The sequence below is a fragment of the Heliomarina sp. genome (assembly GCF_052826185.1).
Genome location: NZ_JBRBUI010000016.1, coordinates 1 through 57,671, shown reverse-complemented (window position 1 = coordinate 57,671; position 57,671 = coordinate 1). Strand labels below are relative to the sequence as shown.

46 protein-coding genes and 1 pseudogene (1 of these 47 running past the window's edge) are annotated in these 57,671 nt (G+C 62.9%); 22 read left to right on the top strand and 25 right to left on the bottom strand.

Annotation, left to right across the window (positions count from 1 at the left end; translation table 11 throughout):
- Both ACU0FH_RS03570 and ACU0FH_RS03565 read right to left on the bottom strand, forming a co-directional pair.
- On the bottom strand, window positions 1–142 hold the 5' portion of the coding sequence (locus tag ACU0FH_RS03570) for an ABC transporter ATP-binding protein (protein ID WP_446193380.1). 677 nt of this gene lie to the left of the window's left edge; 142 of the gene's 819 nt are visible here — the first part of the coding sequence; the start codon lies at window positions 140–142; its stop codon lies off the left edge, out of view.
- A 91-nt stretch (window positions 143–233) separates the two neighbouring features.
- Window positions 234–2,207 carry an AMP-binding protein gene (locus tag ACU0FH_RS03565; RefSeq protein WP_446193379.1) on the bottom strand — a complete coding sequence of 658 codons (1,974 nt, stop codon included), beginning with the start codon at window positions 2,205–2,207 and terminating at the stop codon, window positions 234–236.
- Between the two features lie 237 nt (window positions 2,208–2,444).
- Between ACU0FH_RS03565 and ACU0FH_RS03560 the strand changes: the two genes are divergently transcribed.
- Window positions 2,445–4,373: a PAS-domain containing protein gene (locus ACU0FH_RS03560; protein WP_446193378.1), complete on the top strand. Its 1,929-nt coding sequence runs from the start codon at window positions 2,445–2,447 to the stop codon at window positions 4,371–4,373.
- Complete coding sequence (locus ACU0FH_RS03555; RefSeq protein ID WP_088632861.1) at window positions 4,370–5,086, top strand: response regulator transcription factor; 717 nt, start codon at window positions 4,370–4,372, stop codon at window positions 5,084–5,086. The genes ACU0FH_RS03560 and ACU0FH_RS03555 overlap by 4 nt, the downstream gene beginning before the upstream one ends.
- 152 nt (window positions 5,087–5,238) lie before the next feature.
- On the opposite strand, the gene ACU0FH_RS03550 is transcribed toward ACU0FH_RS03555, so the two are convergent.
- The gene (locus ACU0FH_RS03550) at window positions 5,239–6,435 is read right to left on the bottom strand and encodes a Zn-dependent hydrolase (protein ID WP_446193377.1); all 1,197 of its coding nucleotides are present in this window, start codon (window positions 6,433–6,435) and stop codon (window positions 5,239–5,241) included.
- Between the two features lie 137 nt (window positions 6,436–6,572).
- Window positions 6,573–9,335, bottom strand: a complete 2,763-nt coding sequence (fdhF, locus tag ACU0FH_RS03545; RefSeq protein ID WP_446193676.1) for a formate dehydrogenase subunit alpha — start codon at window positions 9,333–9,335, stop codon at window positions 6,573–6,575.
- Between the two features lie 228 nt (window positions 9,336–9,563).
- Between fdhF and ACU0FH_RS03540 the strand changes: the two genes are divergently transcribed.
- Together ACU0FH_RS03540 and ACU0FH_RS03535 are read left to right on the top strand one after the other, a co-directional pair.
- Window positions 9,564–10,217, top strand: coding sequence for a histidine phosphatase family protein (locus ACU0FH_RS03540; RefSeq protein WP_446193376.1), 654 nt, complete (start codon window positions 9,564–9,566; stop codon window positions 10,215–10,217).
- Window positions 10,218–10,248: 31 nt separating this feature from the next.
- Window positions 10,249–10,863 carry a glutathione S-transferase family protein gene (locus ACU0FH_RS03535; RefSeq protein ID WP_446193375.1) on the top strand — a complete coding sequence of 205 codons (615 nt, stop codon included), beginning with the start codon at window positions 10,249–10,251 and terminating at the stop codon, window positions 10,861–10,863.
- Between the two features lie 143 nt (window positions 10,864–11,006).
- Here ACU0FH_RS03535 and ACU0FH_RS03530 read toward each other — a convergent pair whose 3' ends face one another.
- The 4 genes from ACU0FH_RS03530 to ACU0FH_RS03515 all read right to left on the bottom strand — a co-directional run bounded on the left by ACU0FH_RS03530 (window position 11,007) and on the right by ACU0FH_RS03515 (window position 15,113).
- Entirely contained in the window at window positions 11,007–11,738 is a 732-nt protein-coding gene (locus tag ACU0FH_RS03530) for an SDR family NAD(P)-dependent oxidoreductase (RefSeq protein WP_446193374.1), read from the bottom strand.
- 70 nt (window positions 11,739–11,808) lie between these two features.
- Window positions 11,809–13,038 (bottom strand): MFS transporter, encoded by a 1,230-nt coding sequence (locus ACU0FH_RS03525; RefSeq protein WP_446193373.1) that lies wholly within the window; start codon window positions 13,036–13,038, stop codon window positions 11,809–11,811.
- Window positions 13,035–13,802, bottom strand: a complete 768-nt coding sequence (locus ACU0FH_RS03520) for a DUF1365 domain-containing protein (RefSeq protein ID WP_446193372.1) — start codon at window positions 13,800–13,802, stop codon at window positions 13,035–13,037. The genes ACU0FH_RS03525 and ACU0FH_RS03520 overlap by 4 nt, the downstream gene beginning before the upstream one ends.
- Before the next feature lie 12 nt (window positions 13,803–13,814).
- A complete protein-coding gene (locus ACU0FH_RS03515; RefSeq protein WP_446193371.1) occupies window positions 13,815–15,113 on the bottom strand; it encodes an NAD(P)/FAD-dependent oxidoreductase in 1,299 nt (432 codons plus the stop codon).
- Between the two features lie 343 nt (window positions 15,114–15,456).
- On the opposite strand from ACU0FH_RS03515, the gene ACU0FH_RS03510 reads away from it, so the two are divergent.
- Together ACU0FH_RS03510 and ACU0FH_RS03505 are read left to right on the top strand one after the other, a co-directional pair.
- Window positions 15,457–15,969 carry a sigma-70 family RNA polymerase sigma factor gene (locus tag ACU0FH_RS03510; RefSeq protein WP_446193675.1) on the top strand — a complete coding sequence of 171 codons (513 nt, stop codon included), beginning with the start codon at window positions 15,457–15,459 and terminating at the stop codon, window positions 15,967–15,969.
- A gap of 8 nt (window positions 15,970–15,977) precedes the next feature.
- Entirely contained in the window at window positions 15,978–16,643 is a 666-nt protein-coding gene (locus ACU0FH_RS03505) for a ChrR family anti-sigma-E factor (protein ID WP_446193370.1), read from the top strand.
- Window positions 16,644–16,646: 3 nt separating this feature from the next.
- On the opposite strand, the gene ACU0FH_RS03500 is transcribed toward ACU0FH_RS03505, so the two are convergent.
- Window positions 16,647–17,879 (bottom strand): DNA recombination protein RmuC, encoded by a 1,233-nt coding sequence (locus ACU0FH_RS03500; RefSeq protein ID WP_446193369.1) that lies wholly within the window; start codon window positions 17,877–17,879, stop codon window positions 16,647–16,649.
- Entirely contained in the window at window positions 17,879–19,753 is a 1,875-nt protein-coding gene (gene mutL, locus ACU0FH_RS03495; RefSeq protein ID WP_446193368.1) for a DNA mismatch repair endonuclease MutL, read from the bottom strand. The genes ACU0FH_RS03500 and mutL overlap by 1 nt, the downstream gene beginning before the upstream one ends.
- Before the next feature lie 130 nt (window positions 19,754–19,883).
- Between mutL and deoC the strand changes: the two genes are divergently transcribed.
- Both deoC and ACU0FH_RS03485 read left to right on the top strand, forming a co-directional pair.
- Entirely contained in the window at window positions 19,884–20,873 is a 990-nt protein-coding gene (gene deoC, locus ACU0FH_RS03490) for a deoxyribose-phosphate aldolase (RefSeq protein WP_446193367.1), read from the top strand.
- A 48-nt stretch (window positions 20,874–20,921) separates the two neighbouring features.
- Window positions 20,922–23,255: an aldehyde dehydrogenase family protein gene (locus ACU0FH_RS03485; protein WP_446193366.1), complete on the top strand. Its 2,334-nt coding sequence runs from the start codon at window positions 20,922–20,924 to the stop codon at window positions 23,253–23,255.
- A 30-nt stretch (window positions 23,256–23,285) separates the two neighbouring features.
- Here the strand turns inward: ACU0FH_RS03485 and ACU0FH_RS03480 are convergent, their stop codons facing one another.
- From ACU0FH_RS03480 to ACU0FH_RS03450, 7 genes are all read right to left on the bottom strand, one after another.
- Window positions 23,286–24,602: a M16 family metallopeptidase gene (locus ACU0FH_RS03480; RefSeq protein WP_446193365.1), complete on the bottom strand. Its 1,317-nt coding sequence runs from the start codon at window positions 24,600–24,602 to the stop codon at window positions 23,286–23,288.
- Window positions 24,599–25,942, bottom strand: coding sequence for a M16 family metallopeptidase (locus tag ACU0FH_RS03475; RefSeq protein WP_446193364.1), 1,344 nt, complete (start codon window positions 25,940–25,942; stop codon window positions 24,599–24,601). Before ACU0FH_RS03475 ends, ACU0FH_RS03480 begins: the two co-directional genes overlap by 4 nt.
- Before the next feature lie 114 nt (window positions 25,943–26,056).
- Window positions 26,057–26,563, bottom strand: coding sequence for a DUF3035 domain-containing protein (locus tag ACU0FH_RS03470; protein WP_238371895.1), 507 nt, complete (start codon window positions 26,561–26,563; stop codon window positions 26,057–26,059).
- Window positions 26,564–26,649: 86 nt separating this feature from the next.
- A complete protein-coding gene (gene lspA, locus ACU0FH_RS03465) occupies window positions 26,650–27,162 on the bottom strand; it encodes a signal peptidase II (protein WP_446193363.1) in 513 nt (170 codons plus the stop codon).
- Window positions 27,162–28,751: a bifunctional phosphoribosylaminoimidazolecarboxamide formyltransferase/IMP cyclohydrolase gene (purH, locus tag ACU0FH_RS03460; RefSeq protein ID WP_446193362.1), complete on the bottom strand. Its 1,590-nt coding sequence runs from the start codon at window positions 28,749–28,751 to the stop codon at window positions 27,162–27,164. Before purH ends, lspA begins: the two co-directional genes overlap by 1 nt.
- 132 nt (window positions 28,752–28,883) lie before the next feature.
- Entirely contained in the window at window positions 28,884–30,626 is a 1,743-nt protein-coding gene (locus ACU0FH_RS03455; protein WP_446193361.1) for a heparinase II/III family protein, read from the bottom strand.
- Window positions 30,627–30,735: 109 nt separating this feature from the next.
- Window positions 30,736–32,019, bottom strand: a complete 1,284-nt coding sequence (locus ACU0FH_RS03450; protein WP_446193360.1) for an RsmB/NOP family class I SAM-dependent RNA methyltransferase — start codon at window positions 32,017–32,019, stop codon at window positions 30,736–30,738.
- A 57-nt stretch (window positions 32,020–32,076) separates the two neighbouring features.
- On the opposite strand from ACU0FH_RS03450, the gene ACU0FH_RS03445 reads away from it, so the two are divergent.
- Window positions 32,077–32,268 (top strand): DUF1674 domain-containing protein, encoded by a 192-nt coding sequence (locus ACU0FH_RS03445; protein ID WP_446193359.1) that lies wholly within the window; start codon window positions 32,077–32,079, stop codon window positions 32,266–32,268.
- Between the two features lie 133 nt (window positions 32,269–32,401).
- On the opposite strand, the gene ACU0FH_RS03440 is transcribed toward ACU0FH_RS03445, so the two are convergent.
- Both ACU0FH_RS03440 and dapB read right to left on the bottom strand, forming a co-directional pair.
- Window positions 32,402–32,767: a dihydrodipicolinate reductase gene (locus tag ACU0FH_RS03440; protein WP_446193358.1), complete on the bottom strand. Its 366-nt coding sequence runs from the start codon at window positions 32,765–32,767 to the stop codon at window positions 32,402–32,404.
- 127 nt (window positions 32,768–32,894) lie between these two features.
- A complete protein-coding gene (dapB, locus tag ACU0FH_RS03435) occupies window positions 32,895–33,704 on the bottom strand; it encodes a 4-hydroxy-tetrahydrodipicolinate reductase (protein ID WP_446193357.1) in 810 nt (269 codons plus the stop codon).
- An 89-nt stretch (window positions 33,705–33,793) separates the two neighbouring features.
- Between dapB and rbfA the strand changes: the two genes are divergently transcribed.
- From rbfA to rpsO, 5 genes are all read left to right on the top strand, one after another.
- Window positions 33,794–34,189: a 30S ribosome-binding factor RbfA gene (rbfA, locus tag ACU0FH_RS03430; RefSeq protein ID WP_446193356.1), complete on the top strand. Its 396-nt coding sequence runs from the start codon at window positions 33,794–33,796 to the stop codon at window positions 34,187–34,189.
- On the top strand, window positions 34,189–34,941 hold the full coding sequence (locus ACU0FH_RS03425; protein ID WP_446193355.1) for a phosphodiester glycosidase family protein: 753 nt from the start codon (window positions 34,189–34,191) through the stop codon (window positions 34,939–34,941). Before rbfA ends, ACU0FH_RS03425 begins: the two co-directional genes overlap by 1 nt.
- Before the next feature lie 160 nt (window positions 34,942–35,101).
- Window positions 35,102–36,001, top strand: a complete 900-nt coding sequence (gene truB, locus ACU0FH_RS03420; RefSeq protein WP_446193354.1) for a tRNA pseudouridine(55) synthase TruB — start codon at window positions 35,102–35,104, stop codon at window positions 35,999–36,001.
- Window positions 36,002–36,063: 62 nt separating this feature from the next.
- Window positions 36,064–36,570: a DUF1643 domain-containing protein gene (locus ACU0FH_RS03415; RefSeq protein ID WP_446193353.1), complete on the top strand. Its 507-nt coding sequence runs from the start codon at window positions 36,064–36,066 to the stop codon at window positions 36,568–36,570.
- A 149-nt stretch (window positions 36,571–36,719) separates the two neighbouring features.
- The gene (rpsO, locus tag ACU0FH_RS03410) at window positions 36,720–36,989 is read left to right on the top strand and encodes a 30S ribosomal protein S15 (RefSeq protein WP_446193352.1); all 270 of its coding nucleotides are present in this window, start codon (window positions 36,720–36,722) and stop codon (window positions 36,987–36,989) included.
- A gap of 68 nt (window positions 36,990–37,057) precedes the next feature.
- Here rpsO and ACU0FH_RS03405 read toward each other — a convergent pair whose 3' ends face one another.
- Window positions 37,058–38,074 carry a P1 family peptidase gene (locus tag ACU0FH_RS03405; RefSeq protein ID WP_446193351.1) on the bottom strand — a complete coding sequence of 339 codons (1,017 nt, stop codon included), beginning with the start codon at window positions 38,072–38,074 and terminating at the stop codon, window positions 37,058–37,060.
- 349 nt (window positions 38,075–38,423) lie between these two features.
- Entirely contained in the window at window positions 38,424–38,843 is a 420-nt protein-coding gene (gene arfB, locus ACU0FH_RS03400; RefSeq protein ID WP_446193350.1) for an alternative ribosome rescue aminoacyl-tRNA hydrolase ArfB, read from the bottom strand.
- A 424-nt stretch (window positions 38,844–39,267) separates the two neighbouring features.
- Here arfB and ACU0FH_RS03395 point away from each other — a divergent pair, with 424 nt between their 5' ends.
- Window positions 39,268–40,545, top strand: a complete 1,278-nt coding sequence (locus tag ACU0FH_RS03395) for a calcium-binding protein (protein WP_446193349.1) — start codon at window positions 39,268–39,270, stop codon at window positions 40,543–40,545.
- Window positions 40,546–40,594: 49 nt separating this feature from the next.
- Here ACU0FH_RS03395 and ACU0FH_RS03390 read toward each other — a convergent pair whose 3' ends face one another.
- The 3 genes from ACU0FH_RS03390 to ACU0FH_RS03380 all read right to left on the bottom strand — a co-directional run bounded on the left by ACU0FH_RS03390 (window position 40,595) and on the right by ACU0FH_RS03380 (window position 43,565).
- Window positions 40,595–41,218, bottom strand: a complete 624-nt coding sequence (locus ACU0FH_RS03390) for a queuosine precursor transporter (protein WP_446193348.1) — start codon at window positions 41,216–41,218, stop codon at window positions 40,595–40,597.
- A 107-nt stretch (window positions 41,219–41,325) separates the two neighbouring features.
- Window positions 41,326–42,201, bottom strand: a complete 876-nt coding sequence (gene mepA, locus ACU0FH_RS03385; protein WP_446193347.1) for a penicillin-insensitive murein endopeptidase — start codon at window positions 42,199–42,201, stop codon at window positions 41,326–41,328.
- Window positions 42,201–43,565 carry an MFS transporter gene (locus tag ACU0FH_RS03380; protein ID WP_446193346.1) on the bottom strand — a complete coding sequence of 455 codons (1,365 nt, stop codon included), beginning with the start codon at window positions 43,563–43,565 and terminating at the stop codon, window positions 42,201–42,203. The genes mepA and ACU0FH_RS03380 overlap by 1 nt, the downstream gene beginning before the upstream one ends.
- Before the next feature lie 123 nt (window positions 43,566–43,688).
- Here ACU0FH_RS03380 and ACU0FH_RS03375 point away from each other — a divergent pair, with 123 nt between their 5' ends.
- From ACU0FH_RS03375 to yaaA, 3 genes are all read left to right on the top strand, one after another.
- Window positions 43,689–43,976 (top strand): YggT family protein, encoded by a 288-nt coding sequence (locus tag ACU0FH_RS03375; RefSeq protein ID WP_446193345.1) that lies wholly within the window; start codon window positions 43,689–43,691, stop codon window positions 43,974–43,976.
- A 156-nt stretch (window positions 43,977–44,132) separates the two neighbouring features.
- A complete protein-coding gene (recQ, locus tag ACU0FH_RS03370) occupies window positions 44,133–46,175 on the top strand; it encodes a DNA helicase RecQ (RefSeq protein WP_446193344.1) in 2,043 nt (680 codons plus the stop codon).
- A gap of 76 nt (window positions 46,176–46,251) precedes the next feature.
- Complete coding sequence (gene yaaA / locus ACU0FH_RS03365) at window positions 46,252–47,022, top strand: peroxide stress protein YaaA (RefSeq protein ID WP_446193343.1); 771 nt, start codon at window positions 46,252–46,254, stop codon at window positions 47,020–47,022.
- Here the strand turns inward: yaaA and ACU0FH_RS03360 are convergent.
- The gene (locus ACU0FH_RS03360; RefSeq protein ID WP_446193342.1) at window positions 46,956–49,241 is read right to left on the bottom strand and encodes a response regulator; all 2,286 of its coding nucleotides are present in this window, start codon (window positions 49,239–49,241) and stop codon (window positions 46,956–46,958) included. The genes yaaA and ACU0FH_RS03360 overlap by 67 nt on opposite strands.
- 157 nt (window positions 49,242–49,398) lie before the next feature.
- Between ACU0FH_RS03360 and ACU0FH_RS03355 the strand changes: the two genes are divergently transcribed.
- The 4 genes and pseudogenes from ACU0FH_RS03355 to ACU0FH_RS03340 form a co-directional block, all read left to right on the top strand.
- Complete coding sequence (locus ACU0FH_RS03355) at window positions 49,399–54,837, top strand: alpha-2-macroglobulin family protein (protein ID WP_446193341.1); 5,439 nt, start codon at window positions 49,399–49,401, stop codon at window positions 54,835–54,837.
- Entirely contained in the window at window positions 54,834–55,388 is a 555-nt protein-coding gene (locus ACU0FH_RS03350) for a putative glycolipid-binding domain-containing protein (protein WP_446193340.1), read from the top strand. Before ACU0FH_RS03355 ends, ACU0FH_RS03350 begins: the two co-directional genes overlap by 4 nt.
- The gene (pbpC, locus tag ACU0FH_RS03345; RefSeq protein WP_446193339.1) at window positions 55,381–57,411 is read left to right on the top strand and encodes a penicillin-binding protein 1C; all 2,031 of its coding nucleotides are present in this window, start codon (window positions 55,381–55,383) and stop codon (window positions 57,409–57,411) included. Before ACU0FH_RS03350 ends, pbpC begins: the two co-directional genes overlap by 8 nt.
- A gap of 98 nt (window positions 57,412–57,509) precedes the next feature.
- Window positions 57,510–57,671, top strand: a pseudogene (locus ACU0FH_RS03340) (S-(hydroxymethyl)glutathione dehydrogenase); the annotation flags it as partial.

The following is a 57,671-nucleotide window of genomic DNA, read 5'->3' as shown; positions in this document are numbered from 1 at the left end:
TCTCACCCTCGCGGATGTCAAAGGAAATATCCTGGATCGCCACCACCCCACCGAACCGCAGGGTGATATTCTTCATCTCCATCACCACGCCGCCGATGGTGCGCCCATCCGCCGTCACGTAACTGTCAGCCGTATCCTTCACGCGCGACCTGCCCTTCTTTTCGTTCCAAATACGGCCGCCGGAGGCTCCCCCGCCCACCGCGCAACGCAGCATTCAACTGGCATGAAACCTCTCATTCCGCGGCCATCGACCGGGTCTTGACCGGCACCACCGCCGCTTCGCGGATCTCGAGCGTGGCCCGGATCGCCCCCTTGCGCCCGTCCTCATAGGTCACCTCGGTCTCGGTGCTGACCTTCTCGGACCCGTCGTAAAGTGCGGCGATGATATCGGCGAATTTCTCCTCGATGACGCGGCGGCGCACCTTGCGGGTGCGGGTCAGCTCGCCGTCATCCGCATCCAACTCCTTGTGCAGCACGACAAAGCGATGCACCTGGCAGCCCGCCAGCATCGGGTCTTCCGCGACCGAGCGGTTGACCTCCTCCACATGGCCCTGGATCGTATCCATGACCTGCGGATGGCGCGCCAATTCCTGATAGGACCCGTACCCGATATTATTGCGCTCGGCCCAGTTCCCCACCGCGCTCAGGTCGATATTGATAAACGCGGTACACTCCTCGCGCCCGTTACCAAACACGACGGCCTCAAGGATGTTTGGATAGAACTTCAGCTTGTTCTCGACGTATTTCGGCGCGAACAGGCTGCCATCGGCCATCTTGCCCACGTCCTTGGCCCGGTCGATGATCCGCAGATGCCCGGTATCCTCTTCGATGAACCCGGCATCTCCGGTGGCCACCCAGCCCTCGGCATCCTTGGTTCCCGCCGTGCTCTCGGCGTTCTTGTAATATTCCACGAAAACGCCGGGCGAGCGGTAGAAAACCTCGCCCTTCTCGTCCATCTTCAGCTCGACCCCCGGACAGGGTACCCCCACCGTGTCCGAGCGCACCTCTCCATCGGGCTGCGCGGTGATGAACACCGTGGCCTCGGTCTGGCCATATAGCTGCTTCAGGTTGATCCCCAGCGAGCGGTAAAAGTCGAAAATCTCCGGCCCGATCGCCTCCCCGGCGGTATAGCCGATGCGCACCCGGCTGAACCCCATTGTGTTCTTTAGCGGACCATAGATCAGCAGATCGCCCAGCCAGTACTTAAACCGATCCATGCCGCTCACCGGCTTGCCGTCAAGAATCGCCGGACCGACCTTGCGCGCATGCGCCATGCAGCGGTCGAACAGGCGCTTCTTGAACTTGGTCGCATCCTCCATGCGGATCATCACCGTGGTCAGCAGATTCTCGAAGACCCGCGGCGGCGCAAAGAAATAGGTCGGCCCGATCTCGCGCAGATCCTGCATCATCGTTTCGGCATTCTCCGGGCAGTTCACACAGAAGCCGGTCCAGTAACTCTGCCCCACCGAGAATATGAAATCCCCGACCCATGCCATCGGCAGATAGGCCAGCACATCGTCGCTCCGCACGAGGCTGTCGAATTCGACCGAGGCCCGCGCGCTTTCGATCACGTTGCGGTTGCTCAGCACCACGCCTTTGGGCTTTCCGGTCGTCCCCGAGGTGTACAGCATCACGCAGCGGCTGTCGTAATCCAGCTTTTCCTCGCGCGCCCGCAGGTCGGCCTCAAAGGTCGCCCGGTTCTCGCGGCCCTCCTCCTGCACCGCCCGATAGGCGTGCAGATGGGTATGGTCGTATTTCCGCAAACCCCGCGGGTCGAGGTAGATCATGTGCTCGAACTGGGTCAGCTGATCCTGGATTTCGATGATCTTATCGACCTGCTCCTGATCGCCGACCACCGCGAAACGCGCGCCGCAGTGATCCATCACATAGGCCATCTCCTCGGCGACCGAATCCTGGTAAAGCGGCACCGGCACCGCGCCCACCATTTGAGCCGCCACCATCGACCAGTATAGATACGGCCGGTTGCGCCCGATGATCGCGATGAAATCGCCTTCTTTCACACCGAGTTTCAGGAACCCCAGCGCCAGCGCTTCGATTTCCTCTTCGGTCTGGGACCAGTTCCACGTCTGCCAGATTCCGAATTCCTTTTCGCGATAGGCCGGGGCCTTTCCGAATTCGGAAGCATTGCGGTGAAGAAGCGCCGGCACGGACAACAGCCCCCCGACACCTGCTTGCGTCTGCGACAAGATATTTCCTCCCTCACCGGTCTTGTTGGTACCGGTCTCCGTCCCGCCACGCCCGGGTCTCCTCCCCCGGATGCGGCGAAAGTCACCCTTACCCCCAAGTTTTACCTGAAATTTACCCAATCCTTACGAATTGTAACAAGCCCCGGCTATTTCATCGTCCTTCCGGGCGGCATTTCCGCCCTCTCGCGCTTGCCCCTGCGTCCTGCCTCTTTGCCCCGGTCGATCCCGGTGCTAGCCATGACCCAAGGGGAGATCATGCCGACGCATCTGAGCGACCAGACCAACAAATGGATGATGACCGCCGGGCTGAACCTGATCGCCCAGGCGCTCTCGATCTATGACAGTGACCTGCGGCTGGCGATCTGCAACCAGCCCTTCCGCACCATGTTCAACCTGCCCGATCATCTCGTCACCCCCGGTGCGCGTTTCGAGGATACGATCCGCCATCAGGTGGTATCGGGCGAATACGGCCCCGTCGATGACATCGAAGAAGCGGTACGCCGCCGGGTCGAACAGGCCCGCGCCTTTACCCCGCATTACATGGAACGCACCCGCGCAAACGGGCGCACCATCTCGGTCGAAGGCTCGCCCCTTCCGCAGGGCGGCTGGATCACCGTCTATACCGACATCACCCGAACCAAGCAGATCGAAACCCTGCTGCGCACCCGGTCCGAGGCGCTCTCGGGCCAGCTTCTCGCCCATGCCGAGGAGCTTTCCGCCACCAACCGCGAACTCGCCGCGACCAATACCGCTCTCGAGGAAACCAAGCGCCAGCTGACCGAGATCGAGGCCCGCACCCGCACGACGATGGAGATGATGCCCGCGCATATCGCCCATGTCGACCGCGAGGGGTTCTATACCTATTCCAACCGGCGGCTCAGTTCGGTCATTCCGGGCTGCCCCTCGGACATCATCGGCCAGCATATCGCGAGCGTGGTCGGACCGGCGAACTATCAGCGGATCGGCCCCAAGCTCGACATCGCTTATGGCGGCGAGAACCTTACTTTTGAATTCACCGAGAACCGCGACTCCCGGCGCATCCGCGTGGCGCTCACCGCCGATACGACCGGCGGACTGTTCATCCTGTCGATGGACGTGACCGAGGAAACACAGGCCCGCGCCGCCCTGCAACAGACCCGCCGCCGCGCCATCGCGGCACAGGTCACAAGCGGGCTGGCGCATGATTTTTCGAACCTTCTGACGATCATCCTCGGCATGCAGGAAAAACTCGCCCGCATGGACCTGCCCGATCAGGCGGCCGAGCTGATCGCCGCCACGCGCACGGCGGCCAATCGCGGCGGCCAGCTTTTGAACCGCATCGCAGACATGACCGTGTCGCGCACCCTGCGCCCGCAGGCCACCGACCTCGGCGCACTTTTGCAGGAGCTGCGCGTGCTGGCGACGCCCAGCCTGCCCGGCCCGGTCTCGCTCACCATCCTAGATCACAGCCCCGACACGCTGATGATGCTCGATCCCGGCATGTTGCAGGATGCGCTGCTGAACCTGATCCTGAACGCCCGCGACGCCTGTGGCACCACGGGCAGGATCACGCTTTCGGCACATGTGGTCGGACGGACATGGCTCGAGATCAAGATCAGCGATACCGGCCCCGGCTTTGCCCCCGAAGCACTGGAAAAGGCGGTTGAACCCTTCTTTACCACCAAGGGCGGCGAAGGCTCGGGGCTGGGGCTGCCGATGGTCTATGACATGGTGAAACTGGCGGGCGGCGACCTGACCCTGAACAACACCGATGACGGGGCCGAAGTGACCATGCGCCTGCCCTATCACGCCGCGCCCTCGGGCACCGGCGGGCTGGCGTTGCTGGTCGAGGATGGCGAGGATCTGAGGCCCTTGTTCCGCGACATGCTGATGGGTCTGGGGTTCTCTGTTATCGAGGCCACCTCGGCAGACGAGGCCGCCGCCCTTGCCGCCGATCTGCCCGATATCGTGCTGATGCTCTCTGATATACAACTTCAGGGATCGGGCACCGGTATCGACCTGCTCGACCGGGTGCAGGGCACCGGCCTGCCCACCGTGCTGATGACTTCGCTCCCGCCCGACGATCCGCTGCACGAAGCCGCAAGGCTGCGCGCGCCCGTGCTGCGCAAACCCTTTGACGCCGAGCAACTTGCCGCCCTTGTCCTGCCGAAAGCCGACCGAAAATGACCACGCCTTCTGACACCGCCCCGCTTGTCACCATCCTCGATGACGAGGCCGAGATCCGCCAGATGCTGACCGAGGTTCTGGAAGAGGCCGGTTTCCGCACCCAGAGCTTTGCCCGCGCTCGCGCCTTTGAAGCGGCGCTGAAACATGTCACCCCGGATGTCTGCCTTGTGGACTTGTCGCTGCCCGACAGCGACGGTCTGGCGCTGGTCCACCGGCTGGCGCTGGAACGCGGCGCGGCGGTGATCATCATCTCGGGCCGGGCGCAGGTACAGGACCGGGTGACCGGGCTGGAACTTGGCGCCGACGACTATATCACCAAGCCTTTCGAGCCTGCCGAGGTCATTGCCCGCATCCGCGCCCGCATCCGCACCGCACGCCCTGCCGCGCCCACCGGCAATACCGCCGGTTTCAACGGCTGGACCGCGCATTTCGACAGCTACGTGCTTGAGGACGAGACCGGCGCAGAGACCCCGTTTTCCCATGCCGAGGCCGAAGTGCTGCGCATGTTCCTTGAAAGCCCCAAACGGCTGATCTCACGGGCGCAGATGCAGGAAAGCCTTGGCGGCGCGGCTGGCGAAAGTTTCGACCGGGCCATGGACGTCCGCATCTCGCGCCTGCGCACCAAGCTGCGCGAAGACCCCAAGAACCCGCGACTGATCAAGACGATCTACGGCGCGGGGTATATCTTTCTCGGGGATGTACACTGGCGGTGACGTAACCGGCGGCAGCGTCTGAAGCGGCGGTCGGATTTTGGATATTTTAAGACCCAAAGAAGAGGGATGTTTGCGCACCATCGATGCCGCAGCGCGGCGGTGTACAGGTTGTGCACAGGTGCTGCACCGGTGGTGCGCCCTCTACGCCGGGCCTATTGCTGCGCCGCCGCATGGGCGAGCACCTTCAGCCCGGCGACCAGATCGACCTCGGCGGTATCCTCGGCAAAGTCATGGCTGATGCCGTTGATCGAGGGCACGAAGAGCATCGCGACGGGCATCAGTTTCGAGACATTGGTGGCATCGTGCAGCGCGCCCGAGGGCATGTTGCGCCAGTTGCCGGGGGCCACGGTTTCTGCCCCTTTCGACAGGGCCGCACGCAGCGTTTCATCCATCTTTACCGGATCGAGGCCAAGCATGGGGCCGTAGGACAGCGTCATCCCACGCGCTTTCGCGATTTCCTCAGCGGTGTCGCGGATGATCTGTTCCATCCGGCCCAGCCGGTCGATTTCACCGTCGCGCCATTGCATGGAAAAGGTGACCTTGCCCGGGACAATAGAGGAGGCGTTCGGGTGCAGGCTCACATGGCCGATGGTCCAGACCGTCGACGGGGTGACCACGTTGCGGAAGCGGTCGTTGATCGCGGTGCTGAAGGCCGAAAGCGCCTGAAAGGCATCCTTGCGCAGATGTATCGGCGTGGTGCCCGCGTGGTTCTGCTGGCCTTCCATGGTGATGCGCATGTCGCGGATGCCCACGATATCGGTCACCACGCCGATCTGTTCGCCGCTGGTATCGAGTGTCGGGCCCTGCTCGATATGCATCTCGACAAAGCCGGTAAAGCGGGACGGGTCGACGAAATCACCCGCCAGATCGGCGAAGGCGGTGCGGGCCTCGGCAAAGGTCAGGCCGCCGTGATCGCTGAGCGTATCGGCCTTGTCGAGCGCAAGGTTGCCGGACCAGATGGCGCTGCCGGTGGTGACGCCGAACCGGCCTTCCTCATCCTCGAAGCTGACGACGGAAATCGGTGGGCCGCCTGCCTCGCGGCTGGCGCGGGCGACTTCGAGTGCGGCGATCACGCCCAGCGCCCCGTCGAGCCATCCGCCTTCAGGCTGGCTGTCGGAATGCGACCCCATCAGAAGCGAGGGACCCTCCGTCAGGCCAAATAGATTGCCCACCGGGTCGAAATGCGGCGTCAGCCCGGCGGCGCGCATCTGCTCGGCCAGCCATTTCCGGGCCTCGATGTCTGCCTCGGTATAGGCCGGGCGCACGACGCCTTTGCCGACGCCGGCGGCACCGATGCTGCGCAGGTGGTGAAGGTCTGCAAGGAAGCGGTCGGCATTGACGGGGATCATGGGAACTCCTTTGAGATGCGCCCCTCTCTGATAGGTTGGAAATGCGCATCTGTCGACCGCGCCGGCCCACCGCCACGACGAATGGTGCCCGGCCTGAATGGCAGAGCGCAATCGTCACAGGCAGAATGATGCGGCGTTTACTCCGCCGCCATCGTCTTCGCTGGTTCGACCTTGACCGCCGAGAACTTGAACTCGGGAATCTTGCCGTAAGGGTCGATGGCCGGGTTGGTCAGGATATTGGCCGCCGCTTCGACATAGGCGAAGGGCAGGAACACCATGTCCTCGGAAACCGCGCGGTCGGCGCGGGCCATGACCTCGATACTGCCGCGCCGCGTGGTCAGGCGCAGCATGCCACCCGGCGCGACGCCCAGACGGCGCAGGGTTTTCGGGTGCAGGGAACAGTTCGCTTCGGGTTCGACCGCGTCCAGAACCGAGGCGCGGCGGGTCATCGACCCGGTGTGCCAGTGTTCGAGCTGCCGCCCCGTCGTCAGGATCATCGGGTATTCCGCATCCGGCGCTTCATCGGGGGCGATCACATTGGCGGGGGTGAACTTTGCCCGGCGGCCTGCGCGCGGGAACCCATCGCCAAAGACGATCGCCTGCCCCGGATCCTCGGGCGAGAGCGACGGGTAGGTGACCGCGTTTTCGCGCTCCAGCCGCTCCCACGTGATATTGTCGAGGCTTTCCATGTTCAGCTTCATCTCGGCAAAGACCTCGGCGGGGCTGGTATAGGTCCAGCCCAGACCCAGACGTTTCGCCAGTTCTACCTCGATCCACCAGTCCTCGCGCGCCTCGCCCGGCGGAGAGACGGCGGCGCGGCCCATCTGCACCTGCCGGTTGGTATTTGTGACGGTGCCAGACTTTTCGGCGAAAGCACTGGCGGGCAGGATCACGTCCGCATAGTTCGCGGTTTCGGTGATAAAGATATCCTGAACCACGAGGTGATCGAGCTTGGCCAGCGCGGCGCGGGCATGATCCACATCCGGGTCGGACATGGCAGGGTTCTCGCCCAGAATATACATCGCCTTGATGTCACCCCCATGGATCGCATCCATGATCTCGGTGACGGTCAGCCCCTTTTCACTGGAAAAGTCACCCGAGCCCCAGACCTCGGTAAAGGCTCTGCGCACGCCATCGTTCGTCACATCCTTGTAATCGGGCATGAACATCGGGATCATCCCCGCATCCGAGGCGCCCTGCACGTTGTTCTGACCACGCAGCGGATGCAGCCCGGTGCCCGGGCGCCCGACCTGCCCGGTCATCAGCGCAAGCGAAATCAGGCAGCGGGAATTGTCGGTACCATGGATATGCTGGCTTACCCCCATGCCCCAGAAAATCATGCCGGCCCGCGCGCCTGCAAAGGTCCGCGCCACATCGCGCAGAACCTCTGGCTCGATCCCGCAGATCTCGCTCATCTTTTCCGGGGTGAACCCGCTCAGGTGGTCCTTTTCAGCCTCCCAGTTCTCGGTATAGGCCTCGATATACTGACGGTCATAAAGACCCTCTTCGACGATCACATGCATGATCGCGTTCAGCATCGACACATCCGCGCCGGGCCGGAATTGCAGCATATGCGAGGCAAACCGCTTGAGCGCTTGCCCGCGCGGGTCCATCACGATCAGCTTGCCGCCGCGCTTGGTGAACTGCTTGAAATAGGTCGCCGCAACAGGGTGGTTTTCAATCGGGTTGGCCCCGATCACAATGGCCACATCGGCATTCTCGATCTCGTTGAAGGTCGCCGTCACTGCCCCGCTGCCGACGTTCTCCATCAGCGCCGCAACGGAGGAAGCATGGCATAGCCGGGTGCAGTGGTCGACATTGTTATGGCCAAAGCCCTGACGGATGATCTTCTGGAACAGGTAGGCTTCCTCGTTGGTGCATTTGGCACTGCCGAACCCGGCCACTTCGCGGCCACGATCGCGCAGACCATTGGCTGCGAAATCCAGCGCCTCGTCCCAGCTTGCCTCACGGAAATGGGTCTGCCAGTTCGCCGGATCGACGTTCAGCCCCTTGGCGGGCGCATCCTCACGCCGGATCAGCGGCTTGGTCAGGCGGTGGTCGTGGTGGATATAGTCGAAACCGAACCGTCCCTTGACGCAGAGCCGCCCCTCGTTGGCGGGCCCGTCAATCCCGTCGACATATTTGATCCGGCCATCCTTGACCTTGAGCGAGACCTGACAGCCGACCCCGCAGAACGGGCAGACGCTGGCAACCTCGCTGTCGTAATCGGCGCTGTCGCCCTGCTGGTCGGCATCCAGCACGGAGGCCTCCATCAGCGCACCGGTCGGGCAGGCCTGCACGCATTCGCCGCAGGCCACGCAGGTCGAGGCGCCCATCGGGTCGGCCATATCGAAGGTCGGAAAGGTATCATGCCCGCGGCCCGACATGCCGATCACGTCATTGACCTGAACCTCGCGGCAGGCCCGCACACAAAGCCCGCACTGAATGCAGGCATCAAGGTTGACCCGCATCGCCACGTGGCTGTCATCCAACAGCGGAATGCGCTCTTTCTCCAGCTTGGGAAAGCGGCTTTCAGACACGCCATTCGCCTCGGCCATGTCCCAGAGATGCGCCGACCAGTCATGCGCCACCTCGCGCTCGGGCTGGTCGGCCAGCAGCATTTCAACCACCATCTTGCGGGCACTGGCCGCACGGGCGGAATCGGTGGTGACAACCATACCCTCGGCAGGTTCGCGGATGCAGGACGCCGCAAGCGTGCGCTCGCCCTCGATCTCGACCATGCAGGCGCGGCAGTTGCCATCGGGGCGATAGCCCGGCGCCGGCTTGTGGCAGAGATGCGGAATCACAAGGCCGCGCCCATTGGCGATTTCCCAGATCGTCAGACCCTGCTCGGCCTCGATCTCCTGACCGTCCAGCGTGAACCGCACCTTGTCCGACATGATGGCATCCTCCGTATTCTGCCGAGTATAGAGCATGGAATGCCCCCGCACAGAGGATCAATCCCGACATTGGTCTCTCGTTTTGCGTCCTCTGTTTCCCATCGGAACCCCGGTTTCTTGATGCAAACGCGACAAACCCGACGAAACCTGCACCCCAATACACGGCCAAGTCTTTCCACCCCGTCAACATGGGCCTATGACAAAGCGGTAAGATACAGGCTCAATATCATGTCCCACATTACCCTTGTCCGTCACGGCCAGGCCAATACCGAGGCCCGCGACGAAATCTCCTATGACCGGCTCAGCCCGCTCGGACACCAGCAGGCCGCATGGCTTGGCGAACACCTGCGCGATTCCGACCAGTTCCACCCAAGGCTTTATTGTGGCTCACTGGTCCGACACCGCGAAACCGCCGCCTCGATGGGGCTGGGCGACGACATCACCCAGGATCCGCGCCTGAACGAGCTGGAATATTTCACCCTGTCGCGCCTTCTTGAAGAACAGCACGGCATCGCCCCGCCAGCAGAACGCGAAGGTTTTGCCCAGCACATGCCCCGCGTCTTCACCGCATGGCAGAACGGTGAAATCACCGATCCGCCCGAAACCTTCACCGATTTCGAAACCCGGGTCCGATCAGCGATCGAAGAGATCGGCAAGGGCGACGGACCGGCGCTGGTGGTCACCTCCGGTGGGCTGATCGCGATGGTCATGCGGCTGATGATGGGGCTCGACATTCCGGCGATGGCAAGAATGGCCCTTGCGATCATGAACACGTCGATGCATCGTCTGCATCCAATCGGGGACCAGCTCAGCCCGGTGCTGTTCAACGCGGTGCCCCATCTCGACCACCCGAAGAGACATTTCGCCCAGACCCATATGTAACGACCCCATATGTAACGACCAGAGGACGCCCATGCAGCTGCATTACGCCAAGGGAACCATCGCCATCGCCGTCGCCATCGCCCTGTTCGACGCAGGCATCGATTTCGAACCGGTCGAGGTGGATTTCCCGAATGCAGCCCAGACCAAGCCCGCCTTCCACGCCATCAACCCCAAGGGCCGCGTCCCTGCGCTGGTCACAAGCCGGGGCGTCCTTACCGAAACCGGCGCCATCCTCGACTATATCGCGGCGCTGCACCCCCGTGCCGAGCTGATCCCCGGCGATCCCTTTCAGGCCGCCCGCATGCGCGAGCTGATGTATTACATCGCCTCGACCGTGCACGTGGCCCATGCCCACAAGATGCGCGGCCCGCGCTGGGCCACCAAACCCGCCTCTTTCAGGGACATGGCCGAAAAGGTGCAGGAAAACATGACCGCCTGTGCCGACCTGATCGAGACCCACTACCTGACCGGACCCTTCGTCCTCGGCGACAGGTTCAGCCTCGCCGATCCCTATCTCTTCACCGCCGCCTCCTGGTTCCCCAAGGACGGCGTCGACCTCGCCCAGTTCCCCGCGCTCACGCGGTTCATGTCGATGATGGAAACCCGCGACAGCGTCCAGCAGGCCCGTCAGCTCGGCATGATCTGACACCTCGCCAGTCTGCCCCCCCGACGGGTCTCGGTACCGCGCCGCCCTTTTCAGACGTCCTTTTTCCTCTTGCCTGAAATACTCCCGCCGGAGGCACCCCAACTTTCCCAAAGACACCGCCGGGTCGAAAACGCGCCCAGCGATCAGGAAAACAAGCGGTAATAAATCCCGTCCGGCAGGAACTGCGCCAGCCGCAGGACCGAGGATATCCCCTTGGGAAAACCCTTCTTGAACCCGTCCGAATTCATATGCTCGAACATGGCCCGTGCCGCATCTTCCGGTTCCATCAGCGAGGGCATGTGGAAATCGTTCTTGTCGGTCAGCCGGGTCTTGATGAAGCCGGGGTTGACCAGCTGCACCTCGACATTGGTGCGCCGCAGATCCGCATGCATGCATTCAGCCAGCGACATTACCCCGGCCTTGGACGCCGAATAGCCGATCGACCCGGGCAGACCGCGATAGCCCGACAGGGATCCGGTGATGACAATATGGCCCGCGTCCCGCGCCAGCATGCCCGGCACCACCGCGCCCATCACCCGCATCAGCCCGGTGAAATTCACGTCTGCCATGGCCACGCCCTTGTCGACGTCCCATTCTTTTGCCTTCATCGGCCAATACGCCCCGGCAAGGAACACGACCCCGTCGACGTCGCCCACGGCATCGACGGCGGCTGTGACGCTGTCCATGTCGGTCACATCGATGGTCTGGATCTCGGCCCGGCCCGGCAATTCCTCGGCCAGCGCCTCGAGCCGGTCGGCCGAACGTGCCGACAGCAAAAGTGACACCCCGACGCGGCTCAGCTGATGCGCGAGCGCCCGCCCCAGCCCTTCGCTTGCCCCGATCAACCAGTACCGTTTGCCTTGCCAGTCTTTCATCGTTCCTACCTTGGTTTGCCTCGGGTTCCGGCGCGGCAGCAGCAATGCGCGCGCCCTTCACTCAGGTATTTCACACCCGGCTCAGATCAAGGCGCGACAGCAGAAGCATCGCCACCAGTTTCAAAGCGCAGGGGACAGCCGCATAGGCGAGAGTCAAAAGCCAGAGCACCTCTTCGCCATTAACCTCACCGGGACGAAAGCCGCTGTCCTCCAGCACCGGCAACAGCGACACGGCGGCAAAGGCCAGCGTGAATTTGGTCATGAAGGACCAGAGCCCGAACCCCTCGCTTCCCGAGGGCGCGACCCGCGCCATGCGCCGCGCAAACAGCGCCGGCAAGAGCGTCATATCCGCGCCAAGTGTAAATCCGGTGACAATGCAGATGACGCCAAAGCCCAACACGTCCCCGGTACCCAGCGGCAGAACGCAGAGAAAAGCCACGACCGCCAGCGCCATGGCCGACAGCAGAACGCGCTTTTCCCCATGGCGCTCGGCCAATCGTCCCCAGACCGGCGCCGAAACCGCCGCCGCAAGAAAGAACAGCACCAAAAGCGGCCCCGCCGCATCAGGCGACCCCAGGCGGCTTTCGACGTAGAACAAAAACAGGGTCGAGGTGACCGCCACCGGTGCGGCATTCAGAAAGGCCACGACCAGCAGACGCCGCGCCAGCGCATCCCCCATCACCGGGCCGAAACCCACCGACAGGTTCACCGCCCCGCTCTCCCATTCCGGCCGCATCGCCAGCGCGGCTACCAGCGCCAGCACGGCGAATCCCAGCGCAAAACCGGTAAAGGGTGCGTCCATCCAGTAGCCGAGCATCACCGGCGCCACCGCCGCCACGCAGACCCCAAGCAAGGCACCGGTCTCGCGCCAGCGCGCGGTCTGCAGATGCCCATGCGTGCCAAGGGATCCGGCCTTGGTCACGCCCTGCGCATAGAAAACAATGGTCAGATAGCTGAAGGCCGAAAACACCAGCGCCAGCATGACCGCGAACCAGATCAGCGGCGCAAACAGCGGCTCAACGGCGAAAAGCCCCCACATCGACAGCGCCAAAACGCCGACGGCCAGCGCGACCGATAACGCACGCCAACGCCGCAGCCACCCGGCCAGCTGACCAAGCATCGGGTCCTGCACCACGTCGAGCATCCGCAAGAGAAACAGAATTCCCCCAAGGCTCGTCAGGCTGACCCCATAGGCATCCACATAGAACTTGGGCGCATGGATGTAGATCGGCAGACCCGCCGCCGACAGAAGGGCCGCAAAGATCGCATAGGCCCAGAGCCGATGCCCCGTATGCGTCATCCGCGCGAGGCCTCCCGCGCCGGCGCCTCCGGCCGGTCGCGGAAACGCGCACCCTTCCACCAGAGTTTCAGCGCCTGCCAGTGAATCAGCCCCATGACCCGCCGCGCGCCCAGCGGGCGGCGCAGCATCATGCGCAGGATCGACAGGTTGCCAAGCGGTTGCCGCGTCCCGGTCAGCGTCGCGATCACCCCGCCGTCGCCACCCTCACGGGCATAATCGATGCGGATGCCGATCCGCTCGGGCCGGATATCGAACTGGAACTTGTAGCCGCCCTCGACCGGCTGAAAGGGCGAGACATGCATCGCCTTCCGCGCCTCAAGCGTGTCGCCATGAACGATAGGCGACAGGTCGGGCTTGTGGCAGATATAGGAATGCCGGTCGCCATAGGTATTCGTCACCTCGGCAATGACCACATTCAACGCGTCGTTTTCGTCATTACACAGCCAGAAGCTCACCGGGTTGAACACGTAGCCAAGGCTGCGCGGCTGCGCCAAAAGCAGGATGCGTTTCGGCTGTGGCAATTGAAATTCCGCCAGAACCTCGCGCACCCATTTCGCGCCAGAGCCTTTACCGGGCGCGCCGCCATGATCGCTGTCTTTCAGCGTCAGCAGGTTGCGCCCCTTACGTGAAAACAGGCCCGGCCCAGAGACCTCGGCCTCGGCATCCAGCAACAGGTAGTCGATCGCGTAACGGAATCCGTTTTCGATCGCGCCCTTGCGACCGTGCCAGGTGTGGCCTTCGATATGTTCGACCATGCCAGTCAAGCAGGAACGCTCCTATTCCGCCGCAATGCGCATGGCGTTGATCTTGGTCAATCCCGCCACCACATCCATCGCGCTCGACAATCCATCCTCGTGGAACCCGTTCTTGACCCAGGCCCCGCAGAACCATGTATTGTTCGAGCCGTTCACCTTTTTAAGAGCTGCCTGAGCTTCCAGAGCGGCCGCATCGTAAACCGGATGGCGCAGTGTCACGCTGTCATAGATCAGGTCTTCGCGGATCGGACGCCGGGTGTTCAGCGTCACGAAATGCGGATCGTCTTTCGGGATAGGCTGAAGCGAATTCATCCAGTAGGTCAGATCGATATTGTCCGACGGGCAGCGCGCGCTTTCGCTATAGTTCCAGCTGGACCAGACCTTGCGCCGTTTTGGCATGACGCTGTCATCCGCGTGCAGGGTGATCTCGTTCGGCTGATAGGCCACCGCACCAAGGATCGCGGCTTCCTGCTGGGTCGGATCGGAAAGCAGGCGCAGGCTGTCATCCGAATGGGTTGCAAAGATCACCTCGTCAAAGACCTCCCATTCGCCGCCCCAAGCCTTGATCTCGACGCCGGCGGGATGCCGGCGCACGGACTGCACTGGCGTACCCGGGCGCAGGTCGACTCCTTTGCGGCGCATTCCGGCTTCAAGCCGCGACACATAGGCGACCGAGCCGCCCTGAACCGTGTACCACTGGTGCTGGCCGGAGGCGCTCAGCAGGTTGTGATTGTCGAAAAACCGCATCATCGCCCATGCCGGAAAATCAAGGATCTTGTCCTTGGGCGTCGACCAGATCGCACCCGAAAACGGCTCGAGGTAATAGGAACGGAACCACGGACCCATCTTGAGCACGTCGAGCAGGTCGCCGGCGCTCAGGCTGCGATCTTCCGACACTTCAAGCGCGGTGCTATTGAACCGGACGATATCGCGCACCATCCGCTGAAAAGCCGGTTTCAGGAAATTGCGGCGCTGGGCGTAAAGCGTGTCAAGCGTGGTCAGCGCATATTCCAGCGCGCCGTCGTTGATCGACACTCCAAAGCTCATCTTGCTTTTGGTGATCGGCACGTCCAGCTCTTCGAACAGGGAAACAAGGCGCGGGTAATTCACCTTGTTGAAAACGATGAACCCGGTATCGACCGGCTGATCGCCATTGCGCCCGGCCATCACCGTCCGGGCATGTCCACCCAATCGCGGTTCGGCCTCGAACAGCGTAACCGCATGGGACTTGGCCAGCTCATAGGCGGCACCCATCCCGGAAATTCCTGCACCGATTACGGCTACTCTCTTGGGTGCACCGGCACCAGTCTCAAACGGCATATTCAGTATTGCTCCAAAGCACTGCGTCATAGGGCTTACGACGCCCGGATGCATTTGGATGTAAAAGAAAGAAATTTTTGTTGATCAGGCACCTGCAAGCCACATGGCCCTTCGTCACAAAGGTGAAAAAAATTCTCTGCCCCGTGATCCAAACCTTCAAAAGCGGCGTAACAGGACTATGCTGAATGTACGAGAACATAATTCTGAAAGCAGCGCGCTGCGCGTGCCGGTCCCGATGCCGGCCTTCCGCGTGGTGCATCCGTTGTCTGTGGGAAACCGTGCATTGAAGAGGAAGAACGCCAGTTCTGCGCCAAAGACCGACCCCGAAGCGCCGGACTGGGTCATGCTGATCGCCCGCATCCGCGACCATCAGGACCGGGCGGCTTTCGCCCGCGTGTTCCAGCACTTTGCGCCAAGGGTCAAAGCGTTTCTCATGAAATCGGGGGCCGACGCCACGCTGGCAGAGGAATGCGCTCAGGACGTGATGACGACGCTCTGGCGCAAGGCGCATATGTTCGACCCCTCCCGCGCGTCCGTTGCGACATGGATTTTTACCATCGCACGGAACCGCCGGATCGACATACTGCGCCGCCAGCGCCGTCCGGAACCCGAAGAGCTCACTTGGGGCCCCGAAGCGGAACCGACACAGGAAGACGTCCTGTCCCTTCAGGAGGAAAGTGAAAAGCTGCGGCAGGCGATCACCGATCTGCCTGACGCACAGAAAGAACTGATCGAACGCGCCTATTTCGGCGATCTCTCGCATAGCGAGATTGCCGCCGAAACCGGCCTGCCGCTTGGCACGATCAAATCCCGTATTCGTCTGGCGCTGGATCGCTTGCGCCACGCCATGAAGTGATTGAAACCATGACAGACAAGATAAAACATCACCTGAGCGACGACCTCCTGATCGCCTATTCCGCCGGCCTTCTGAACGAGGCGTTTTCTCTGATGGTCGCCACCCATGTTTCGCTCTGCGACACCTGCCGGGCGCAGCTTGAATCTTTCGACGCGGTCGGCGGTGCCATCCTCGAAGGCAGCGGCCTGCCGGATGTGCCACAGGTCGCCATGTCCCCCGACGCAATCGAGGCGATTTTCGCCACCATCGACCTTGCCCCGGCGCAGGAAAGCCGTGCCGCCCGCCGCAAGGATGACGTTCTTCCCGCGCCGCTGCAGGATTACGTCGGCGGCGATCTGGCCGCAGTTAAATGGCGCCCGGTCGGGATGGGCGTCAAGCAGGCGATCCTGCCCACCGCAAAAGGGGCCACCGCGCGGCTGCTCTATATTCCTGCAGGCGCCGCCGTGCCGGATCACAGCCACAACGGAACCGAGCTAACCATGGTGCTCAAGGGCGCCTTTTCGGACGAATATGACAGTTTCGGTCCCGGCGACGTGGAAACCGCCGATCAGGATGTGACCCATACGCCGGTCGCGGATATTTCCGAGGATTGCATCTGCCTTGCCGTCACCGATGCGCCGCTGAAATTCAAGGGTATCATCCCCCGGATGCTTCAGCCGTTCCTGCGGATCTGAGCCTTAGCGGTCGAGCTGGCCCAGCGGCACGATATTGCCCGCGTCCTGCTCGACCTCTTCGAAATCGAAATTATCCAGACGTTGCGCCCGGCGACCGGCTTTTTCGGCGCTGATGCGGATTTCCGACACGTCCTTGGCCGCCTGTGCGAAATGGCGGTCAAGATTGCCGACCCGTTCTCCCAGCCGGTCCACATCCTTGTGCAGCAGGCCCAGTTCCCGGCGGATCGCGCCCGCCTGTTCGCGCATCCGCGCGTCCTTTAGGATTGCCCGCATCGTGTTGAGCGTGGCCATGCACGTGGTCGGGGATACGATCCAGACCCGCGCCGCAAAGCCTTCCCGTACCAGTTCCGCGAAATTCGCGTGCAGCTCGGCATAGACGGCCTCGGACGGGAGGAACATCAGCGCCCCGTCTGCGGTCTCACCTTCAAGGATGTATCGCTCGGATATCGCCTTGATGTGGTTGCGCACCGTATTCCGTAGTAATTGCTGCGCTTCCTTGACCTGCTGCGGGTTCTCGGCCCGCCGGAGTGCCTCATAAGCTTCCAGCGGGAACTTGCTGTCGATCACGATCGGTCCCGGCGGGTTCGGCAGGTGGATCAGGCAATCGGCCCGCCGCCCGTTCGACAGCGTTGCCTGCAAGCGATAGCTGTCAGCGGGCAGCGCCTTGGAGACAATATCGTTCAGCTGGATTTCGCCGAAGGCCCCGCGCGTCTGCTTGTTCGACAGGATATCCTGAAGGCTCAGCACATCGCCCGACAGCTTGGTGATATTGTCCTGCGCCTTGTCGATCGTCGCAAGCCGCTCCTGCAACTGCGTCAGTGACGTCGCCGTGCGCTTGGAATTGCCGTGCAGGCTTTCCTGCATCCGCTCCTGCATTTCCGCCAGCGACCGGGCCGAGCGCATTGCGTTCTCGGCCAACCGGTCGTTCATCTGCTGCTGGACCGAAGCCAGCCGGGCCTCCATCGTCTGGATCACCTGCGTCTGCGCATTGGCCTGCGTGTCCGACACCATCTGCAAACCACCGCGCAGCTGGTCCTGTCCCTGACCAAGCTGTTGCACCGATTGCCCCAGCGCCGCCATCTGGCGCGACAGCGGCACGACAGCCGCCGCCGCCCGGCCCGAGGCGCGGATCGCAAAGATCAGAAGCATCAGCAGCAGCAGCGCGAAGACCCCGGCGGCCAGCACGGCTGGGTCCTGTTGTTTCAGCGTGGCGATCACCGCGTCGAGGCTCTCCATCAGGTTCGCCCGAACAGCCGTTCGATATCCGCCAGCTTTAGTTCCACATAAGTCGGCCGACCATGGTTGCACTGTCCGGAATGGGGCGTCGCCTCCATCTCGCGCAGCAACGCGTTCATCTCTTCGGCGCGCATCCGGCGGCCCGAACGGATCGAACCATGGCAGGCCACGCGGCTCAGGATCGCCTCAATTTTCGCCTGCACCATCTGAGAGGAGCCGACATCGTCCAGCTCATCCAGAATGTCCTTCAACATCGCCTCGGCATTGACCTCGCCAAGGATCGCCGGGGTTTCACGCACGGCAACCGCACCGCCGCCAAAGGGTTCGATGGTCAGCCCCATCCGCGTCAGATCGTCGGCAATTTCCATCAGCCGCGCGCAATCGCCCTCGGACATTTCGACAATCTCGGGGATCAGCAACGCCTGGGCCGCAACGCCGTTTTCAGCCATCTGACGTTTCAGCTTTTCATAGACCAGACGTTCATGCGCCGCGTGCTGATCAACGATGACCATGCCGTTTTCGGTCTGGGCGATGATGTAGTTTTCATGCACCTGCCCACGCGCCGCGCCCAGCGGACGCGCCTCGATCGGCTCTTCGGTCTCCACCGGTTCAGGCTCGACCACCCGCGCGCTGTAGCTTTCGCGCAGATCAGCGAAACCCCGTTCCGGTGCCGGAGCTGGAGCCGGGGCCTGCGCCGCATAGGACGCCCCGCGCGCCCCAAGCGAGGGCCTGTCCATCTGGTAGATGCGCGCGCCTCCGTTGGCAGGGGCCGGTTCGGGACGCATCGCGCCCAAAGTTGCCGAGGCGACAGTCGAGGACGCTCGATGCCCGGCATTCGCCAGCGCATGGCGCAGACCCGAAACGATCAGCCCCCGCGCCAGACCGGGATCGCGGAAACGTACCTCGGATTTCGCCGGGTGCACGTTCACATCGACCAGCATCGGATCGCAATCGATGAACAGCGCCGCCGCCGGGTGACGGTCGCGGCTGAGGAAATCGAAATAGGCCGCCCGCAGTGCACCGTAGAGCATTTTGTCGCGCACTGGACGGCCATTGACGAAAAGGAACTGCGCCACCGCCGCGCCGCGCGAATAGGTGGGCAGCGCAGCATAGCCGAACAGCCGCAGCCCCTCGCGCTCCGCGTCGATTTTCAGAGCGTTCTCGGCGAATTCCCGGCCCAGAACCCCGGCAAGCCGCCCCTGCAGCGCATCGAACAGATCGCCCGTCTCGGCATCCGAGCGAAACAGGCTGCGCCCCTCCTTGCCATCCGAAACCTCGTTCAGGTTGATGCTGATCGCCGGTTCGGCCATCGCGAGCCGCTTGATCACATCGGTGATCGCCTGCGTCTCGGCGCGGTCGGTGCGCATGAACTTCAGACGGGCGGGCGTGGCATAGAACAGGTCGCGCAGCTCGACCACGGTGCCCGCGCGCAGCGCGGCGGGCTTCACCGGCTCCATCCGGTTGCCGGATACGCGGATCGTCGCGGCCTCGTGGCCCGACGCGCGCGAGGTGATCGACAGCCGCCCGACCGCCCCCAGCGAGGGCAGCGCCTCGCCCCGGAAGCCAAAGGTGTGGATGTTCAACAAGTCCGAGCCGTCGATTTTCGAGGTCGCGTGCCGGGCCAGCGCCAGCGGCAGATCATCGGGCGCGATACCGCAGCCGTCATCGGTCACCCGGATCAGCGTCTTACCGCCATCGGCGATATCGACGGTGATGCGCCGCGCCCCCGCGTCGACCGCGTTTTCCACCAGTTCCTTGACGGCAGAGGCGGGGCGCTCCACAACCTCACCAGCGGCGATACGATTGATCGCGCTTTCGTCGAGCTGGCGGATGACCGGGCGAATCTCGCTGATATTGGGGTTCGTGCTTTGCATACCACCACACCTAGCATGGCGACCCGCGATTCTAAAAGAATCTTCCTGCGCAAAATCCCGCCTCTCCGACTGCTTGCCAAGGGGTCGGGCACATGCGACTCTCAGCCAAGCAATTAGCCGAGAGCCATCGATGCAAACCAAAGAGATGCAGAGCACCGCGCATCTGCCGCAACTCGCCGAAAAACGCAATCCCGGCATGGCACTCGACATGGACTGGGTGCGGGCCGCGCAGGCCAATACATCGGCCATCGAACGGCGCGCCGCGACGCTGCCGGGGCGACGGTCGGTCAAGAAGGACTATCAGGCCGCGTGGCTGCTCAAGGCGATCACCTGCATCGACCTGACGACGCTGGCGGGCGATGACACCGCGGAACGGGTGCGCAGGCTTTGTGCCAAGGCGCGCCAGCCGGTCGCGCCCGCGCTGCTCGAGGCGATGGACATGGACCCGATCACGGTGGGCGCGGTCTGCGTTTATCACGATATGGTGGAAACCGCGGTCGAGGCGCTGCACGGCACCGGCATCCCGGTCGCCGCTGTCAGCACCGGGTTCCCCGCCGGTCTGTCGCCCTTTCACCTGCGTGTTGCCGAGATCGGCGAAAGCGTCAAAGCCGGGGCCGCCGAGATCGACATCGTGATTTCGCGCCGCCATGTGCTTTCGGGCGACTGGCAGGCGCTTTATGACGAAATGCGCGCCTTTCGCGAGAGCTGCGGCGATGCCCATGTGAAAGCGATTCTTGCCACGGGCGAGCTGGGTTCCTTGCGCAATGTCACCCGCGCCTCGCTGGTCTGCATGATGGCGGGGGCGGATTTCATCAAAACCTCGACCGGCAAGGAAAGCGTCAACGCCACCCTGCCGGTGTCGCTGGTGATGATCCGCGCGATCCGCGACTATCAGGAGCGCACGGGCGTTAAGGTGGGCTACAAACCGGCGGGAGGGATCTCCAAGGCCAAGGATGCGCTGGTCTACCTGTCGTTGATCAAGGAAGAGCTGGGCGACGACTGGCTGGATCCGCACCTGTTCCGCTTTGGCGCCTCCTCGCTATTGGGCGATATCGAGCGGCAGCTGGAGCACTATGTGAGCGGCGCCTATTCCGCCGGGTATCGCCATGCGATGGGCTGACGCCTGGGGCAGAGGTCGGAATTTCCGTATTTGGGACGAGAAGAAGCCATGAGCGTTAAAGAAAGATTCGAGCGTATGGATTACGGCCCCGCGCCGGAAAGCGCCGCCGAGGCATTGGCCTGGCTGGTGGATCAGGGTGACCGGTTCGGCCATTTCATCGATGGCGCGTTTACCGCGCCCGGAGCCGGGTTCGAGAGCCGCAACCCGGCCAATGGCGAGGTTCTCGCCACGATCAGCCAGGCCACGCAAGGCGACGTCGATACGGCAGTGGCAGCGGCGCGCAAGGCACAGCTCGGCTGGGAGAAGATAGGCGGTCCGGGGCGGGCGCGGTATCTTTATGCGCTGGCGCGGCTGTTGCAAAAACATGCGCGGCTGTTCGCGGTACTGGAGACGCTGGACAACGGCAAACCGATCCGGGAATCGCGCGATATCGACCTGCCGCTGGTGCAGCGGCATTTCTATTACCACGCGGGCATGGCGCAGCTGATGGAAGAGGCGCTGCCCGGTCGCGCCGCCCTTGGGGTCTGCGGGCAGATCGTTCCGTGGAACTTCCCGCTTTTGATGCTGGCGTGGAAGGTCGCGCCCGCGCTGGCGATGGGCAACACGGTGGTATTGAAACCGGCGGAATATACTTCGCTTACCGCGCTGTTGTTTGCCGATATCTGCCGTCAGGCCGGGCTGCCCAAGGGTGTGGTGAATATCGTGACCGGCGATGGCGGTGTGGGCGAGATGATCGTGCGCTCGGACGTGGACAAGATCGCCTTTACCGGTTCGACCGCCGTGGGGCGGCGCATTCGCGAGGTTACCGCCGGGTCGGGCAAGGCGCTGACGCTCGAGCTGGGCGGCAAGAGCCCCTATATCGTGTTCGACGACGCCGATCTCGACAGCGCGGTCGAAGGGCTGGTCGATGCGATCTGGTTCAATCAGGGGCAGGTCTGCTGTGCCGGATCGCGGCTGCTGGTGCAGGAGAGCGTCGCCGGGCGGTTTTATGAAAAGCTGCGCGCGCGGATGGAAAAGCTGCGCATTGGCGATCCGCTGGACAAGTCCATCGACGTCGGAGCGCTGGTCGATCCGGTGCAGCTGCACCGGGTGCGCGACATGGTGGCCGCGAATACGGCGGGCGAGGTGTTTCAGGCCGGCGACGTGCCGGAGAACGGGTGCTATTACCCGCCAACGCTTATCACCGGGCTGGCCCCGTCGGACCCGCTGATGCAGGAAGAGATTTTCGGCCCGGTTCTGGCCGCCTGCACCTTTCGGACGCCGGATGAGGCCGTGCAGCTGGCCAATAACACACGCTATGGTCTGGCCGCGACACTCTGGAGCGAGAACCTGAACCTTGCGCTGGACATCGCGCCGAAACTGGCCGCCGGGGTGCTCTGGGTCAATGCCACCAACCTGTTCGACGCTGCCGCCGGATTCGGCGGCGTGCGCGAAAGCGGCTTTGGTCGCGAAGGGGGCTGGGAGGGGCTTGCGGCCTACACGAAATCCATAAGCAAGGTTTCGGCGCTGAAACATGTGACGCCATTCGAGGGCGAAGGCGGGCTGGGTGAGGAACTGGACCGCACCGCTAAGATGTATATCGGCGGCAAGCAGGCGCGACCCGATTCCGGCTATTCCCGGGCGGTACGCAACCGGTCGGGCAAGCTGCTCGGCCATGTGGGTCAGGGCAGCCGCAAGGACGTGCGCAACGCGGTCGAGGCCGCTGCCGGGGCGGCCGGATGGGCAAAGACCACGGGCCATCTGCGGGCGCAGATCCTCTATTACATCGCCGAGAACCTGTCGGCGCGTGCCGCGGAATTCGCCGCCCGCATTGACGCGATGATGCCGGGACGCCGTGGCGAGAAGGAAGTCGAGGCCTCGATCCAGCGGCTGTTCACCTATGCGGCATGGGCCGACAAGTATGACGGGCAGGTGCACGGGGTGCCGATCCGGGGCGTGGCGCTGGCGATGAAGCAACCGGTGGGCCTGATCGGCGCGCTTTGCCCGGACGAGTCACCCTTGCTCGGCCTTGTTTCGGTGATGGCCCCGGCGATTGCGATGGGCAACCGTGTTGTACTGGCCGCGAGCGAACCTTACCCGCTGGCCGCGACCGATTTCTACCAGATACTCGATACTTCGGACGTGCCGGGCGGCGTGGTCAATATCCTCACCGGTGCGCATGAGGATCTGGCAGCCCCGATGGCGGCGCATCTGAACCTTGACGCGGTCTGGAGTTTTTCGTCATCCGATCTCTCGGCGGTTATCGAAAAGGCGAGCGCCGGCAATCTCAAGCGTACGTGGGTGAATGACGGCAAAGCGCGTGACTGGTACGCGAACGACAGCGCCGAATGGCTTGCGCAATCCACCGAGGTCCAGAATATCTGGGTGCCCTACGGCGAATAAGGTCGGGGGCCATTTCGGCCCCCGCCGACGTCAGTTGCCGGCGGTCGCTTCCATACCCTCGGGCTTGCCGACAACCACCACATGCAGGTTCTCGGGGTCGAGGAACTCGCGCGCCACGCGGTTCACGTCGTCAAGCGTCACCGCTTCCATCTTGGCATTGCGGGTCGTGACATAGTCGATGGGCAAACCGTTCACCTGCATACTCACGAGGATGCTGGCGATCTGGCCATTGCCGTCGAATTGCAGCGGGTAAGCGCCGGTCAGATAGGTCTTGGCGTCGTCCAGTTCCTTCTGGGTCACGCCTTTTTCCTTCAGCTTGGTCCATTCGTCGCGGATCACCTGCACCGCCTCGGCGATGCGGTCATTCGACGACGACACGCGGCCCACATAGATCGGCCCCCATGTCTTGGGCGAAAGGTAGGAATAGACGCCATAGGTCAGACCGCGCTTTTCGCGCACCTCGGTCATCAGCCGGGATTCGAAACCGCCTGCGCCAAGGATCTGGTTCATCACATAGGCGGCAAAGAAATCGTCATCCTCGCGCGCCATGCCGGTCTGGCCAAAGACCGCAACCGACTGCGGCGTATCGAAATCGATCACCGTATTCCCGCCCTCAATGGCGACATCCGCAGGGCCGGGCATCGGCGCACCGGTTTCCGGCAGATCGCCAACAAGCTCGTCCAGCAGCGCCGACAGTTCCTCGGGGGTGATATCCCCGACCGCCGAAACATAGATCCGGTCCAGCGCAAAGACATTGTCAAAAGCGGTCTGAATATCCTCGCGGGTCAGCGCCGTGACCGTTTCGATTGTTCCGTCGCCGGAAGAGCCATAGGGGTGGTTGCCAAAGGCGATCTCGGAAAAGGCGTTCCCGGCGATGGTGTTGGGATCTTTCGCGTCTGACATCAGCCCGGAAATGACCTGAGCCCGCACCCGTTCCAGCGCATCCTCGTCGAAACGCGGCTCCATCAGCGTGGTGCGCAGCAGGGCAAGCGCCTCGTCGCGGTTCTCGCTCAGGAACTTGGCCGAGACGGATACGGAATCGTCGCTTGCGCCATAGCCGAAAGAGGCGGCGAGCTCTTCCTTGCGGCGGGCAAACTCACGCGCATCCAGATCGCCCGCGCCCTCTTCGAGCAGGGCCGCCATCAGGTTCGTCGCGCCGCGCTTGCCGGGTTCATCCAGCGAGGTACCACCGCGAAAGCGCAGCTCAAGCGCGGTGAAAGGAATTGAATGTTCCTCAACCAGCCAGGCGGTGATGCCTTTTTCCGAGGTGACTTTCTGAATGTCGATCTCGGCCCATGCGGGGACGGCGACGATCAGCAGGATCAGCGAGACAAAAAGACGTTTCATTGGGTCACCTCCGTATCCCGCATCAACCATCCGGTGACCGAGGATTCTTCGCGGAACAGGTCGCGCGCGGCCTGCATGATGTCATCCGCCGTCACCGCCTGAAGCACATCGGGCCAGTCCTGCACGTCCTGCACCGTCAGCCCGATGGCAAGGGCGCTACCGTAGCGCTGGCCGATCCCATCCACGTTATCGCGGGCATAGATCTGCGACGCGCGCAGCTGCATCTTGATCCGCTCAAGCTGCTCCATATCGACGCCGCGCTCCATGAAGGCGGCGAGAGCCTCGTCGAGAGCCGCCTCGGCCTCGCTCAGGCTGACCCCGTCGCTGGGCACGACGATCATGTCGAATGTTGTCTTGTCGAGCGACTTGCCATTGTAGAACGCCCCGGTCCAGACCGCTGTAGGGTTATCGAACTGCAGTTTTTCGGCAAGGAAGGACGTCGTCCCCCCGCCCAGCATCTCGGCCAGCACGGTCAGCGCGGCGGCGCGTTCCTGATCGCCCGGGTCACGTTCCGGCGCAAGGTACGAGCGCGAGACATAGGGCTGCGCAACCCGCGCATCCTTGTAGGTGAGCCGACGCGCGGCGGTCTGCGGTGGTTCGGTCGTTCGGATACGCTCCGGCAGGTCAGGGTTCGCCGGGATCACGCCATAGTATTTCTTGGCCAGCGCCAGCACCTCTTCGGGCACCACGTCGCCCGAGACCACGAGGATCGCGTTATTGGGCGAGTAATAGGTGCCATAAAAGGACAGCGCGTCCTCCAGCGACAGGGTCTCCATCTCGTGCCGCCAGCCGATCACCGGCGTGCCGTAGCGATGGTTCAGAAACTGCGCCGCGTTCATCTGCTCGGCAAAAAGCGAGCGCGAGTTGTTGTCAGTCCGCTGGTTGCGTTCCTCAAGGATCACGTCACGCTCGGTCAGGATGTCGCTCTCGCTCAGGCGGAGGTTCTTCATCCGGTCCGATTCCATCTCCATCATCAGCTCAAGCCGGTCGGCGGCGACGCGCTGGTAATAGGCGGTGTAATCATAGCTGGTAAACGCGTTGTCCTCGCCGCCATTGGCCGCGACAACCTCGGAAAATTCGCCCGATTCCAGATTGTCCGTCGCCTTGAACAGCAGGTGCTCAAGAAAATGCGCCACGCCGGACACGCCCCGCGTTTCATCGGCGGAACCGGCCCGGTACCAGACCATCTGCTGCACCACGGGAGCGCGGTGATCCTCGACCACGACGACTTCCATGCCGTTATCAAGGGTATAGGTCGTAACCGGCTCTTCGGCGGTTTCGCCAAAGGCAGGGGCAACCAGCGCAAAGACAGCAGCCAGTGGCGCGAGATGTCGCAACATGTTCGGACGTCCTTTCATGCGGTGTAGGCTGAACCTGTGTATCGCGATGAAAGGTTCAAGACACCTTGCGATTTTGTAATCTTTTCTCGTCGGATCGTGATGATCCGCCCGGGCTTACTCGACCGGCGGCGCGGTCGGCGTCATGTAGCCCGACGCGCGATACCGGCTGTTCATCTCGAACGGATCGATGGCTTCGCGGCGATAGGCCTGCTGATAGCGGTCCACGGGGAACAGGCGGATACGCGTACCGCGCGACTGGCGGCGACGGAATTCCGCGTCGGCGGCGGCCAGTTCGGTCCGGATGCTACCCGGGGTGCCATAGCGGTTGGCCTGCGCGATCAGCGCGCCATCGCCCGAGGGCACGGCAGTCTGGCCCAGCGTCGCCGGATTGCCGCCGAGAGCGGCGACCGCATCGGCCTTGGGATTGGGATCGACCCGGTTGCCCATGCCCGGAGTCGGTTCGGGCAGCGCGTTCAGATTGTCGGGAATCTCAAGTTCCTTGTTCGGCAGGATCAGGAATTCGTCCGGCCCATAGCTGTCCGAGCGCAGGTTCATCAGACCCTTCTGCGAGCAGCCCGACACCGCCAGTGCCACTACAATGATCCCCAGTGCTGTCCGCACGACGCTTCTCCTGCCAGTCCTTTGTCGGGGTTCTACCCCATTCCGCCGCTCAGGTCACGACACGTTTTTCGCGACCCTTCTTTCCGTTACGATCCCTTTTTCGCCGGCTTCCGGCGCGGGCTCGCACCCGGTTTGTCGCGATTGTCAAACAGGATCAACCCCGCCGCACCCGCAAAGATGAACACATCCGCGACATTGAAAACAAAGGGATTGTTGATGCCGCAGCAGGACATGTTCAGGAAATCGAGCACATATCCGTAAAGCAGCCGGTCGGCGACATTCCCAAGCGCGCCGCCGATCAGCAATCCGGCGCTGACCTGCATCCAGACCCCGCGCTGGTTGCGGACCACCCACCAGCCGACGGCCACGACCACCAGCAGCGAAAAGACGATCAGCACCCAGCGTGCGATTTCCGAATTGCCATCGAGCAGACCGAAATTGATCCCCCGGTTCTCACCATAGCGAAAAGTCAGAAGCGGCGGGAAAACCTCGATCCAGTGCCGCCGCGCAAGCTCCATGCCATGCACGACGGCGTATTTGCTGCCCTGGTCCAGCAGAAAGGCGACCAGAGCGGCCCAGATCAGCGCGGGCCTGCCCATCAGTGACGGAAATGCCGCATGCCGGTAAAGACCATGGCGATGCCTGCCTCGTCGGCGGCCGCAATCACCTCATCATCGCGCATCGACCCGCCCGGCTGGATCACGCAGGTTGCGCCTGCGGCGGCAGCCTCCATCAGCCCGTCGGCAAAGGGAAAGAACGCGTCCGACGCGACAGCCGACCCGATGGTCAGCGGCTGCGGCAGCTCCATCGCTTCGGCCATGCGCTCGGCCTTTTTCGCGGCGATCAGCGCAGAATCGAGACGGCTCATCTGGCCGGCGCCCACACCCACAGTGGCCTTGTCCTTGACGTAAACGATGGCGTTGGATTTCACGTGCTTGGCGACTTTCCACGCAAACAGCAGATCCGCCATCTGCTCATCTGTCGGCGCCTTCTTGGTGACAACCTTCAGGTCATCCATCCCGACATAGCCGGTGTCCTTGTCCTGAACGAGCATGCCGCCCGCTACCTGCCGATAGGTGGTGATCGGTGCCTTGACGTCGGGCAGTCCGTCGGTGGTCAGCAGGCGCAGGTTCTTCTTGGCCGCGAACACCGCCTTGGCCGCATCCGAGGCACCGGGCGCGATCACGACCTCGGTAAAGATCTCGACAATGGCCTTGGCGGTTTCCTCGTCCAGCGGCTGGTTCAGCGCGACGATACCGCCAAAAGCGCTGGTGCGGTCGCAATCGAATGCGTTGCGATAGGCCTCGATCAGCGTCTCGCCCCGTGCCACGCCACAGGGGTTGGCGTGCTTGATGATCGCCACCGCAGGGCCTTCTGCCGGATCGAACTCGGCCACCAACTCGAACGCAGCGTCGGTGTCGTTGATGTTGTTGTAGGACAGCTCCTTGCCCTGATGCTGTGTCGCCGTCGCCACGCCCGGACGGCCAGTACCGTCGGTGTAAAACGCCGCCGACTGGTGGCTGTTCTCCCCATAGCGCATGACCTGCTTGAAGGTGCCGGTAAAGGATCGGCGGCGCGGAGTCGCCTCGCCCAGCGCCCCCGCCATCCAGGTGCTGACCGCCGTATCATAGGCCGCCGTGCGGGCATAAGCGATCTGCGCCTGCTTCTGACGGAACGCATACGTCGTCGCGCCGTCCTGCGCGTCAAGCTCGGCCAGCAGCGCGTCGTAATCCTCGACATCGACGATGGTGGTGACGAAATCGTGGTTCTTTGCCGCCGCGCGGATCATCGCGGGGCCACCGATGTCGATATTCTCGATGCAGGTATCGTAATCCGCGCCCTTGGCGACCGTCGCCTCGAACGGATAGAGGTTCACCACCAGCAGGTCGATGCCGCCGATCCCGTGTTCCTTCATCGCCGCCACGTGGTCGTCATTGTCGCGCAGCGCCAGCAGCCCGCCATGCACCATCGGATGCAGCGTCTTGACCCGGCCATCCATCATCTCGGGGAAACCGGTGATCTCGGCCACGTCTTTCACCTCAAGCCCCGCCTCGCGCAGCGCCTTGGCCGTGCCCCCGGTGCTCAGCAACTCGACGCCGCGCCCGGCAAGCGCCTGGCCAAGCTCGACTAGGCCGGTCTTGTCCGACACCGAAAGAAGGGCACGTTTGACGGGGTGAAGATCGCTCATATCAACTTTCCTGAATCTGGCAGCAGTTGCGGCGGGGCATAGAACATCTCTGCGCCGGATAGAACCTCTGGAATGCACCGATCTGGCGGCTCTTTGCCGCTATCTGCCCCGAAATGCCCGGAAAAGCCGCGATCAGAGCTGGTACATCGACTCGTCGCGTTCCAGATCGCGCACCGCGATGGCCGTGTCATGCGCCTTGGACAGCGACCAGCGCACCCGCGTGGCATAATCCATCGCCCGCCCCGTCAGCACGATTTGGCGGCTGGCGCGCGGCTTGAGCCGTCCGTTTTCCAGATAGACGCTCGGTTCCAGCGACAGTTCGCATTTGCTGTTGTGCCGGAACACCCAGATCTCCCCGCTCTTGAGCGCCATCGACACCGCCGCGCCGCCCAGATCGACGGTCGCATCAACATCCGGGTGCAGATGCATCCGGATGGCAAAGGACAGGCCGGCCAGCGCCACCTTGTCCATCGCCTGATCGAACTTGCGCTTGTCGGCGGGCTCCATCGCGAGCAGCATGTCCTCGGCGACCAGACCGCGCCCGTCGTGCGACATTTCAAGCGTGCGCGCATGGGTCAGCCCGAACTTGCGCTGATAGCCATCATGCCCGCCCTGAAACCGAACCATCTCGGAATCTTCATCCAGCTCGTAGGGCACATGACTTGGCGTCTCGATCAGGTTCTCGACCGCCCCCGTCTTGCCCACGGGCATCAGCCGCCCGCTGGAATAACCTTCGAGGCAGAGCGTCGAATGCGACGGAGTCGCCCGACCCGCGCGGCGCCATTCCGCGCCGAATGATACGCCGGACCCGCAGCTGACAACCAGCGGCCGCCGCCCCGATGTCAACTCGAACGCCAATGTCGAGGCATGGGCATTATACGAGGCATCGCCCTTTGGCGGCGGGCTTGCATCGACGATCAGGCTGGTACGCCCGGCGCTCAGCCGCGCATAGCCCATCGACAGGCTCTTGGGATGATCCGGCTTGATATGGCTGGCCGCCAGCGCGTGATCCAGCCGCCCGTCCAGCCCGCGACCGCCGCCATGGAACCGAGCAAGACCGCCATCCGCATGGCGCAACGCGCGCAGCGTGGGGGCTATCCGCGCCACTGCCGCCGTATGGTGCTGCGGCGTGCCGCGTCCCGCCTCGTGCAGCGAGGCCGCCGCCCATGTCAGCAGAGTGAAGACATCCAGCAGTTCTTCGGGGTTGCGCGTCGGCAACCCACCCTGCTCATCGATGCGCAGCTTGCATTCCTGCGCCAGCGCCCTGACCGCCGGATCGGCCAGATCCTCGTGTCCCTCCAGCGCCAGACCCGCATAGATCAGCCCGGTCAGCGCCTCGAACCGTGGCAACCCCGGCGGCGAGGCATGCCAGCGTTTCGACAGGAACCACACCTGCTGCGCCAGAGCCCGAAAGAACGCGTCGCTTTCGGCACTGTCCTGCCCCCTCAAAAGGAAAATCGCGTGGTTGATCCATCGGATCACCCGCCGCCCGGTCAGCGCCGGGGTCCAGCCCGGCCCCTGTCCGTTGCCGTAATTGTCGATCCAGCCCCAAAGCCATTGCTGCGCTTTGATCCGCGCGGGCCCGTCGCCCACCGCCGCCAGATCGTCGAGCCATGCGAACCCGTGGCGTTCATCGTCGAAACCGACGGTGGGGGAATCGACCTCCCACAACCCGGTGTCGGGGCTTTCGACAAGATATCCGGCGAAAAGGATATTGCCCGCAATCAGCTGCCGCCCCTTGGCAAAACTGCCGACCGTGCGCGGCTCTGGCGACGAAACAAACCCCCGCGCCTTTTTCTGGCGCCGGCTCAGACGGGCATATAGCCGGTTCATGAACCGTGTTTTTCGGCCCGTCAGGGTCTCGGGGGTGAACATACGCTGCCTCTCACGCTCTTTGGCGTTTGACGGGCATGTTAGAGCGTCAAACGCTCCAAGTCACCGATATCTTTTCCGGAATTGCAAAACCGCCCCGCTGCCGTGGCGTTCAGCCCGCCTTGCGCAGACAAGCGATGTAAAATCCATCCATCCCGCCCCGGTCGGCCCAGAAATCGGGCCGCAGTCGCAACCCGCCCTCTTCCGTGACCCAGGAGGAATCGACACCGGGCACCATCAAAGCCTCGCGATCCACGCTCATGTCATCATGGGTTGCCAGCGCTTCTTCGACCTGTACCTCGCCCTCGTCCGGCAAAAGCGAGCAGGTACAGAACACCATCCGCCCGCCGGGCTTCAGCAGGCTCCACGCTTGCGCCAGCATCTGCGCCTGAAGCTCAATCAGCCCGCCGAATTCCGCTCCGTCCTTGGCATGGGGCAGATCAGGGTGACGGCGAATCGTACCCGTCGCGGAACAGGGCGCATCCAGCAGGATCGCGTCGTAGCTGCCCTCGTGTTCAAGCGCGTCACCGATCACCAGCTCGGCCTCCAGACCGGCGCGATCAAGGTTTTCGTGCACCCGCCGCATCCGCCCTTCGGATATGTCGAGCGCGGTGACCGTCGCCCCGGTGGCGGCCAGTTGCATCGTTTTACCCCCAGGTGCGGCGCACATGTCGAGCACGCTCTCCCCGGGCTGCGCCGCCAGCACACGCGCGGGCAGGGCCGCCGCCGCATCCTGCACCCACCAGTCTCCGGCGTCGTATCCCGGCAGCGCCGTCACCTGCCCCGCCTCGGCCAACCGCAGCGACCCGGTCGGCAGCTCGACCGCGCCGGGCAGATCGACCTTCGCCCCCGGCTTTAAAGTAATGTCCAAAGGAGCCCCGGCAAAATGCGCGCGCTCCATGCCTGCCACCGCTTCCGGACCCCACGCCGCGACCAAAGGCGAGCGCAGCCACTTGGGCAGGCGCGGGTTGCGCAGCGTGTCCCAGGCCTCGGGCGCGGTTTCGGCCATCTTGCGCAGCACCGCGTTGACCAGCCCCTTGAGCGCCCCGTGCCGCTTGTGCCGCGACACGATCTCGACCATCGCATTGACTACTCCATGCGCGGCCTCGCCCCCGGCAAGCTCCACCGTGCCAAGCCGCAGCGCGTTGCGCACCGTCAGCGGCGGGTACTTGCGCAGGTGTTTCTGCAACAGCCGGTCGGCCCGTTCGAGCCCGCGCATGGTTTCCGTCGCCAGCCGCTGCGCCCGGGCGCGATCCTGCGGCGACAGACGTTCCAGCGCACCCGCCGCGAGACATTCCGACATCAGGCGGTTTTCACCCAGTATCTGATCGAGAAGATAGATCGCGCTGCGCCGCGCGTCGGTCGTGGCATCGGTCAACCCTGCATACTCCTGCATCTTGCCCCCGGCGAAGGCCCGCATATATCAAGGGCAGGTGAGCAAAGGAAGAGAGCGATGACCGACAGCACCGAATCCCCGCGCAAGGATCTGCCGCCCGCCGCGCTGCGCGCCCTCGCCGAAGCCGAAGAACGCCGCAAGGCAGACGCCTACGAGCCTGACCTCCCTAAGGAACTTGGCGGTCGTGACGGCCCCGAACCCGTCCGCTACGGCGACTGGGAGAAAAAAGGCCTCGCCATCGATTTCTGAGCGCTCCGCCAGCCAAGGGCGCCAAAATTTTTCAAAAATTTTCGGTGTCATATCCGGGCGTCTCACCCTGCCTCGGTGCATCTGGTGATGCACAGGGGGTGTACAGGGGGTGTACGGATATCACCCCCCAAATTCACGGTTTCAGATTAAATTCCGCCGAATCGCCACTGCCCTTGTCCGAGGTGAAGCGGATCTTTTCTCCGTTCACCCGGACCTCTTGGCAGTTATACCCAAGATCGTCGCCGCCCCAGTTTAGGTCGCGGCAAAAATACCCGTCGCGCCAGCTCCAGCTACCGGTCACATCCCATGCGGCCCCGCGCCCCTTTATCGCCCCTGAAGGCGTGACCTGAAGGCGTATCAGCGGACGAGTCAGGGTCTTGCCCTGCACCACCTCGTTGAATTCGCTCAATTTATCTATCTTGGCGTATTCCGCATTTACCGGAACCGCGACAAGGCCGCCTAACAACAGGGCTGGCAGAAACTCTTTGAATATCCGCATGGCATACCTCCGAAATCGCCGGGATCTGTCAGGTAAACGCATGACAGCGCCAATCGGATCACTTTCGCGCGAAAGAGATCGGACCGGGGCGACAAGAAATCGCTAGGATTTTAGCGATAAGCCGGACTCAGAAGCCCAGCACATCCGCCATGTCATAGTGACCGGGTGTCTTGTCCTGCCCCCAAAGCGCAGCTTTCAGCGCGCCACGGGCGAAAACAAGCCGGTCGGTCGCGATGTGACGCAGGATGATACGCTCACCCGCGCCTGCAAAGATCACGTCATGTTCGCCCACGATGTCACCGCCCCGGATTGCCGAAAACCCGATATGCCCTTTTTCCCGTGCACCGGTGATCCCGTCGCGGCCCCGGTCGGACACGTCCGAGAGCTTGACGCCACGCCCCTCGGCGGCAGCCTCGCCCAGCATCAGCGCGGTGCCCGAAGGCGCATCGACCTTGTGGTGATGATGCGCTTCGACCACTTCAATGTCGAATTCCTCGTCCAGCGCCTCGGCCACGCGGCGCGTCAGCTGGGTAAGAAGGTTGACGCCAAGGCTCATGTTGCCCGCCCTTACGATCACCGCGTGGCGCGACGCCGGTTCCAGCTTGGCGATCTGTTCCTCGCTCATGCCGGTGGTGCCGATGACGTGCACGGCCCGCGCCTGCGCGGCCAGCGCGGCAAACTCCAGCGTGGCCTCCGGCGCGGTGAAATCCAGCACCGCCTGCGCCTTGGCAAAGGCTTCAAGCGGGTCATCCGTGACCGTCACCCCCAGCTCGGCAGCGCCCATCGCCGTCCCGATATCGCGCCCGACCCAGTCATGCCCCTTTCGCTCGACCGCGCCGACCAGACGCGCCCGGTCGCTTTCGCTGACCACGCGCACAAGCATCTGCCCCATCCGGCCCGATGCCCCCGTCACAACGATTCCAGGCAGGTTTGACATGATGATTTCCCTTCTTTTCGCCGCCAAAGGCTCGATAGCCTCTCTTGCCCCGCTTGGCAAAGCCGATCCGACGCCTTAGATCAGCAATCATGGGCAAGAACAAATTTCATGACGGTCCCGGACCATCGCAACGCCAACTCCGGGTCGGAGAGCTGATCCGCCGGACTCTGTCCGAGGTGCTGGCCCGTGGCGATATCCATGATCCGGAGCTGAACCGGCTTTCGATCACCGTGGGCGAGGTGCGCGCCTCTCCCGATCTCAAGGTGGCCACGGTCTACGTTCTGCCGCTTGGCGGACGGGGACAGGATGAGGTCGTCGGCCTGTTGGCCCGCAACAAGGCAGAACTGCGCCGGGTCGTGGCCAAGAAGCTCGCGTTGAAATTCGCCCCGGAACTGCGGTTCCAGCTGGACGAGACGTTCGACCGGCTGGACGATACGCGCCGCATCTTCGCGCAGGACGCCGTGCGCCGGGATCTCGACGACTGATGCCGCGCGCCCTGCCTGCGCTATTTGTGCTGTTGTTCGGCCTGGCCGCCGTGCCGGAGGCACAGGCCGTCGAATGCCGCGACGTGGATCAGGGCAGCAACCGCTACACCGTCTGCGAAGCAAATGCCGAAACCGATGAGCTGCGGCTGTTTCTCTATGACGAAGAAGGCCAGCCTTACGGCCAATTCGGCAATGTCGCCCAGAAGCTGGACCAACAGGGCAAGACGCTTGTCTTTGCGATGAACGCGGGCATGTACCATTCAGACCGCGCACCGGTCGGCTATTACGCCGAGCCGGACAAGGTTGTGCAAAACCTGATCCCCAACGCTGGCCCCGGCAATTTCGGTATGTTGCCCAACGGGGTTTTCTGCATCGGACAGAACCGCGCCGATGTCATCGAAACCATGCGGTTCAGCGAAACCCGGCCTGCCTGCGAATATGCCACGCAATCGGGACCGATGCTGGTTATCGATGGCGAATTGCACCCCCGGTTCCTGCCGGACAGCGATTCGCGCTATGTCCGCAACGGGGTGGGCACCAGCGCAGACGGCAAGCGGGTGGTCTTTGCGATCTCGCGCAACCGTGTGACCTTTCACGAATTCGGCAGCCTCTTCCGGGACATGCTGGACCTGCCGAACGCCCTCTATTTCGACGGTAATATCTCACGCCTCTACGCACCGGACTTTGGCCGCAACGACGCGGGTTTCGCGATGGGACCCATCGTCGGCATCGCCACGACGAACGGCGAATAACCCTGCGGCCCCCGGCCAAGAAAATTCGAATTTTCTTGCCAAAAATCTTTGGTAAGATTTTTGCATCCCCGACAGGATCGACCCGCCGCAGCGATCCATGTTGACCCCGCCCGCAAAGCTCCTGTAAGGCCCCGCTTCAACTTTCACGCAAGGAAAGCGCATGGCACGCAAAGGTCGCAACATCTCCGGTTGGCTGGTCATCGACAAACCTGCGGGCCCTACCTCTACCGCCGTGGCGAACAAGGTCCGCTGGGCACTCGGGGCGAAAAAGGCCGGGCACGCCGGCACGCTCGACCCGACCGCGACCGGGGTGCTGGCCGTCGCGCTCGGCGAGGCTACCAAGACCGTTCCCTACATCACCGACGCGCTCAAGGCCTACAGCTTTACCATCCGTCTCGGACAGGCCACGAATACGGATGACGCCGAGGGCGAAGTCATCGCCAGCAGCGATCTGCGTCCCTCGGATGAAGAGATCAAGCAAGCGCTCGGCCAGTTCGTCGGCGATATCGAGCAGGTCCCGCCGCAGTTTTCCGCCGTCAAGATGGACGGTCAGCGTGCCTACAAGATAGCCCGTAGCGGCGAGGAAATGGAGCTGGCCGCGCGTCCGCTCTGGGTCGAGGAACTGGTGCTGACCGATCGCCCGGATGCGGATCACGCGACGCTGGAAATGACCTGCGGCAAGGGCGGCTATGTCCGCTCCATCGCCCGCGATCTCGGGGCCGCGCTTGGCTGCCATGCACATGTGCTCAACCTGCGCCGGATCTGGTCCGGCCCTTTCAACGCCAGCGAAGGCCTGTCGATGGAACAGGTCGAGGAACTGGCCCATACCCCCGACCTCGACGCCTATATCCAGCCACTCGAACTTGGCCTTGCCGATCTGCCCGAGGTGAAATGCACCGCCGAAGGCGCCACCCGCCTGAAAAACGGCAACCCGGGCATGGTATTCGCCGCCGACACCGAATACGGCGATGAGTGCTGGGCATCCTTCGAAGGCAAGGCCGTCGCCGTCGGTATCTACAAGGCGGGCGAATTGCACCCGAGCCGGGTCTTCAACACCTGAGCCTAGCCGCGCGCATAGGTCAGCCCTTGACGGCACGATCTGTCCGCCCCATCACGCGTCCCATGATCACCCGAAGCCACACCAAGGGCGACGCCCCGTCCGTCGCCGTCTACTCCGATTGCGAACGCTACCGTTACAGCCTGACCCGGGTCTGGGATCCGGCGGGGGACAAGGCGCTCTTCGTGATGCTGAACCCCTCGACCGCCACCGAGGTCCAGAACGACCCGACGGTAGAGCGCTGCGAAAGACGCGCCCGCACGCTTGGCTTCGGCGCCTTCCGAGTCACAAATATCTTTGCCTGGCGCGATACTGATCCGCGGTTGATGCGGGCGGCGGCAGATCCGGTCGGTCCGGAAAACGATGCCGCGATCCTGGAAGGCGCTGCATGGGCGGATCGCATCATCGCCGCCTGGGGCACCCATGGCGCGCATCTCGCGCGCGGCCCCGAGGTCGAACGCCTGCTGCGACAGACCGGCATGCCGCTCTTCAATCTCGGGCTTACCAAGGAAGGGCATCCGAAACACCCGCTCTACATCGGTTATTCAAAACAGCCCGAACCCTGGGCGTAACGTCTCGAGGAATAAACCTTTGCCATTACCGTCGATTCGCCCTATACGCCCCCGGTCTGCGGTCCGCCGCAGATGACTTCTCCACGGGCCTGAGCTGGACGACATCCCGGCCTGCGCCATTCATATCAACCTTAACCAAGGAGATCCCGATGTCGATCACAGTCGAAGACAAAGCACGCCTGATGAAGGAATACGCAACCAAGGACGGCGACACCGGTTCGCCCGAGATCCAGGTTGCCATCCTCAGCTCGCGCATCGCCACCCTGACCGAGCACTTCAAGACCCACAAGAAAGACAACCACGGTCGTCGCGGTCTGTTGAAGATGGTTGCCCGCCGCCGCAAGCTGCTGGACTACGTCAAGGGCAAGGACGAAGCACGCTACAAGGATCTGATCACGCGTCTCGGCCTGCGCCGCTGATTGCAATCAGAACTTTCAAGTTCGAAAGGGTCGCTATGGCGGCCCTTTTTCTTTTCAGGCGCCGGATCTCAGCCCTGCATGTCGCTCCAGCACGGAAGCAGGTCACCCGACGCCGGCCGCGCATGATAGACCGCACGCGCAATGGCCCGCGACAGGCAGAGCGCCGCCGCATGCCCGATCTCGGCCAGCGCCCGGGGGTCGTCTCCAATCGGCTGCGCCCCCGTCGACATCGCAAAGACCAGATCACCATCGCCGGGCGTATGTGCAGGCACCGTGGCCCGGGCGATGCCATCATGGGCAGCCACCGCCAGCCGGTTGCATTGTGCCTTGTCCAGATCCGCATCGGTCGCAACGATGGCAATGGTGGTATTGGCCCGTTGCGACGCATTCTCACCCGAGGCAAGCCGCGCCTTGCGACTGTCAAGCGTCCGACCCAGCCCCGACGCTGGATCCGTACCAAGGCCGCCAAACTCCCCGTCCACCTCGAATGGCGCCGCCCAGAAGTGACGGTCGCCGGGCGTCGTGACGCTTCCAACCGGATTGGCTGCCACCATCGCCCCTACGGTGATGCCACTCTCCAACACGAAAGAGGCCGACCCGAGCCCGCCTTTCAGCATCGCTGACAAGGCCCCCGTTCCTACACCGGCGCTTCCCAAGTCGAACGTCTCCGACGCTTTGTCGAAAGCCTCGCGTCCCAGACATCTATAAGGATTTTCACGCCACCCTTTATCGCCCCCGTTCAACAGGTCGAAAATGATCGCCCCCGGCACGAGCGGAATGACCGCCGAGCCGATCTGAAACCCCCGCCCCGCCGCACGCAAACCGTCTACCACCCCCGAACAGGCATCAAGCCCATAGGCCGACCCGCCGGACAGTACCAGCGCGTCTACGCCGGCCACGGATTTATCCGGTGCAAGCAAATCCGTCTCGCGCGTTCCCGGCGCCCCACCCATGACATGAACAGAGGCCACAAAGGGCCGGTCCATGGTAACAACCGTTGCCCCGGATTTCAGCGCATCCTCTTGCGCACTCCCTACCAGAAGTCCCTCGACATCGGTGATCAGGTTCTTGGGTCCCGGTTTCATCTTAATCATCTTTCCTTCAGAGACTTATTGCGCCGCCATGGCACAATTTCCGACCCATTGAAACAAGGGGCTCCGCCCCAGCCGGGCTACGCCCGACTTCCCCGGAGTATTTTTAGCAAGAGAAAGAAAGGAAATATTAAGGATCCGAAGTCATCCTGCATGTGCGGCACAGGCGGGAGCGCCGATGGCCGTGCAAGGGGAAGAGCGGAAGCGACTTCCTGGGGGACATCCATGGTGTCCCCCTTTTCCTTTTGCCGGAAATACTCCGGGGTCCGGGGCAGAGCCCCGGCCTAGCCTGTCATCACTGTATGACTGCTGAATCTTTGTCTGACGGTAGCCGGTTAGCGGGTTAGTCTCGCGCCACCTGACCTCGAAGCGCCTTGATTTCCCCGCGGCGCGTCTTGGCGTCGAGTCTGCGGCGCACAGAACCTTTGGTCGGCTTGGTAGGAATGCGCTTTTTGGGCTTGGTCTGCGCCTGGCGAATCAGGTCGCTCAACCGTTCGCGGGCGATTGCGCGGTTGCGGGCCTGGCTTCTTGTTTCGTCACACTGGATGACGAGGGCGCCGTCCCTTGTCCATCGCCTACCGGCGATGCGGCGCAGTCTTGTCTTGATCGCAGGCGTCAGGTTGGGCGACCGCTCTGCCTCGAAGCGGAGTTCGACGGCCGTCGAGACCTTGTTGACGTTCTGTCCGCCGGGGCCGGAAGAGCGGACGAACTGCTCCGTCAACTCCCAGTCCTCGATAGCGATGTTATCCGTAATTCGCAGCATTGTGCCACCATAGGCATTCAGATCGGGATCAAAAAGGGCCGCCCGGTTGCCGGACGGCCCTTATCGAAAGTTTTTCGGAGGTTGGGTCAGTCAGACCTCAGTCACCTTCGGGTTGGCGCTACCGCCAAGGGTTGCCTCAGCTGGCAGCCTCCCGAATTGTTCCGACACCACTCTCCAATACCTTTCTAGACACTGGATCACCTCCTTTTCCGTTGTTGAAACCTGTCTTCATGCTGCCAGAGGATAAATTTCAGTCAAACAAAATCTCTAGCCCAGAGCCAAAATCGTGGAAATACCGCCTAAAAGTCAGGCAGCTCGCGAATCCCTTCATTTCGGCTTTGACCTGTGGATTTGACCCGTTAACGTCATCCTGCTGACGCGCAATTTCGCGGTTTTGCAGCGCATTCATTTACCAGGGGGCATTATGGCTTATACTTTTACCGTCGATCTTCAAGCCGAGAGCACTTACTACACGGCATATTCCATCACATGGCAGGGGATCATCGCGCGCACCCTGCGCGGATCGCTTGAGACGTCTTCGTCCGGAGGCACGCATACATTCACCGACCGCTATTCGGATCTCGAGGTGGTGGTGAAAAGTGCGGGCGGTTTTGTGACATCGATTTCCGCGACCGGCCCCGTGCCGAGCAATGGGTCAACCTCGAATGCGGATCTCTTCGACATGGTCGTTGAATCCGGCGCGATCGCAACGGACGACCTGATCGACGCCTTCACCTTCTACCATGAGAGCAGCGGCGAGGACAGCACGCTGAAATCGCTTTTTCTGGCGGCGACCTACGACATCACGACAAACAGCGTCACGGTCTCTCACGACTTTGGCTGGGTCGGGCAGGCCCTGATGGGCGGTGGCGGCGACGATATCTTCCGGCTCGACAAGGATGGCTACCACTACATCTATGCCACGGGCGGGGAGGATATCTACAACGCCCCGGGTGAATACGACGAAATCACCTATTCGAATTTCAACGGCGGGCTGGTGATGACCAAGGACGGGTCGGACCGGCTGATCGAGAAATCCAACGGCGATATCGATACCCTGTCGGGCGTCGAGTCACTGTATGGGTCGAACGGAAATGACAACTTCAACGTCGGTCTCGGGGATTTTTCATTCGTCATGTACGGCGGCGATGGCAACGACAAGCTGGGCGGCAGTAACGAGTCGAACCTCCTGAGCGGCGATGAAGGCAATGACAAGCTCAAGGGCAAGGGTGGCGACGACGTGCTTATTGGCGGTGGCGGCAATGACAAGCTCATTGGCGGCGGCGGGGATGATATCCTCTTTGCCAGCACCGGTACCGGATATGCTTACGAGACCGAAAAAGACAAGATGAAGGGCAACGGCGGCAAAGACCTTTTTGTCATCGAGACGCCGTACAATTCCACCTATGTGAAAAAGGGTGTGGCGATCATCAAGGATTTCGAGGACGGCACCGATTTTATCGGCCTGGTGGGGCGTGATTTTGGCGTCTACGATCCTTCGCTTTATAATAACCTGACCTATGATGAGCTCGTCTTCAAGAATTCGAAGAAAGGCGCCGTGATCGAGCATGAAGGTGACAAGATCGCTATTTTGAAGAACGTCGATGCCGACGACCTTTCGCGGGACGATTTCGTCGAAATGGTCGGTTATGATTTTGCGGTGGTGCTGACAGAGGACTTCTACGGCGGGTATTTCTACTAACGAAACACGGCAATCCGCCGCCCCGCGCTCACGTGCGGGGCGGCATTTTTCAGGCAGCCGCCGGCTGTAGGCGTCTTACGATCAGACGGAACGGGATTAGCGCGATCAGGGCCAGCGACAGCTTGACCAGCCAGTCGGCAAAGGCCAGCGACACCCAGAGCGGCACAACCGGACCAACGCCCAAGAGCGGCAGCGGCTCTCCGGCCCAGGACACGTCATTTGCGGGTTCGATCCAAGTAAGCGCAGCAGAAAAGGCGATCGAGAAGAACAGGATCGTATCCACGGCCGAGCCAACCAGAGTCGAGACCAGCGGGGCGCGCCACCACTGACCGCCGCGCAGCGCGGAAAAGATCGATACGTCAAGCAGTTGCGCTACAAGGAAGGCCGAGCCGGACGCGATGGCGATGCGCAGCGTAACCAGCGGGCCGAATTCGCCCATGATCTGCGTGCCGATCAGCGAGCAGATCACACCGACGACAAAGCCGCAGAGCACGACCATACGCGCGGGCTTTTCGCCGTAGACGCGGTTCATCACATCGGTGACGAGAAAGGCCAGAGGATAGGTGAACGCCCCCCATGTCAGCCATTGGCCGAACAGGAACTGGACGAGGATATTCGAGGCCACGACAATGGCGGCCATGGCGATAACGCCGGGGAAATAGGTGCGAAGCATGTTTTCAGCCCGTTTTTACAAGGTTGCGGCGACTTGGCCGTGCCAGATGGCAAAGCAGCGGCGCTCGTAGACCGGATTCGGCCCCGTGGCAAGCCTTGTTGCCGGGCTTACTGCGATTTCAAAACGCCCACACATTGCTGCGGCAGGTCGGCCAGCACGTATTCCCGGCGCGGTTTCGGCGCGGGCGCATTCGGATCGCGCGGCTTGGGCGGCGGCGGGCTCAGGATATTGTTCACCCATTGCTGCGCATCCGCACAGCCATCGCCCTGCGGGGGCGGATCCTGATTGACGCAGCCGCGCATCCCCTTGGGGCAGGCAAGGCGCACGTGGAAATGATAGTGGTGCCCCCACCATGGCCGGATCTTGTTCAGCCATTTGCGGTTGCCCTTTTCATCCTTGCACATCTGCACCTTTGCGCCGGGAAACACAAAGATCCGCGCCACGCGCGGGTCGCTGGCGGCTGCCTTGAGCACCTCGTGATGGACGCGGCTCCAGCTGTCATTGACATAGGCGCCCTTGGCCCGCTGCATCGAGATCGACGAAATGTTTTCGCGCTCGGACCGGGTAAGGTTCAGGCGTGAGGGCGGCAGCATCCAGATGTCTATATCAAGACCAAGCTGGTGACTGCTGTGCCCCGAAATCATCGGCCCGCCGCGCGGCTGGCTGATGTCTCCGATATAAAGCCCCTGCCATCCCGGTTGCTTGGCCGCGAAAGCACTCAGATCCCGGATGAAATCAAGCGTCTCGGGCTGGCCCCAGTTGCGGTTTCTCGACAGGCGCATCGCCTGCCATGTCGGCCCGGTTTCGGGCAGTTGCACCGCCCCGGCCATACAGCCCTTGGCATAACTGCCATAGGCGGCGGGCACCTGCCGCGAGGGCAGCGTTTTGGCCCCGAACAACTGCTTGGCCAGCGGTTCAGCCGTGGCTGGCAGGGCAAAACTCACGATCAGGGAAAGTAGGGCGGTCAGGCGGGCTAGGCGCATCAGGTCTGGTCTCCTTCGGCTTTGACCCAGGCTAGCAGAAACAACCCGAGGACGAAAAGCCCGATGACAGGCGAAACGCCAAGTCGGGCGCTTTGGGTTGCGGCAGTGGTCACGCCAATCAGCGTCGGCGCGATAAAGGCGGTCGCCCGGCCCGACAGCCCGTAAAGCCCGAAATTCTCGGTCGGGTAATTCGGGTCGGTGTGACGTACCATCAGCGACCGGCTGGCCGATTGCAGCACTCCGCCCAAACCGCCGATCAGCACGCCGCAGCCAAAAAAGATGATATCCGGCACCAGTGAACCTTCGGTCAGCGCAATGCCAAAGATCTGCTCTCGCGACATGCCGACGATCAGCACGCAGACAAGGATCAGGATCAGGATCGACCCGATGATCACCGGCTTGGGCCCCAGCCGTTTATCCAGCTTGCCACCCAGCCAGGAAAACAGCGCCGAGGAGATCAGCGAGATGATACCAAATACGCCAATCAGCGTGATCTCCCAGTCCAGCACCAGCCGCGCATAGACGCCACCGAACCCATAAAGCCCGTTCAACGCGTCGCGGTAGAACATCGACGAGCCCAGGTAAAACCCAAGGCTACGCCGCGCCCTGAGTTTTGAAATCGAAACGATAACCAGCCGGACGGCCCCTGTAATCGTCGCCCTTTGCCCGGTGCGCGGACGTTCGCGGAACCACAGGAAGTAGGGAATCATGAACAGCGCGAACCAGATCGCGGTAAAGGGACCGACCGCACGAGTGCCTTCCATTTGCCCGGCATCCAGCCCAAAGATCGGATCGAGCCCGGCCAGTGTCTTGCCGTTGCTCTGCTCGACAAGCAGCACCAGCACGAGGATCAGCGCGACCAGCCCGCCGAGATAGCCAAAGGCAAAGCCCGAGCCGGAAATCTCGCCAACCTCCTCCGAAGTACCGAGATCGGGAAGCTGCGAGTTGATGAAGATCAGCGCAAATTCCGCGCCGACGAAGCCGACTCCAAAGGCGAAAACGATCCACCAGATCGCCTGTCCATCCGGCTCAAGCCCCCAGAGCGCTGCAGCGCCGACGAAATACATAAGCGAGAACATAACGATCCAGCGCATGCGCCGACCGGAGATATCCGCAAGCGCCCCGATGACGGGCGCGCAGAACCCGATAAAAAGCCCGCTCACGGCAAGGCAAACCGACCATGTGGCCTGTGCCTGCGCGTCTGCCGCCTTTTCATCAAGCCCGCTGCCCAGATAGAAATCGGCAGCCACCCCCGCAAAATAGGGACCGAAGATGAACGTCACCAGCAGCGTATGAAAAGGCTGGCTTGCCCAGTCAAAGAACCACCAGCCCCAGATGCGCTTGCGCCGCGAAATCTTTGCCATAACCGCCCCTTAATGATTTTTTTGCGATAAGACAGCGAACCGGCGCGCCGATCAAGCACCTCTGACCCTTGCTCTTGTGGGCAAGTGCCCTTAGGTGGGAAAAAACCAGCGGAGAATACGGCCATGATGGCGATTTACGGACCCCTCCAACTCATTCTGAGCGTCGTCTATTTCGTGATGATCGTGCACATCATCATGAGCTGGCTGATCAATTTTCAGGTTCTGAACCTCAATCAGCAACTCGTCGCGCAGATCTGGTACAGTCTGAATCGCCTGCTTGAACCCATCTACCAGCCGATCCGCCGTATCCTGCCCAATACCCACCCGCTCGATCTGGCGCCACTGGTGGCGATCATCATCGTGATTTCCCTGCGCGAATACGTGCTGCCCTCGATCTTTGGCTTTATCTAGGATCGCGGCGACGAACCACCGCATCTAGCGGTGAATTTCGGCCTAACCCGATGATGTGGTGGTAAAACCGGCAACGGACTCTTGTTCACTGAATCTTAGTGTGGGAAAGTGCCCTCTAAGAGCAGATAAACAAGAACCCATACGAGGCCCCCACCAATGCCCGACGCCAAGGCGCTGTTGCGCGACGTCTTTGGATTCGACGCGTTTCGCGCCGGTCAGGAAGAAATCGTAAACGCAGTCGCTTCGGGGCGGAACGTGCTGGCCATCATGCCCACGGGCGGCGGCAAATCGCTTTGCTTTCAACTGCCCGCCCTGCTGCGTGACGGGGTTACCGTTGTCATTTCCCCGCTGATCGCGCTGATGCGCGATCAGGTCCGCGCCCTGCAAGAGGCGGGGGTGAACGCCGGGGCGCTGACCTCGGGCAATACGCCCGAAGAAACCGATGCCGTGTGGGAGTCGCTGGAACGCGGGGATCTCAAACTTCTGTACATCGCTCCCGAACGGCTGGCCGCCGGTGCCGCGCTGGGAATGCTCCGCCGTATCAACGTGCGCCTGATCGCCGTGGACGAGGCCCATTGCGTCAGCCAGTGGGGCCATGATTTCCGCCCCGACTACCTGCGCATCGGCGAACTGCGCCGCGCGCTCGACGTGCCGCTGGCCGCCTTCACCGCGACCGCCGATCAGGAAACGCAGGTTGAAATCGTCGAAAAACTTTTTGACGGTGAAGCGCCAGAAAAATTCCTCCACGGCTTCGACCGCCCCAATATCCACCTTGCCTTTGCCGCCAAGAACAGCCCGCGTCAGCAGATCCTGAGCTTTGCCGCCGCCCGCAAGGGCCAATCCGGCATCGTCTATTGCGGCACCCGCGCCAAGACCGAGGCACTGGCCGATGCCCTGCGCAAGGAAGGCCATAATGCCTGCCACTACCACGGCGGGATGGAGGCCGAGGATCGCCGCATCGTGGAAACCCGCTTTGCGCGTGAGGACGGTCTGATCGTGGTCGCCACGGTCGCTTTCGGCATGGGCGTGGACAAGCCCGACATCCGCTGGGTCGCCCATGCGGACCTGCCCAAATCCATCGAAGCCTATTACCAGGAAATCGGCCGCGCCGGGCGCGATGGCGGCCCTGCGGAAACGCTGACGCTCTACGGCCCCGACGACATTCGCCTGCGCCGCTCGCAGATCGACGAAGGCCTTGCCCCGCCTGAACGCCGCGGCGCGGATCACGGGCGGCTCAACGCCCTGCTTGGGTTAGCCGAGGCGCTGGAATGCCGTCGCCGCAAGCTGCTTGGCTATTTCGGCGAGACCGCTGAACCCTGCGGCAATTGCGATCTGTGTGACAGCCCGCCCGAGGTCTTCGACGCCACAACTGCCGTGCGCAAGGCGCTTTCGGCGATCCTGCGGACCGAGGAATGGTTCGGCGCAGGCCATCTGATCGACATCCTGACCGGCACCGAAACCGACAAGGTTCTGGCCCGCCGCCACGACCAGCTGCCGACCTATGGGGTGGGCACCGATTATGACCGGCGGCAATGGCAGGCCGTGTTCCGGCAGATGATGGGCCATGACCTCGTGCGGCCCGATCCGGAACGCCATGGCGCGCTGCGGATGACCGATGCCGCCCGCCCGATCCTGCGCGGCGAGGCCGAGATCACCCTACGAAAGGACGTGCTGAGCAAATCCGCCACCCGCCGTCCTGCCGTCCGCGAACTGGTGAATGAAGAAGACGCGCCGCTGCTTTCCGCGCTCAAGGCGAAACGCCGCGCGCTGGCAGAAAACGCCCGCGTGCCCGCCTATGTCATCTTTACCGACAAGACCCTGATCGAAATGGCGGAAACGCGGCCCGCTACGCTCGACCAGATGGCCAAGATCAGCGGCGTGGGCGCCAAAAAACTGGAAAGTTATGGCGCGACCTTCCTCGAAGTCATCACCGGTGCGAGCGAGGCCCTGCATCCAGCACGGCGCAAGCTGGCCGGTCGCTCGGCGGGATCGGTCTATGACCGTCTGCTCGAAGTTCAGGCCGAGCTGAGCCGCGGCGAAACCGGTGCCGACAAACCGCTGAGCTGCTCGGCATCAATGCTCGCCAAGGTCGCGCAGATGCGCAGCGACGATGAAAGAACGCTGGAAAAGCTGCTGGGCGAACGCCGGGCGGAACGCTTTGGCGCTGCTTTCCTCGACGTTCTGCGCATGGCGGGCTGAGCGCCGGAACATCGCCGGTTGAACCTACCGCTCGCCGGGGCTATGCCCTGCGCCGGGGAACAAAAGTGGGGTAGACATGCTTGTCGTGATTTCTCCGGCGAAAAAGCTGGACTGGACCGCGCGCGACGTCGAAACGACAACGCCCGCCTTTCTGAGCGATGCGAATGCGCTGGCCGGGACCGCCCGTGACCTGACGCAGAGCGATCTTGAAAAGCTGATGCATATCAGCCCCGATCTGGCCAGGCTGAACGTCGAACGCTTTCGCGATTTCAGTGACGCGCCCGATGATGAGGAAACCCGTCCCGCCGCGCTTGCTTTTGCGGGCGACACCTATCAAGGGCTTGAGGCCGCCTCGCTCGACCCTGATGAGATGACCTATGCGCAGAACCACCTGCGGATCCTGTCGGGGCTTTACGGCGTGTTGCGCCCGCTGGACGCGATCCAGCCCTACCGGCTTGAAATGGGCAGCCGCCTGAAAAACCCGCGCGGCAAATCGCTTTATGACTATTGGGGCGACACGATCGCCAAGGCGCTGAACGAACAGGGCAAAGCCACCGGAAGCGAAACACTGATCAACTGTGCCAGCCAGGAATATTTCGGCGCCGTCGACCTCGACGCGCTGCAACTCAAGCTGATTACCCCTGTCTTCATGGAAGAAAAGAACGGCACCCCCAAGATCGTCAGCTTTTACGCCAAGAAGGCGCGCGGCGCGATGGCCCGCTACATCGTGCAGAACCGCCTGACCGATCCGGCGTCGCTCAGCGATTTCGACGCGGGCGGCTATGCGTTTTCCACCGAGCTGTCATCCCCGGACAAGCCGGTATTCGTGCGTCCTTCGGTCACCTGATCCGGGGCCGGAGGTTGCGCGTCCGGTGGTCGGAACGCTTCGATCCGATCCTGAATAGCCTTTTTCGTCAGTGGCTTGGTCATGAACTGATCAAGCCCGTGTGACAGGATCTCCTCGGCATCGCCCTCGATTGCATGGGCGGTCAGGGCGATGATCGGCACATGCCTGTCACCCCCGGCCTCGCGCTTGCGGATTTCGCGCGTCGCCTCACGCCCGTCCATCGTGGGCATTGAGATATCCATGAAAATCAGGTCGGGTTCAAACTCATCATAGGCTTCGACCGCCTCGGCCCCGTTATTGGCAAAACGAAGCTCGACGTTCAGATGCTGGACCATTTTGCGAAACACCAGCTGGTTGGTCCTGTTATCTTCGGCTGCCAATACCCGCATCCGGCGGGCTTCGACCACAACCGATGGCGGCGGCGCGGTTGCAGGTTGATCCTCGGCGCTTTCATCGGGTTCGGGTTTAGCCACCGTATCACGGCCCTTCATCGTCTCGGCGATTTCGGAAAGCCGGTCAAAGAGTGCGGCCCGATGGTAGGGTTTCTGCAACAGCCCCTGAACATGAACAAAGGCCGGATCGTTCTGTGCATAGCCGGGGTTGGAACTGAGCAGAAGGAACGGCGTGTGAATTTCTTTCTCGCAGCGCAGTGAATCGGCCAACTCAAGGCCGTCCATGCCGGGCATGTTGTGATCGCTGACCACGAGGTCGAACCCGTCGCCTGCCTGTTCCAGCGCCTCCGCCCCGGACTGGCAGGCGGTGACCTGCAGGCCAAGCTGGCTCAGCTGCTTTTCAAGGATCTCGCGCATCAGCTCATGGTCCTCGACGATCAGCACCCGTTTAAGGCAATCCGGCAGGCGCGGCGGATCGACGGCGGTCTCTTCATCCAGGTCGAGCGTCACCTGGAAGCCGAAACAGCTCCCTTTGCCCTCGGTACTGTCGACCCAGACCTTGCCCCCCATCAGGTTGATCAGCCGCCGGGATATGGCCAGCCCCAGCCCGGTGCCTTCGAACCGGCGATTGCTTGCATCCTCAAGCTGGTTGAACTCGCCAAAGACGTGATCGACCTTGTCTGCCGGGATACCGATGCCGGTATCCTCGATCGAGACATGCACATCGCAAGTCCCGGCCTGGTGATCCGGCACGCCCGTCACTCGGATCACTACATGACCCTGGCCGGTAAACTTGACCGCATTGCCAAGCAGATTGGTCATCACCTGCCGCAGCCGCCCCGCGTCGCCGACGAACTTGGTCGGCAGGAAGACGTCGAAATCAGCCGCCAGCGCCAGCCCCTTGCTCTTGGCCTTCGGGGCCAGCAGCAGCACCAGCTCGTGAATGCAGCGTTCAAGATCAAAGGCTTCCTGTTTGAGAACCAGCTTGTCCGCCTCGATCTTGGAATAGTCGAGCACGTCATTAATGATCTCGAGCAACGCCTCGCCGGAGTTGCGGATGGTATCCGCATAAAGCCTCTGCTCCTCGGTCAGGTCGGTATCCGAGAGCAGCTCGGCCATGCCGACCACCCCGTTCATCGGCGTACGGATCTCATGGCTCATATTGGCAAGGAACGCTGATTTCGCGCGGCTTGCCTGTTCCGCATGGGCCCGGGCCGCTTTCAGCTCCTGTTCATAGCGGACGGTGGCGGTCATGTTCTGCGCCAGTGTCACCACGTCGCCGCTCTTGCCGCGCTGGTCGGTCAGCTTGAAGTATTCGCCGTTCCACCAGCGCAATGTGATCGGTTCGGGGCGTGGCGATTCCCAGCGCATCGTCATCATCGCCCGCCATTCCGCCGGGCGCAGATCCTGCGTATCAACCAGCCCCTCATCGGTAAGCAGTTGCAGGATGCGGGAATAGGGAATGCCCGGCGCGACCTCATCCAGCCCGCCGAAAACCCGGAAATAGGCAGAATTGGCACCGATCATCCGCCCGTCGGCATCGAAAACGGCAAACCCGTCCTGAATCGTCTGAAAGGACTCCCAAAGCCGTTGCTCGGCGATCATGACCTTGCGGTTGGCGACGGTCAGGTCAGATTTGACCTTTTCATTTTCAACCCGGACCGTCGCCACCTCGGCCTGGGTTTCGCCGATGCGTTTCGTCAGCGCCAGCGCATGGCGGCCCAGCTTTCGGTTGGCGGCGGAAAGCTCGGCCTGCTTGAGCTCAAGCATTCGTTCCGCCGCCAGTCGCGCACGGCGTTCCTCGGCAAGTTTTGTTGCAAGGCTCATGGCCTTATCGCTCCGCCCCGATCCTGAAATGCATCACACAAAGCGCAGCATCGGGCGCTCAGGTGAATATGGGCTTAAACGGGATGTGACAGCACGGGTTCTTGCCAGTGACGCTCTTAAATGCGACCCTGAAGTGTATTGGAATGGAGATATTTTTATGATGCGTTTCGCCAAACTCATTTTGATTGGCTTTCTAACGATTTTGTCCCTGACAGTGCCGGCCACGGCGCAATCCCTGATTCCGGATTTCCGCTATTTCGCGACCCGCGATACCGATTTCTACGGCGCCGATCTCGACAACCTGTTCGACACCGATCTGCCAAGTTGCGTTCGCGCGTGCTCCGCCAATACCGAATGCAACGCTTTCACCTTCAATACACGCTCGAACGCCTGCTTTCCCAAGCGTGGCGTCACCGAACGAAGCGCCTTTGCCGGTGCCTTTTCCGCGGTCAAGCTGATCAACAGCCCGTCGGTCGTCCGCGCCGGTGAGACACGCCGGCCTGCGCTGGCTTTCCTTGGCGAAGAAGATCTGAGCCGCGCCCTGCTGCAAGGCCGCGAACTTGGGCTCGGTCACGCGGGCAATGGCGAAGATCTTGAAACCATGCTCTCGAACGCCCGCGACCGCCGTGCGCAGGGCAACACGGTGCAGGCGATGGCATGGACCGGCGCGGCGCTTGCCCTGTCGGACCGGGCCGATCTCTGGAACGAATACGCGCGCCTGCTGCTGGATATTGAAACCGATAACCGCAACGACCGGCGCAACTACCAGACCCGCGCGACCAGCGCTGCGATCAACGGCTATCTTCGGGGCGAAAACGAAGCGGGCCGCGCCACGTCGATGGCAACACTGGCCGAGGCGCTAGAGGCGCTCGGGCGCGGGCGCGACATGATTCCGGCGCTGCGGCTTGCGCTCAGCGAACAGCCCCGCGACGACATCAGCACCACGCTTGACCGGGCCGTCGGGCAATACGGATTCCGCGTGACGGATACCTCGGTTGAAAGTGACAGCGCCACACCGCGCATCTGCGCCCAGTTCTCTGAACCGCTGGTGAAGGCGGGTGTGGATTACGAACCCTATGTGCAGACCGGCGATGCTACCCTTGTCGTTCAGGTCGAGGATGCGCAGCTTTGCGTCGACGGGGTGGAACATGGCCAGCGCTACCGCCTCACCCTGCGGCAGGGTCTGCCCGCCGCCAGCGGCGAGACCCTCGCCAAATCGGTCGAGGTCACGCAATATGTCCGCGACCGCTCGCCCGGCGTCAGCTTTCCGGGCCGCGCCTATGTGCTGCCAAAATCCGCCAGTGCCGCCCTGCCGGTCGAGACGGTCAATACAGGCAAGCTCGACCTGACCCTGCGTCGCGTCAGCGACCGCAACCTGCTGCGCACCATGCAAGAAGAATATTTCGGCCGCCCCCTGTCGCAATGGCAGCTCGAAAGCTTTTCCACCGATATAGCCGAAGAGATCTGGACCGGCACCGCCGAAGTTCAGAGCGAGCTGAACCGCGACATGACCACCCGCCTGCCGATGGGCGAGGCCATCGCAGGTCAGGCTCCCGGCATCTACGCGCTGACCGCCCGTGTCAGTGGCGTCAACCCCGATGACAGCCCCTCGGCCACGCAATGGTTCGTGCTCTCCGATCTGGGGATATCGACAGTATCCGGCACCGACGGGCTGCATGTGTCCCTGCGCGGATTGTCCGACGCCCAGCCCCGCGAGGGTGTAACACTCCGCCTGGTCTCGCGCGCGAACGCAGTGCTGGCGACTGCCACCACCGACGCCGACGGGATGGCGCGCTTCGAACCCGGCCTGACACGTGGCATGGATGCCGCCGCCCCGGCCCTGCTGCTGGCCGAGGATGGCGACAGCGACATGGGGTTCCTGTCGCTTACCGATCCGGCCTTTGACCTGTCGGATCGCGGGGTTGAGGGGCGCGCGCCCGCGGGCCCCGTCGACGTTTTCCTGACCACCGACCGGGGCGCCTATCGCGCCGGCGAAACCATCCACGCGACCGTTCTGTCGCGCGACGCCGAAATCGCTGCGATCGAGGGCCTGCCGCTGATCGCGATCCTGACCAGACCCGATGGGGTGGAATACAGCCGCCAGATTTCGGACGGCGGGTATCTTGGCGGCCATGTCTTCGACTTTCCGACCGGCCCCACCGTGCCGCGCGGCACATGGCGCCTTACGATCCGCACCGCCCCCGATGCGGAACCGGTGGCAAGCCAGACCCTGCTGGTCGAGGATTTCATCCCCGAGCGGATCGACTATGACCTTGCCCTTGCCGACGGCCCTGTCCGGCTCGGCTCTACACCGACCCTGACGCTTGACGCACGCTACCTCTTTGGCGCGCCCGGTGCCGACCTGACCGTCGAAGGCGAAGCGATACTGACCGCCGCGACTGAGCTTGAGGGCTGGCCCGGCTATCGCTTTGGCCGACATGACGAAGACAGCTCGCCCCGCGCGCGCTATTTCTCGGGCGGACTCACCGATGCACAGGGCAAGGCCAGCTTTCCCGTCGAACTCCCCGACCCGGCCAGCGCCGAACGGCCGCAGGAGTTGACCATCATTGCCCGCGTCGCCGATGGCGCGGCCCGCCCGGTGGAACGCCGCCTGACCGCTCCAGTGCTGCCCGACAGCCCTGTTATCGGGATCAAACCCCTGTTCGACGATGTTCTGGGTGAAGGCCAGCAGGCACGGTTCAACCTGATCGGCCTTGCGCCCGATCTGTCCCCGCAGGCGATGCAGGTCAAATGGACCCTGAACCGCGTGGAAACCCGCTATCAATGGTATCAGCAATACGGCAACTGGAACTGGGAACCCACAACCCGCCGCACTCGCATCGCGACCGGCGAAGCCAGCCTAAGCGACGTGCCGCTGGAACTGGCCGAAACCGTGGACTGGGGCGAATACGAACTGATCGTCGAACGCATCGATGGCACTTACACGGCCAGTTCCGTCAGCTTCTCCGCCGGATGGTATGGCGGCGACAAAAGCGCCGACACGCCGGACCGGCTGGAAATGTCGCTCGACCGCGCGGATTACACCATCGGCGACACCGCCATGCTGCGGCTGGTGCCGCGCGCGCCGGGCACCGCGCTGATCTCGGTCGTTTCGAACCACGTGATCGCCCGGCAGGTCGTTGAACTTGCCGAGGGCGCCTCGACCGTCCCACTGGAAGTGACCGAAGACTGGGGAACCGGTGCATATGTCACGGCCACCGTGTTGCGGCCGATGCAAGAGACGGGTGACCAGACGCCGCCCCGCAGCCTTGGCATTGCCCATGCGGCCATCGCCCCCGGTGACAAGCAACTGGCCGTCTCCATTGACGCACCCGATGTCGCAAGACCCCGTCAATCGCAGACCGTAAGCGTCACCATCGCTGACGCGCCCGAAGGCGAAGAGGTCTGGCTGACGCTGGCCGCCGTCGATCTTGGCATCCTCAACCTGACCGGATTTGATAGCCCCGATCCCTCTGCCTATTACTTTGGCCAGCGCCGTCTCGGGGTCGAGATGCGGGATATCTACGGTCGCCTGATCGACCCCGGCAATGGCGCGATGGGCGTGGTCCGCTCGGGCGGCGACGCGGATCAGGGCGCGCGGCTGCAATCGCCCCCGCCAACGCAGGACCTCATGGCGCAATTCTCCGGCCCGGTGCAGGTCGGACCGGACGGCGCGGCAGAGGTGACAATCGACCTCCCCGCCTTCAACGGTACCGTGCGCCTGATGGCGGTGGCATGGTCGCGCGATGCGGTCGGTAAGGCCGAACGCGACATGACGGTCCGCGATCCGGTCGTGGTGAATGCCTCCGTCCCGCGTTTCCTCGCGCCCGGCGACGAGAGCCGTATCCTGCTGGACGTCACCCATGCCGATGGCCCCACTGGCCAGATGCGGCTGACCATCGAAAATATCGGCGAAGGGCTGAATATCGGCACCGCTCCGGCACCATTTGATCTGGCCGACAAGGCCAAAGCCTCCTTTACCGTGCCGGTCAGCGCCAGCACCGTTGGCGATCCGAGCTTTGACGTGGTGCTGACCACGCCCGATGGCACGATCCTGCGCCAGACCCTGCGTCTGCCAGTGCGGGCGAATGACCCGGTCATCTCGCAGACCCGCCGGTTTACCCTCTCTGCCGGAGATGCCTTTGAGTTCACGAGCGACGTCTTTGCGGAAATGAAGCCCGGCACCGGCAAGGCGATGATCTCTGCCGGTCCGCTGGCCCGGTTCGACGCGCCCGGCCTGCTCGACGCGCTTGACCGATATCCCTATGGCTGCACCGAACAGGTGACCTCGCAGGCGATGCCGCTGCTCTACCTGTCATCGGTGGCCGAGGCGACCGGGCTTGGCACCGCCGCCGACATCGAAGACCGTATTGATGCGGCCATAGCCCGCGTGTTGACGCGGCAAAGCCCGAACGGCGCCTTTGGTCTGTGGCGCGCCGAATCCGGCGACTTCTGGCTGGATGCCTATGTCGCCGATTTCCTTAGCCGCGCCCGTGCCGAAGGTCATAGCGTGCCAGATATCGCCTTTCGGATGGCAATGGATAATCTTCGCAACCGGGTAAATTACGCGCCCGATTTTGAAAACGGCGGCGAAGACATCGCCTATGCGCTGCTGGTCCTCGCCCGTGAAGGCGCGGCGGCCATGGGTGACCTGCGCTACTATGCCGATGTGAAAGCCGACGATTTCGCCACACCGCTGGCCGTCGCCCAGATCGGCGCCGCGCTTGCCGCCTATGGCGACCAGACCCGCGCCGATGCAATGTTTACCCGCGCGGCCAACCGTCTGGCGCGGACAGATAACGATGCCCCGGTCTGGCGCGCGGATTACGGCACCACGCTGCGGGACAGCGCCGCCGTTCTGGCGCTGGCAACCGAAGCGGGCAGCACCGCCGTCGATGCCGAGGCGCTGACCATCCGCGTCACCACTTCTCCCGAGAGGCTCTCGACCCAGGAATCCGCGTGGTCGCTCATGGCGGCAAAGGCGCTGATCGACCGGCCCGGCGGATCGGGCCTGCGGGTCAATGGCGCGCCGGTGAACGGCCCCTTTGTCGAAATCCTCGAACAGGACAGCGCGGATAGCCTCTCGCTCAGCACCGAAGACGGGCAGGCGACCGAGATCACCCTGACCACCTCGGGCATTCCGATCACCCCGCCCGATGCCGGTGGCACCGGCTACAGCATCGAACGCAGCTTCTATGATCTTGAGGGCCAACCGCTTGACGGTGACAGCTTTGCTGTGGGCGAGCGTTTTGTGACCGTTCTGAGGGTGACACCATTCGAAGGGGCCGAAGCGCGGCTGATCGTCGACGATCCGCTCCCCGCCGGTGTCGAGATCGACAACCCCAACCTGCTGCGTTCAGGCGATATCGGCGCGCTCAGTTGGCTTGACCTCTCAGAAGCCGAGCACAGCGAATTCCGCAGCGACCGCTTTGTCTTTGCCGTCGATATGCGCAACACACGTCCGGTGACGCTCGCCTATATCGCGCGCGCCGTAACACCGGGAACCTTCCACCATCCCGCCGCCTCGGTCGAGGACATGTACCGCCCCCGCTACCGGGCCCGCACGTCCACCAGCCAGATCACGGTTTCCGAATGACCGGGCTCGCGATGGCAAACTGGCGACGGCTCGACCATAACGGGACCGACCGCTGCACCCTGTCGCGGCTCGACCACGGCTGGATGCTGAGCGGGCAGGCGAAGTGGCTGGAGAAAGAGATCGAAACCTCTCTGATCTATGCCGTGCGCTGCGACGAGGACTGGTCGACTCTCTCGGCCGATGTCGTCGGCTCACGTGCGGGGGACAGTATCAAAATCCGCATCCAGCGCCATGCCTCTGGCTGGTTCCTGAACGACAAGCCACAGCGCGCACTTGATTTCGCCCGCGACATCGACCTCAGCTTTACCCCCGCGACGAACCTTCTGCCGCTGCGCCGCTTGTCCATCGACAGCCCCGCGCCGATCAACGTCAGCGCCGCATGGCTTGTGCCGGAACTGGATGCGCTGAAGCCGCTAGATCAAAGCTATGCGCGCACCGGCCCGGAGCATTTCGCCTATTCCTCACCCGGTTTCACCGCCGAGCTGAAGGTTCACGACAGCGGCTTTGTCCTCAGCTATCCCGGCCTCTGGGAAGGTTGGGTCGATGCGTAATCCCGCGCGGCTACTTTTTGCGGCCGTGGTGCTGCTGGGGATGGCAGGGGCCGGCCGGGATGCCTTCGACCGCTGGGTCGATGCGACCGTCCTGCCTCCGGTGCTTGCCGAGACCTCGCCAGAGATACGAGACCGCAACGGCGTGCTGCTGCGCGCGTTTCAAGTGGGTGACGGCCTCTGGCGCTTGCCGGTGACCGCGTCCGAAGTGGACCCTGCCTATATCCGGATGCTGGTCCGCTACGAGGACCGCCGCTTTGCCAGCCACCGGGGCGTCGATCCGCTGGCCCTGCTGCGCGCTTTCGGACAGGCTATCGCGAACGGGCAGACGGTTTCCGGCGGCTCGACCCTGGCCATGCAGGTGGCCCGGCTCATCGAAGACGGCCCGACTGGCAGATGGGCTGGCAAGCTGCGCCAAATGCGTGTGGCGCTGGCCTTGGAACGGCGGCTGGACAAAGATCGCATCCTCGATCTCTACCTGACCCATGCGCCCTTTGGCGGCAATCTCGAAGGCATTCGCGCCGGAGCGCTCGCTTGGTTTGGCAAGGAACCCAAACGCCTGACTTCAGCGCAGGCGGCGCTGCTGATCGCCCTGCCGCAATCGCCCGAAAGCCGTCGGCCCGACCGTCACCCCGACGTGGCGCTCGCGGCCCGCAACCGGGTGCTCGACCGGCTCGCAGGAGAGGGTATCTTGCCACGCACCACTGATCGCGATGAAGCGCTGCCCGACCGCCAGCGTCCCTTCCCGCAACTGGCCGCGCATCTGGCCGACCGCCTGCGCGATGGTACCCTGCGCCTTGACCTGACGTTGGACGCGCAAATTCAGTCGCGCATGGAGGACCTCGTGCGTGATGCCGCCCGACGCGCCGGCTCTCACATCTCGGCGGCGCTGATCGTCGCCGATCATCAAAGCGGCCGGGTTCTCGCTTCGGTCGGCTCCCCCGGTTACAGCGGCGCGGCGCAGCGCGACGGCTTCGTCGATATGACCCGCGCGATCCGTTCACCCGGCTCGCTGCTGAAACCGCTGATCTACGGGCTGGCCTTCGATCAGGGCTTGGCGCATCCCGAAACCCTGATCCACGACGGTCCCGTCCAGTTCGGCACCTATGCGCCGCAGAATTTCGACGGCCAGTTTCGTGGCGATATCCGCGTTCGCACTGCACTGCAGCAATCGCTGAATATCCCGGTGGTAAAGCTCACCGACGCGCTCGGTCCGGCGCGGATTACCGCTGCGCTCGAGCGCTCTGGTGCGAACCTGCATATCCCGGGAAACAAGCCCGGACTCGCTATCTCGCTGGGCGGACTGGGCATCAGCCTGCATGATCTCGTACAGCTTTATGCTGCACTCGCACGCGGTGGAGAGGCCGTTTCGCTGCGCAGCGAAGAATCTATGCCGCATCGCAGCAATTCGACCCGTTTGCTCTCTCCCGAAGCGGCTTGGCAAGTCGGAAACATCCTTGCCGGGCTGCCCCCTCCCCCCGGTGCGCGGGCCGGGGTACTGGCCTACAAGACCGGGACCTCCTATGGGCACCGCGACACTTGGGCGATCGGTTTTGACGGACGTCATGTGATCGGCGTCTGGATGGGCCGCCCTGACGGCACCCCGGTTCCCGGTGCCTTTGGCGGCGATGTCGCCGCGCCGGTTCTGTTCGAGGCCTTCGGTCGACTGAAACCCGAATTCGACAGGCTGCCACCACCCCCGCCCGCCACACTCATCACCCATAGCGCTGATCTGCCCGCGCCGCTGCAACGCTTCCGCGCGCGCAGCGAGGTCTTTGAAAGCGCGGATCGTTTCGAGTTGGCCTTTCCGCCGGATGGCGCGCGTCTGCCGTCCGGCAACGGGGGCGTGACCATCAAGCTGCGCGGCGGCGTGGCGCCGTTCCTCATCCTCGCAAATGGCGCGCCGGTCGCCCGCGAGCAGCACCGGCGCGAGATCGAGATACCGAGCCCGGGCATCGGTTATTCGACGTTCACCGTCACTGATTCAAAGGGAGCATCCGACCGCATAACCATCCGACTGGACTGAATTTCATCGCAAATCCCGATTTAATCGAACAATATCTTGCAGAATTTTCACAACTGCCACAGTTAAGGCAGAAATTGTTTACCCAAGGAGAACCGCCCATGCGAACCCGCGCCGCAGTCGCCGTTGAAGCCGGCAAACCGCTTGAAATCATGGAGGTGAATCTCGAAGGTCCGAAGGCGGGCGAGGTTCTGGTCGAGATCAAGGCCACCGGCATCTGCCATACCGACGAATTCACCCTTTCGGGCGCCGATCCCGAAGGT

What these genes read in the sequence shown, in the direction of transcription:
- ACU0FH_RS03395 (WP_446193349.1), top strand. Translation starts at nt 39,268, where the DNA reads ATGGCTTATACTTTTACCGTCGATCTTCAAGCCGAGAGCACTTACTAC.
- ACU0FH_RS03380 (WP_446193346.1), bottom strand. Translation starts at nt 43,565, where the DNA reads ATGGCAAAGATTTCGCGGCGCAAGCGCATCTGGGGCTGGTGGTTCTTT.
- ACU0FH_RS03355 (WP_446193341.1), top strand. Translation starts at nt 49,399, where the DNA reads ATGATGCGTTTCGCCAAACTCATTTTGATTGGCTTTCTAACGATTTTG.
- fdhF (WP_446193676.1), bottom strand. Translation starts at nt 9,335, where the DNA reads ATGTCGGACAAGGTGCGGTTCACGCTGGACGGTCAGGAGATCGAGGCC.
- ACU0FH_RS03450 (WP_446193360.1), bottom strand. Translation starts at nt 32,019, where the DNA reads ATGCAGGAGTATGCAGGGTTGACCGATGCCACGACCGACGCGCGGCGC.
- lspA (WP_446193363.1), bottom strand. Translation starts at nt 27,162, where the DNA reads ATGGGCAGGCCCGCGCTGATCTGGGCCGCTCTGGTCGCCTTTCTGCTG.
- dapB (WP_446193357.1), bottom strand. Translation starts at nt 33,704, where the DNA reads ATGTCAAACCTGCCTGGAATCGTTGTGACGGGGGCATCGGGCCGGATG.
- ACU0FH_RS03480 (WP_446193365.1), bottom strand. Translation starts at nt 24,602, where the DNA reads ATGAAACGTCTTTTTGTCTCGCTGATCCTGCTGATCGTCGCCGTCCCC.
- ACU0FH_RS03475 (WP_446193364.1), bottom strand. Translation starts at nt 25,942, where the DNA reads ATGTTGCGACATCTCGCGCCACTGGCTGCTGTCTTTGCGCTGGTTGCC.
- ACU0FH_RS03550 (WP_446193377.1), bottom strand. Translation starts at nt 6,435, where the DNA reads ATGATCCCCGTCAATGCCGACCGCTTCCTTGCAGACCTTCACCACCTG.
- truB (WP_446193354.1), top strand. Translation starts at nt 35,102, where the DNA reads ATGGCACGCAAAGGTCGCAACATCTCCGGTTGGCTGGTCATCGACAAA.
- ACU0FH_RS03505 (WP_446193370.1), top strand. Translation starts at nt 15,978, where the DNA reads ATGACAGACAAGATAAAACATCACCTGAGCGACGACCTCCTGATCGCC.
- ACU0FH_RS03555 (WP_088632861.1), top strand. Translation starts at nt 4,370, where the DNA reads ATGACCACGCCTTCTGACACCGCCCCGCTTGTCACCATCCTCGATGAC.
- ACU0FH_RS03525 (WP_446193373.1), bottom strand. Translation starts at nt 13,038, where the DNA reads ATGACGCATACGGGGCATCGGCTCTGGGCCTATGCGATCTTTGCGGCC.
- ACU0FH_RS03560 (WP_446193378.1), top strand. Translation starts at nt 2,445, where the DNA reads ATGACCCAAGGGGAGATCATGCCGACGCATCTGAGCGACCAGACCAAC.
- arfB (WP_446193350.1), bottom strand. Translation starts at nt 38,843, where the DNA reads ATGCTGCGAATTACGGATAACATCGCTATCGAGGACTGGGAGTTGACG.
- ACU0FH_RS03360 (WP_446193342.1), bottom strand. Translation starts at nt 49,241, where the DNA reads ATGAGCCTTGCAACAAAACTTGCCGAGGAACGCCGTGCGCGACTGGCG.
- ACU0FH_RS03445 (WP_446193359.1), top strand. Translation starts at nt 32,077, where the DNA reads ATGACCGACAGCACCGAATCCCCGCGCAAGGATCTGCCGCCCGCCGCG.
- ACU0FH_RS03375 (WP_446193345.1), top strand. Translation starts at nt 43,689, where the DNA reads ATGATGGCGATTTACGGACCCCTCCAACTCATTCTGAGCGTCGTCTAT.
- ACU0FH_RS03535 (WP_446193375.1), top strand. Translation starts at nt 10,249, where the DNA reads ATGCAGCTGCATTACGCCAAGGGAACCATCGCCATCGCCGTCGCCATC.
- mutL (WP_446193368.1), bottom strand. Translation starts at nt 19,753, where the DNA reads ATGCAAAGCACGAACCCCAATATCAGCGAGATTCGCCCGGTCATCCGC.
- ACU0FH_RS03515 (WP_446193371.1), bottom strand. Translation starts at nt 15,113, where the DNA reads ATGCCGTTTGAGACTGGTGCCGGTGCACCCAAGAGAGTAGCCGTAATC.
- ACU0FH_RS03540 (WP_446193376.1), top strand. Translation starts at nt 9,564, where the DNA reads ATGTCCCACATTACCCTTGTCCGTCACGGCCAGGCCAATACCGAGGCC.
- rbfA (WP_446193356.1), top strand. Translation starts at nt 33,794, where the DNA reads ATGGGCAAGAACAAATTTCATGACGGTCCCGGACCATCGCAACGCCAA.
- purH (WP_446193362.1), bottom strand. Translation starts at nt 28,751, where the DNA reads ATGAGCGATCTTCACCCCGTCAAACGTGCCCTTCTTTCGGTGTCGGAC.
- ACU0FH_RS03440 (WP_446193358.1), bottom strand. Translation starts at nt 32,767, where the DNA reads ATGCGGATATTCAAAGAGTTTCTGCCAGCCCTGTTGTTAGGCGGCCTT.
- ACU0FH_RS03425 (WP_446193355.1), top strand. Translation starts at nt 34,189, where the DNA reads ATGCCGCGCGCCCTGCCTGCGCTATTTGTGCTGTTGTTCGGCCTGGCC.
- ACU0FH_RS03390 (WP_446193348.1), bottom strand. Translation starts at nt 41,218, where the DNA reads ATGCTTCGCACCTATTTCCCCGGCGTTATCGCCATGGCCGCCATTGTC.
- ACU0FH_RS03455 (WP_446193361.1), bottom strand. Translation starts at nt 30,626, where the DNA reads ATGTTCACCCCCGAGACCCTGACGGGCCGAAAAACACGGTTCATGAAC.
- ACU0FH_RS03500 (WP_446193369.1), bottom strand. Translation starts at nt 17,879, where the DNA reads ATGGAGAGCCTCGACGCGGTGATCGCCACGCTGAAACAACAGGACCCA.
- ACU0FH_RS03415 (WP_446193353.1), top strand. Translation starts at nt 36,064, where the DNA reads ATGATCACCCGAAGCCACACCAAGGGCGACGCCCCGTCCGTCGCCGTC.
- pbpC (WP_446193339.1), top strand. Translation starts at nt 55,381, where the DNA reads ATGCGTAATCCCGCGCGGCTACTTTTTGCGGCCGTGGTGCTGCTGGGG.
- recQ (WP_446193344.1), top strand. Translation starts at nt 44,133, where the DNA reads ATGCCCGACGCCAAGGCGCTGTTGCGCGACGTCTTTGGATTCGACGCG.
- ACU0FH_RS03350 (WP_446193340.1), top strand. Translation starts at nt 54,834, where the DNA reads ATGACCGGGCTCGCGATGGCAAACTGGCGACGGCTCGACCATAACGGG.
- deoC (WP_446193367.1), top strand. Translation starts at nt 19,884, where the DNA reads ATGCAAACCAAAGAGATGCAGAGCACCGCGCATCTGCCGCAACTCGCC.
- ACU0FH_RS03530 (WP_446193374.1), bottom strand. Translation starts at nt 11,738, where the DNA reads ATGAAAGACTGGCAAGGCAAACGGTACTGGTTGATCGGGGCAAGCGAA.
- ACU0FH_RS03510 (WP_446193675.1), top strand. Translation starts at nt 15,457, where the DNA reads ATGCTGATCGCCCGCATCCGCGACCATCAGGACCGGGCGGCTTTCGCC.
- mepA (WP_446193347.1), bottom strand. Translation starts at nt 42,201, where the DNA reads ATGCGCCTAGCCCGCCTGACCGCCCTACTTTCCCTGATCGTGAGTTTT.
- ACU0FH_RS03405 (WP_446193351.1), bottom strand. Translation starts at nt 38,074, where the DNA reads ATGAAACCGGGACCCAAGAACCTGATCACCGATGTCGAGGGACTTCTG.
- ACU0FH_RS03485 (WP_446193366.1), top strand. Translation starts at nt 20,922, where the DNA reads ATGAGCGTTAAAGAAAGATTCGAGCGTATGGATTACGGCCCCGCGCCG.
- yaaA (WP_446193343.1), top strand. Translation starts at nt 46,252, where the DNA reads ATGCTTGTCGTGATTTCTCCGGCGAAAAAGCTGGACTGGACCGCGCGC.
- rpsO (WP_446193352.1), top strand. Translation starts at nt 36,720, where the DNA reads ATGTCGATCACAGTCGAAGACAAAGCACGCCTGATGAAGGAATACGCA.